Here is a 57,671-nt window from a genome sequence, read left to right as displayed (position 1 = left end):
TGTGGGCCTTTCAGTGCCGACCACTGGGTGTCGTGGAGGGTGTGAAGATTCACTGAATGAATATCGTCGTAATTACGTAACGGTAAGCCACAACGGTGATTGGGATTCGATTGGCATTTCAGATACTTACTTACAGCGAGAAGAGAGCGAGAACAAATCTCGTGAGATGACGATCACCAACACCACGTTCAAATCGAGCTTGGTGACTGGTATTGGAAACCATACGTTGACGACGGGTGTGGACGCTACTCATGCAGAGCTTGAGGATTTCACCTCCAACAAAGCGTCGTCGAAGACTGAAACATCGAATACGCAGTGGGCTGTTTTCATTGAAGATGAATGGAGAATCGCTGATCCGTTTAGCGTTACGCTTGGTGGTCGTCTAGATCATGACGAAAACTATGGCGCGCACTTTAGTCCACGTGTTTACGGTGTATGGCGAGTTGATCCGTCTTGGACGGTGAAAGGCGGTGTGGCAACAGGTTTCCGTTCTCCACAATTACGTGAAATTACTCCTGGCTGGGCGCAAGTCAGTGGTGGCGGTAATATCTACGGTAACCCAGATCTTGACCCTGAAACGTCGCTAAACAAAGAAATCAGCGTCTTGTATCAAGGTGATTCTGGCTTAGATGTCTCTTTGACAGCGTTCCATAACGAATTCAAAGACAAGATCACACGTGTTGTTTGTCCAGACACTATCTGTACTGATGGTCCAAACCAATGGGGCGCAGATCCAACGTACCGTATTAACGTGGATGAAGCCGTCACACAAGGTATTGAAGCGACCTTAGCATCGCCGTTAACGGAAACCATTTACCTTAGCTCGAGCTACACATTTACCGACTCAGAGCAAAAAACAGGTGAATACAAAGGCATGCCGCTGCAGCAGTTACCAAAGCATCTGTTTAATGTGGATGTGACTTGGCAAACGACAACAGATCTAGAGAGCTGGGCGAAAGTCACGTACCGAGGTAAAGAAATGGATCCGGTTACTGGCCCATCAAGAAACAGTATTGTAGAACCAGCTTATACCTTTGTGGACGCCGGTGTGACATACCAGTTAACCGACAATACTCGTATTAAAGGCGCTATCTATAACTTGCTGGACGAGGAAATCAGTTACGAAGAATACGGATATATTGAAGATGGTCGTCGCTACTGGTTAGGTTTAGACGTCGCATTTTAATTATCTATCGTTGTAATAAGGTCGAGCATAGTCTCGACCTTTTTTAATCCTGCTTTACTTTGATTCAACAGGTGCGTTTGTCTGCCTGATCAGGTAGTATCTGTGACACGAAATTTTTGGTAGGGCGAAGGATAAATGCTAAAGGTTGCGATCAATGGATTTGGACGTATAGGTCGTAATGTTCTGCGAGCGGTGTATGAAAGCGGAAAACACCAGCAGATCAAGGTTGTGGCGGTAAACGAACTAGCACAGCCAGAGGCGATGGCACACCTACTGCAATATGACACCAGTCATGGTCGCTTTGGTAAAAAAATTTCCCATGACCAAGAACATTTGCATGTTCATCATGACAGCGGTGAATATGATTCCATTCGCATTCTCCACCTCTCCGAAATCGAATTACTTCCTTGGCGTGATTTAGAAGTTGATATCGTCTTGGATTGCACTGGCGTATTTGGTTCGCAAGCGGATGGGCAAGCGCATATAGAAGCAGGCGCGAAGAAAGTACTGTTTTCGCACCCGGGCGCAAACGACCTAGATAATACGATTATCTATGGCGTGAACCACGAAACTCTGAAAGACGAGCACCGTGTTGTCTCCAATGGTTCTTGCACCACCAACTGTATCGTTCCCATCATTAAAGTATTAGACGAAGCCTTCGGCATAGAGTCTGGCACCATTACCACAATTCATTCGTCCATGAACGATCAACAAGTAATTGATGCGTATCATAACGACTTACGCCGTACCCGCGCTGCAAGCCAATCTATTATTCCGGTGGACACTAAGTTGCATAAGGGGATTGAAAGAATCTTCCCGAAATTTTCCAACAAATTCGAAGCAATTTCTGTTCGTGTTCCAACGGTTAACGTCACTGCAATGGATTTAAGTGTCACAATTAGTACAAATGTGAAAGTTAATGACGTAAATCAAACCATTGTTAACGCATCTCAGTGTACATTACGTAACATTGTTGACTATACTGAATCGCCACTCGTTTCCATCGACTTTAACCACGACCCCCATAGTGCGATTGTGGATGGAAGCCAGACTAGAGTGAGTAACGGGCAACTCGTAAAAATGCTCGTTTGGTGCGACAACGAATGGGGCTTTGCTAACCGGATGCTGGATACTGCCTTAGCAATGCAAGCTTCTTCGCAAGTGGAACAGTAATGACGAAGAAGTGATGGAGAATTTTTATTTCAAGCCTTGAAATAAATCCATAATATCTCCATATCTATAACCAGTTTGAAGAATTAACAGGCTTGGCAGGGTTGCCGAGTTTTCAAAAACTTTAATTATTAAATATTTGAGAGGACACATCATGTCTGTAATCAAGATGACTGACCTGGATCTTGCAGGTAAACGTGTATTTATCCGTGCTGACCTAAACGTGCCAGTAAAAGACGGTAAAGTAACTTCGGATGCACGTATCATCGCATCTCTTCCAACTATTAAGCACTGCCTAGAAGCAGGCGCTAAAGTAATGGTTACGTCTCACCTAGGTCGCCCAACTGAAGGTGAATACGCTGAAGAGTTCTCTCTACAACCAGTTGTTAACTACCTAAACGACGCACTAGATTGCGAAGTGAAGCTAGCAAAAGACTACCTAGATGGCCTAGAGCTAAATGCGGGTGAACTTGTTGTTCTTGAAAACGTTCGCTTCAACAAAGGCGAAAAGAAAAACGACGAAGAGCTATCTAAGAAATATGCAGCACTATGTGACGTATTCGTAATGGACGCATTCGGTACGGCTCACCGTGCTCAAGCATCTACTCACGGCGTTGGCATGCACGCAGACGTAGCATGTGCTGGTCCTCTACTAGCAAACGAACTAGAAGCGCTAGGCAAAGCAATGGACAAGCCAGCTCGTCCAATGGTTGCTATCGTAGGTGGTTCAAAAGTTTCTACTAAGCTAACTGTTCTTGAGTCTCTATCTAAAATCGCTGACCAACTCGTTGTTGGTGGTGGTATTGCTAACACATTCATCGCAGCTGCTGGCCACAACGTTGGTAAGTCTCTATACGAAGCAGACCTAGTTGAAACAGCTAAGAAGCTAATGGACGAGTGTGCAATTCCAGTAGCAACTGACGTTGCATGTGCGAAAGCATTTGACGAGAACGCAGAAGCTGAAATCAAGCACGTTTCTGAAGTACAAGACGACGACATGATCTTCGACCTTGGTCCAGATTCAACTGCTGAACTAGCTGAAATCCTTAAAAACGCTAAGACTATCCTATGGAACGGTCCAGTAGGCGTATTCGAATTCAAGAACTTCGAAGCAGGTACTAAAGGTATCTCTGAAGCTATCGCAGCTTCTGAAGGCTTCTCTGTTGCAGGCGGTGGTGACACGCTAGCGGCTATCGACAAGTTCGGTATCAAAGCGGATGTATCTTACATCTCTACTGGCGGCGGCGCTTTCCTTGAGTTCGTAGAAGGTAAAGTTCTTCCAGCAGTAGAAATGCTAGAAGCACGCGCTAAGTAATTAAAGCAAAGCGGGGGAGTGATTCTCCCGCTTTCTTGTTTGCTGCAACGTGTGAGGAACTCTGCTAGAATAGCCTCAGTTGTGAGCAAACGTTTGCAAGATTTTCAACTTAACAAGTTTTGTTTAAAAACGACAGATAAATAGGATTACATCCATGTCTAAGATCTTCGACTTCGTAAAACCAGGTGTTATCTCTGGCGATGACGTTCAGAAAGTATTTGAAGTTGCAAAAGAAAACAGCTTTGCACTTCCAGCAGTAAACTGTGTGGGTACTGACTCTGTAAACGCAGTACTTGAAGCAGCTGCAAAAGTTAAAGCTCCAGTTATCGTTCAGTTCTCTAACGGTGGCGCTGCTTTCTTTGCTGGTAAAGGTCTAAAACTTGAAGGTCAAGAAGCTCAAATCCTAGGTGCTGTTGCTGGTGCGAAATACGTTCACGCTGTAGCTGAAGCTTACGGTGTTCCAGTAATCCTACACACTGACCACGCAGCTAAGAAACTACTTCCTTGGATCGACGGTCTACTAGACGCTGGTGAAGAGTACTTCGCGCAAACTGGTAAGCCACTATTCTCTTCTCACATGATCGACCTTTCTGAAGAGTCTCTAGAAGAGAACATCGAAATTTCTGCTAAGTACCTAGAGCGCATGGCTAAAATGAACATGACTCTAGAAATCGAACTAGGTTGTACTGGTGGTGAAGAAGACGGCGTTGACAACTCTGATATGGATGCGTCTGAGCTATACACTTCTCCAGAAGACGTTGCATACGCATACGAGAAACTAAGCGCAATCAGCCACCGTTTCACTATCGCAGCATCTTTCGGTAACGTACACGGCGTATACAAGCCAGGTAACGTTGTACTAACTCCAACTATCCTACGTGATTCTCAAGCGCACGTTTCTGAGAAATTCGGTCTTCCAGCGAACTCTCTAAACTTCGTATTCCACGGTGGTTCAGGTTCTTCTCTAGAAGAAATCCGTGAATCTATCGGCTACGGTGTAATCAAAATGAACATCGATACTGATACACAGTGGGCTACTTGGGATGGTATCCGTAAGTTCGAAGCTGAAAATCACGATTACCTACAAGGTCAGATCGGTAACCCAACTGGTGAAGATGCACCAAACAAGAAGTACTACGATCCACGCGTATGGCTACGTGCAGGCCAAGCTTCAATGGTTACTCGTCTAGAGCAAGCATTTGCTGACCTTAACGCAGTTGACGTACTATAATCGTTACTGATTAAGTTACTTAAAAACCCGCTCTTTGAGCGGGTTTTTTTTATATCTATCATTTTCTTCCCCTCTGCTTTCTCCCGATATTTTTATGCGTTAGGTTGTATTTGCTAGTGAGATATCTCACCTTTAACGTTTTTTTTAAAGAAAACATGGGAATATCAGTCTTAAGAGTGGCGAAATCAGAGTGCATTGCGTAACCTGTAACAAGTCAGTGTCAGAAAGCTCTGATAAAGTCTTGTTTTGCATATCTTTGCGAAACTCTGACTTTGAAAAAAGTCAGAGTTGGGATATTGTGCCAAAAATCTGACACTGTTCAGTGGAGCAATAGGGATGTTGTTTTAGAAAAGAGCCTTTAAAAAACAAGGTTCATAAATTAACGGCAATTGGATTTATATCTCTTTATTTTTGAGGATAAGAATTATGGCAGGTGAATCGGTGGGTATCGATACCACTTTAACGGATGGTCTAACTCAGGCTGAAACTTGGCTGACAAACAATTCAGATCTACTGGTTCAGTACGGTGTGAACATTATCTCTGCGGTGCTTATTCTGTTTATCGGTAATCTTATCGTTAAGGCAGTCGCTGGTAGTGTTTCTAAAGTACTAGAAAAGAAAAACATGGATAAGGCCGTCGTTGAATTTATTCACGGTCTTGTTCGTTACTTGCTATTTGTAATCGTGCTAATCGCGGCTCTTGGTCGATTAGGAGTTCAAACCGCTTCTGTTGTTGCTGTGATTGGTGCGGCAGGTCTTGCTGTTGGTCTTGCACTACAAGGTTCACTATCAAACTTTGCAGCAGGCGTACTTATTGTTGCGTTCCGTCCATTCAAATCAGGCGACTACGTAGAAATCGGTGGTGTAGCGGGTAGTGTTGAAGCAATTCAAATCTTCCAAACCGTTCTAAAAACACCAGACAACAAAATGGTTGTTGTGCCTAACTCTTCAGTTATCGGCGGTGCCATTACTAACTACTCTCGCCATGCGACACGACGTGTCGACCTAGTGATTGGTGTTTCATACAAAGCAGACCTTAAACTAACGAAGAAAGTGATTCGTGAGACGCTAGAGAAAGATCCACGTATCTTGAAAGACCCAGATATCACAATTGGTGTACTTACGTTAGCAGACTCTTCAGTTAACTTTGTGGTTCGTCCATGGGTGAAAACTGCAGATTACTGGGGCGTATACTTTGATGCAATGCAAGGTATTAAAGAAGCATTGGATGAAAATGGTATCGAGATTCCATTCCCACAAATGGATGTTCACCTGAACAAAGTCGACGCTTAATCAAAAGCAGTCGATATTCAAAAGCGAGGCCAATAGGCCTCGCTTTTTTATATTTCGTAAAGGGTGTGATGACCAGCAAGTAAGAGGCGTTTTAGATGTTTACCTGCAAATCCAAATGTGAACTCAGGTAAGCCAGGCGTATAGAGCAACTCTTGATGTTGATAGAGATTGGTATCAACAATGATAGTGATGTATTCCGGTAAGCCTATTGGGCAAACCGCGCCGGGTACGCAACCTAACACTTCGACCATTTCATCATCATTACAAATAGAGGGACGTTTACCTGTAATCGCTTTAATCTGCTTGGCATCGAGGCGCGAGTCCTTATCTGTCAGATAAACCGCGTAACCTTGTCCTTTGAGTGTTAAAAAGAGGCTTTTGGTATGCGTACCCGTCCAACCAAGCTCTCTCGCAATGCGTATATCTGTCTCAAAGTCTAAGATGGCTTCGTGCTGCCATTCCCGAAAAGGAATAGAGAGCGCGTTGAATCGCTCTCTATTGTTGTTATAAATATGTTTTAGTGACTCCATGTCTTTGCTGCCTTACTACCTGGTGATTACCAATACTTATCAATAAGCTCACTCGCTAAGATATACGCTATTGTGAACATCATCATTGCGATTGCAATGTCGATGGTTTTTTTCACTTTTGGTTGAGAGAGTGTTGGACCTAGTTTGGCTGCTCCTATCGATAAAGTGTAGAACCAAACAAAGGAAGCCATAATCGTACCTAGTGCAAAAGCAATGCGATCATGGCCTTCAAATTGTCCACCGATCGAACCTAGAATAACGACTGTATCTAAATATAAGTGCGGATTAAGCACAGTGACAGCTAACGCACCTAGAATAACCGTTCGACGACCTCGAGCTACGATCTCCCCTTTTGATTCCGATTCACTCTCTGGCTTAAAAGCACTTTTTAGCGAGAGCAGTCCATAGAAGCTCAAGAAAGCAATACCACCAAGTGTCACCGACGTCAGTAAGATTTCATTTTGAGACAGAATTGCACCACCACCAAAGATACCTAGAGAGATGAAAATCATATCTAGCACGCTACAAATAGTGGCGGTTGTTAGGTGGTGGTTACGCTTTATGCCTTGATTCAAAACATACGCATTTTGCGCCCCGATCGGAATGATCATTGATGCTCCTAAACCAAAACCTTGCAATAGAACCCACAAGCTCACACTTCACCTCACTTCAAAATAACAAATACATTTACAGAAAGGGGAAAGATAAAGTGTTTATCTAAATAAGTGTAATTAATGATTTTAATCTTACATTAGATAGACTAATTTAACGGGAGGCGTTTGATCAAGAGTGAGAGGAAAGGTATGCGAGGGTTAGATTACAAATGGATTGAGGCATTAGACGCTATAGTTTATCAGGGTAGCTTTGAGCGTGCTGCTGAGCATTTATTTGTTTCTCAATCCGCCATTTCTCAACGTATCAAGCAGTTAGAGAAGTTTCTCGCGCAGCCTGTTTTAATTCGAAGCCAGCCACCTAAGCCAACGCCAATTGGTAAAAAATTGTTGGGTCTTTATCGGCGAGTACGCTTGCTAGAGCATGAAATTCTCCCCGAACTAAAGAATGATACCAGTACGCGACCTGTGCAACTCTCTTTAGCGACTAATGCAGATAGCCTTGCAACATGGCTACTGCCAGCGCTGCAAAATGTTATGAAGCAGCGTCAAGTTGAACTAAAACTGACTATCTATGGTGAATACCGCTCTATTGAAAAACTCAAAAGTGGCGAAGTGACAGGAGCGATCAGCTTGGAGTCCCAGCCAATCCCCGGATGCAGAGCAGACTATTTAGGTCGCATCGATTATGTTTGTGTCGCGAGCCCAGAGTTCTATCAGCGTTATTTTTCTAAAGGCGTAAATAATCAGACATTGGCAAAAGCACCGGCCGTTTCATATGACCAATATGATGATCTACATAAAACATTTCTTACCGAGCATTTTAACGTCAATCCTGACAGCGTTATTCATCACAACATCAGTAGTTCTGAAGCGTTTCTAAAAGTGGCGTTAGCTGGTGTTGCTTATTGCTTGATCCCCCGCTTGCAAATTACCGACGAATTAGACAGAGGTGTGTTGGTTGATGTGACTCCAGGTTTTTTAATGTCCCATCGGATTTATTGGCACCACTGGCAGTTAGAAACTGGGGTATTACAAGAAATCTCACACGCAATAGTGGGGTATGCGCAGCAGCATCTACCTCAATAAGTTTGTCAGAGCTGCATATCGTTAACTTAGTGTGTTTTGTTTAAAAATTACGCCAATGTTACATAGTCAAAGTTGTGTTAGAAGTCACTATGGGTGCTTGGATAATCGGCGGAAGTTTCTATTATGAAACCACACGCTTTCTCAGCCATGATAGTGATGTTGGAATCTGAGATTAAGTACTTAATTTTGTATGGATGGATTTATTGAATGAAATTGTATTCATTTTTGCTGGCTTCAGCACTCAGCCTTACCAGTGCTTCAGTTTTGGCGAATACGCCAGAGTTTGCTCATGTTACGACAACGGGGTATGGCGAAGTGACGGCCACACCTGATATGGCTACGTTTTCTGTAAAAGTAGTCGATACGACAATGACGGCCGAACAAGCGAAATTGTCCGTGGATAAAACCGTTGAAGAGTTTCTAAAAAGCTTATCGGATGCCGGCTTGTCAAAAGACAATATTACTAGCTCGAATTTATACCTTGCTCCTCAGTACCATTACCCTAAATCAGGAAAAGCAGAACTTGTTGGGTATCGAGCATCTCGCAGTATTGATGTCACGGTGACGGATCTGAAAAACCTTAACCAATACCTAGATATGGCGTTAGAAGCGGGAATTAATCAGGTTGATAATATTCAACTTAAGGTAAGCAACCAAGCCGAGTATCAGCAAAAGGCACGAATGGCTGCGATTAAGGACGCAAGAGAAAAAGCAGGGTCATTAGCGACGGGTTTTGAGAAAAAGTTGGGCGATGTATGGCAGATCAATTACAGACAGATGCACGTTCAGCCTGTGTTAATGCGTTCAATGGCGATGGATAGTAAAGAAGGAGCGAATAGCTACCAAGATTCAACCATGATCATTCGCGATCAAGTCGATGTCATTTATAAGCTAAAGTAAGGCTTAGCAAACAGTAAAAAGCAAAAGGCAGGGAGTTACAACCCCTGCCTTTGTCGTTTCTGTTTCACTGTTTAGTGAAGGATACGAGCACGGATTGTGCCTTCAATGTTTTTGAGCTTTGTTAGAGCTTCTTCTGCTCGTTCAGTTTCAACGTCGATCACTACGTAGCCTATTTCAGCGGCTGTTTGTAGGTACTGCGCGGCAATGTTAATGCCTTCTTCAGCAAAGATGGTGTTGATCTGAGTTAGAATACCAGGACGGTTCTTGTGGATATGAAGCAGACGAGAGCACTCACCACTGTGTTCTGGTAATGACACTTCAGGGAAGTTTACGCTTGAAAGTGTCGATCCGTTATCAGAGTACTTAGCCAGTTTACCCGCCACTTCTAAGCCGATATTTTCTTGTGCTTCTTGTGTTGAACCACCAACGTGTGGAGTGAGGATGACGTTATCGAATTTTTGTAAAGGAGACTCGAACGGGTCAGCATTCGTTTTTGGTTCAGTTGGGAATACATCAATTGCAGCGCCAGCAAGGTGACCAGCTTCTAAGCTATGGCAAAGTGCAGGAATATCCACAACGGTGCCACGTGCCGCGTTGATAAAGATGGAACCTGGTTTCATTCGAGCAAATTCAGCTTCACCCATCATGTTTTTCGTTTCCGGTGTTTCGGGAACGTGCAAAGAAATTACATCACATTTGTTCAATAGTTCACTCATGGTATGTACTTGCGTCGCATTACCAAGGGACAGTTTGTTCTCAATATCGTAGTAGTAAACGCGCATACCTAAGTTTTCGGCAATAATACCAAGCTGCGTACCAATGTGACCGTATCCGATAATGCCAAGGCACTTACCACGAGCTTCGTAAGAGTTGTCTGCACTTTTCTTCCAAATACCGCGATGTGCAAGTGCATTCTTTTCAGGAATACCACGCACTAGTAAAAGGATTTGCCCAAGTACAAGCTCTGCCACGCTTCGAGTGTTAGAGAATGGTGCATTAAAGACAGGAATACCGCGTTTTGCTGCTGCGTCTAGGTTTACTTGGTTAGTACCAATACAAAAACAGCCAATTGCAACCAGCTTGTTCGCCGCATTGATTACCTCTTCGGATAGGTTCGTACGGGAGCGGATACCAATGAAGTGTACGTCTTTTACCGCTTCAATTAGTTCTTCTTCCGGAAGGGAACCTTTATGGTATTCAATGTTGGTATAACCAGCTGCTTGAAGAACTTCAACTGAAGAAGGGTGGAGTCCCTCTAACAAGAGGATCTTAATCTTTTCTTTTTCCAGTGAAACTTTGGCCATTTTTTCTCGTCCTTAAAATGGAAAGGTGGGCTAATGTGGCGCACATTGGACAAAACTATTAAAAAGGGGATAATTAACAGTTTTGTAGGAAGACAAACGTTTCCCTGTGCGTCTTCTGTTCAATAAAGTAACAAAAAAAAATTGCTTTGGGTAAGAAAATTACGGAATAAGAGATAATTTTCTTATAGAAAGGAATAAAAAACGGTGCCTTGCAGCACCGTATGTAATGAAATAACAGAAAAGTGAACCAGATAGGTTCATTTTGGGCTGTTATTTATTCTTCAATTTTTGCACCTTCTGGTGTGCCAGTGATCACTACGTCTGCACCACGATGAGCGAAAAGACCCACAGTCACCACACCAGCGATGCCGTTTATTTTGTCTTCCATTTCTTTCGGGTTGGTAATTTGCATATTGTGCACATCCAGAATCACGTTGCCGTTGTCAGTCACAACGCCTTCACGGTAAGCTGGATCACCACCTAGTTTTACCAATTCACGAGCCACGTAAGAGCGTGCCATTGGGATTACTTCAATAGGCAATGGGAACTGGCCAAGTACGTCAACTGCTTTAGTGCCGTCAACGATACATACGAACTTATCAGAGATTGCTGCGACAATTTTCTCACGAGTCAGAGCCGCGCCGCCGCCTTTGATCATTTCACGTGCTGGGTTGATCTCATCAGCGCCATCAACATACACATCCAGCTTCATTACATCGTTACACTCGTATACTTCAATACCAAGCTCTTTAAGGCGCTCAGTTGAAGCGACAGAGCTAGACACTGCACCTTTAATATCATCTTTGATAGTGCCTAGTGCATCGATGAAGTGATTCACGGTAGAGCCAGTACCAACACCGACAATGCTGCCTTTCTCAACATATTTTAGTGCTGCCCAACCAGCCGCTTTTTTCATTTCATCTTGAGTCATGCCAATCTCCTGAATAGATGTTCGTTAACGTTTGCGGGCGTGATTATAGCGGCTTACTTGTCACTTTCCCATTGCCATATTTGGCTTGGGGTCACGATCTTAGGTAATGGAATGTCCCAGCTTTCAATTGGTAAGCGTTCTACATGTTGGCAGTCATGAGCGATACCAACAGGTTTAGCTCCCTCTCCAGTTATAAACCAACGTGACAGAGTACGATCGTAGTACCCCCCGCCCATGCCTAAGCGGTGTCCGATGCTGTCGAACCCAACTAAAGGTGTGCAGATTAAATCAAGCTGGCGAACGGGTTTGAGGTGTCTGATATCGAGCTTGGGCTCTAAGATGCCGTACTTGTTGTAGACGAGCTGTTCATCACTTATATACTGAAGAAACAGTAACTGACCTTTAGAAAAGGGATGGATGACGGGCAGATAAACCGATTTTCCCTGTTGCCATAACCATTCAATGAGCGGTTTAGTATCAAGCTCACCGTCTGCAGAAAGGTAGATGGCAATATGTTGCGCCTGCTCGATTTCAGGAAGTTGGGAAAATTGAGTAATAAGGTCGATTCCCGCTTGGTATTGTGTATCACTGCACAGAGCGTTGCGCTTTTCACGAATCAGTTTGCGGAAGTCTTGTCGAGAGAGGTCTGACATAGAGAGAATACCCCAGGGTGCCGTTGAGGATTGTGGCCCTTGAACCAGCTGGTTCAAGGCGGATCAGCAATGACAACCGTAGGCTTCTCGGTGCATGCCGAGCTTGCTCAATAGTTACCAAATACTAACCCTTAGGTATTGCTTATCGGCTCAGGGACTTAAATCCTGCTGACGCACACCCCAGGGTAAATTTTGTATTTACTGCTGTCCTTGCGTAACTTTGCTTAGTGCGTTCTCTAAAGACGCGGTGAGCTTTTCCATTCGCTCAGTAATTTCTTGCTGTTGACCATTGGATTCGTATGACTTGGTGTGCAACTCATAGCAAATATTCAATGCAGCAAAGGTCAGCAGTTGGATTTCATTGGTTACCTTAGTACGTTCGCTCATTTCTTTCAATCGGCGATCAAGATCTTTTGCCGCTGCAACAAGAGACTCTTCTTGTCCTGTCGGACAATTCACACGTGTAAGTTTGCCTAATATTTCAACGTCGATCGCTTGATTGCTCATGATGAATAAACTCTATATTCGCGCTATCTAAGGTGTTGCTTCATACAACTACCGAGGAGCAAACTATAGGAAAACCGCTATTAAGATTCAAGCATTTCCCATCACAGAAAGAGAAATGATGACGAGATCACACAGGAATTGGGCAAATTGAACAAATGCTGTCCAAAATTGAATTTGATAGCCGTTTCAGACCACTAACCTTGATGGTAGGATATACCAATACATTATTACGCAAGAATGAGCCAAGTTATGAGTGAAATCACCCTTCCTGAATACCAATCTATTGCTGCTGAACTGCAATCGGCAAGCCTGGCTGTGACACCGGCGGAGTTACATGGCTTATTTGTTGGCATGTTAAGTGGTGGATTGGCGATCAATGATCAAACTTGGCAGCCGATTCTTTTTGACTACACCAATGATGGGATGGGGTGGCCCTCGACAGCACTCACTTTTGCTCAGAGCATATTCAACGTTACTGTTAATGAGCTTACTGGCACATCAATGGAGCTGTCTTTACTATTGCCAGATGAGCCGGGCGAAGAAGGCTTATTCGCATTAGCCGACAGTGTGTCCGACTTTGTAAACCACTTTATTTCTGGGCTAGGTCTAGCAGGCGTTGCGCTTAACAAAGCATCTGATGACGCTAAAGAAGCACTGGCTGATCTAGAAGAGATTGCCAAATTAGGCATTGATGAAGATGACGATCTTGGTGAACAAGCGCAATTGCTAGAGCAAGTGATTGAGCACATCAAAGCTTGCGTACTAACGATTCATGCTGAATTTGGTGTTCGTCCTGAAAGCAGCGACAAAAAACCTACTATTCACTAATCGTAGACCGTCCAGAGGTTAGTATGAAGCAATATGATGTAGTCATTGCTGGTGGTGCCATGGCTGGTGCAACGTTAGCATTGGCGATTGACCATTTGTCTCAGGGAAAGCTCCGCATTGCCGTCGTTGAGCCTTTTAAAGCACAATCAGATATGCACCCTGGTTTTGACTCTCGCTCAATCGCATTGTCTTACGGTACTGTCAATCTGTTGCGTCAACTACAGCTCTGGACGTCAGTAGAACCGTTTGTCACACCCATTGAACATATCCACGTTTCTGACCGTTCTCATGCTGGGATGACGGAGATTACCAAGCAAGAGGTTGGGGTTGAAGCTCTAGGGTATGTTGTAGAATTAGCCGATGTTGGGCGTGTATATCAAGAATTATTAGACAGTAGCGAGTCAATTACGCTGTTTTGTCCTGACTCCGTTACCGATATCGAGCGCGAGCAAAACTGTACCCATGTGACGTTGAAAAGTGGTGAGCAACTTGAAGCAAAACTGCTGGTGGCTGCAGATGGTGCTGTTTCGACCTGTTGTCAGAAAATTGGTCTAGAACTTTCTGAGCAAGATTTTGAACAAGTGGCTGTCATTGCCAATATTGTGACTCAAGAACCTCATCAAGGTAGAGCCTTTGAACGTTTTACTGAGAATGGCCCAGTTGCTTTATTGCCAATGAGTGACAATCGAATGTCCTTAGTTTGGTGTTTGCACCCTGAAGAAGCCCAAGCCGTTCTTGAGTTATCTGATCAAGCATTTCTCCAGCGTTTACAGAACGATTTTGGTTGGCGTTTAGGCGCGATGAAAAAAGTGGGGCGCCGTGCAAGTTACCCATTGCTTCTTCGCCATCGAAAGCAAAATATTTCACATCGCTTTGCGATTGTTGGAAATGCGGCGCAAACGCTGCACCCGATAGCTGGACAAGGCTTTAATCTCGGTATTCGCGATGTAGTCTCACTAGCAGAAGAAATTGTGCAGCAAAGTGAGGATGTGGGTCTTTATCAAGGCCTGATGCGCTTTAGTCAACGTAGAGAAGCAGATCGAAGCGAAACTATTTGGCTAACCAGTGCCTTAGTGCATGTTTTTTCAAATGATTTACCCGCGATGCGAATTGGCCGAAATACTGCCTTAGCAGCGATGGATAACCTTTCTATTTTTAAGCAGCCGCTACTACGCCATACACTTGGCTTGGTAAAACGATGAACGGCCGCACTGAATTAGGTAATAAAAAGCAATGATGCAAAGTGTAGATATCGCCATCATCGGCGGAGGGATGGTTGGGTTGGCACTTGCTGCCGCGTTCAAAGACAGTGATCTGCGTGTCGCCGTTATTGAAGGTAAAGTGCCAGATGATTCGTTGAAAGAATTACCCGATGTTCGTGTGTCTGCGCTGAGCCGCTCTAGTGAGACGATTTTGCGTAAACTTGGTGCTTGGCAGGGCATAGAACAGCGCCGAGCTTCACCTTACCATGGCATGGAAGTATGGGAACAAGATAGCTTTGCCAGCATTGAATTTAATGCACAAAGTATGGCACAACCTGATTTAGGGCATATTGTTGAGAATCGTGTGATTCAACTTGCACTGCTTGAACAAGTCCAAAAGCTCGATAACGTCACGATGTTTATGCCTGCACGTTGCGCGACTCTCGCGGTCGGTGAGCAAGAAAGCTGGCTGACGCTCGATAATGGCCAAGCCATGACCGCTAAATTAGTGGTCGGAGCCGATGGGGCGAATTCGTGGCTTCGCCATCAAATGGATATTCCATTAACGCATTGGGACTATGGTCATCATGCTTTGGTCGCGAATGTCAAAACTGTTATGCCACACAACAGCATTGCGCGCCAGATATTTACTCCTCACGGACCGTTGGCATTTTTGCCAATGTCGCAACCAGATATGTGCTCTATCGTTTGGTCCACGGAGCCAAATCGAGCAGAGCAGTTAGTGGCAATGAGTGAACATGATTTCAATAAAGCGTTGACGAGTGAGTTTGATGCTCGACTTGGTCTATGTGAAGTAGTGGGAGAGCGTGCTGCGTTTCCTTTGAAAATGCGCTATGCGCGAGATTTTGTTGTCGAGCGAGTCGCGCTGGTTGGTGATGCGGCCCATACCATTCACCCATTAGCGGGGCAGGGTGTGAATTTAGGTTTATTAGATGCGGCCAGTCTTGCTCAAGAAGTATTAGCACTTTGGAAGCAGGGTCAAGATATCGGCAGTAAACGCAACCTAAGAAGCTACGAGCGTTGGCGAAAAGCGGAAGCGGCAAAGATGATCGCTACTATGCAAGGGTTTCGAGATTTGTTCTCTGGCGAGAACCCTGCTAAGAAGCTTGTTCGTGGCATTGGCTTGAGTTTAGCGGGGCAACTGCCGGGAGCGAAAGATGAGATCATGAAGCGCGCGCTTGGTTTAAAGGGACACTTGCCGGATCTGGCGCGTCAGTAAGTGCAAAGCGAACTTCAAATACACAAAAGGCTGGTTAATCCAGCCTTTGTTTTATCAACATTTTGCTAAGCATATGCGCATCGGAGTTTCATTATTTCTTGATTGATCTCTTTGACCGCTCGGAAATGGCGTTGCTCTGCTTTCTCCGGCAGTATTAACTTACCGTTATCAAACTCGAATCTACCGACCCCGTAAATATAAATTCTTCCTTTAAAAAGACGACTTATATGTTTAGCAATCATACTTGGTGTATAGCGCTTAAACAGTCTCATATTTACTTTCCTTTTATCTAACCTAGCCTAGGTATTCTACGTTCTGGACGCGAAAATTATTGTGACAGCAATAGTATTAAATACAGATGTAGGGTGTTGCGTCAGAGAATTGTGTTGTCTTAGACAATTTGACAGTGTCATCTCTTAAATAGCGTGAGGATTACCCCAAAAATAACCTCTCTAAAGGAACCCTTACGCCAATACACTCCTTTTTACGTGACGCATTAAGCAATAGTTTTGTTACAGAATTAAGAATAGAACGAAAACGGTTGTTTGCTAGTTGTTTCTATTAAGGTCGTGCTTGGCGTAACACACTTTACGTTCTAACGATTAGAGGAAATGAAAGAGAAAAAGTTCCACGTAAAAAAAAGCCCGCTTCAGCGGGCGAATAGTCACAGATGCATTACACAAAAGTGGATAACTAACTGCATGAATGCTGTCACTCAGCTAGCTGACTCACTTTATATTGGTTAAGTGCTTGTTTGAAACTTAACCAACAAATTCAGCATATACGAGTTTTATCTTTGTGACTATTTATGTTTTATATGTGATTAAAAATTCTCATGTCTATTTTTGTAGATATGAGCGAGATCACACAGTGATAGAAACACTACGTGTCATTACATTGTTTTTAGACGATTAACGACAGATCTCAGCTACGGTCGGCTGGCACAATTGGATAAGATCTTGAATAGAAAGCGCCAGCCCAGCCATTCGATCGCCACTGCTGATCGTGACTTCCTGTTCTTCTAGTAAGCTAGGGTCGAACACGATTGGCATATGACGTTTGAGTAGCAGAGGAGTGACAGTACCAATTTTGTAACCAGTGATGGACTCAACATCGGCTTGATCAACACAAGTCATCCGGCGACATTTCAGTAACGAGCGCACTTTTTTGGGATCAACGCTACGATCACCTGGCGCACAGGCGAGTGCATATTGATTACCCATGTCTCGTAGCAAGATTGCTTTCACCATTTGAGAGGGGCGAATGCCGCGTTGGTGCGCGGCATCCTCAATGGTGGTTGCTGGTCTTTGATGCGGTAACAGACGAAACGGAATGTGTTGGTCTGTGAGAAATTGCATCAAAGGAGTATTGATTGTATTACTCATCATCAAGACTGTAAGGCAGTGATTCGATTGTCCATTCACATTCTGGTTGCGCAACCAAACGAAGACGAGTGTCCTCATCGAGATTATTAGGCAGTACGATCAGGCCAATCGCGTGATTGTCACTGAACTGGTAGTGATTTAATAAAGCACCTACTGAACGCCAGTTTTCACCTACGCTGCGTTCGAGCTCAATTGGTTCGTCACTGAATGGAGCAGAAGTTGCACCTTTTACGATATACATCGCACGTTTATTGGTACCGCGATACTTCGCTCGTGCTACCGTTTCTTGTCCCGTGTAGCAGCCCTTTGTGAAGCTAATGCCTCCTAAAGCTTGCACGTTGAGTGCTTGTGGAATGTGAGCATTCTGTGCGGATGCAGAGACAAATGGTAAACCTGCCTCAATATCGAAACGATTCCAAAGCTCATTTGTCGTAAAGACAGCGTCGGTAGTTTCAACGATTTGCTGTGCTTCTGGCGTACTTAATATCAGTAACCAGCGATCTTGTGCAACTTGCACTGCTGTGCCACCGTCAACTGGGCGAACGCTGCCAGTTGTCTTGCTCATTGTTGAAATGAATTCGTCGGCTTTGACGCCAGCAACACCTAAGATAACGTCATCAGAAGCTTCAATCGTTACTTTAGAGAAAATGGCGTATTTCTTTATTTCATTAAGTTCTACGTCAATCGCCGATTTTGGTTGGATCATGCCGTAGCCATCATGATGATGGAAAAGGCGGAACACGCTCCACACTTTGCCTTTTGCATCACAATGTGCGCCCAGTGTTGATTGGTCTTGTTCTAAAGAAACAACATCGCAGGTAACCTGACCTTGTAAGTATGATTTTTTATCATCACCGATCATGGTGATCATGCCGAAGTTATCCAGCAGTGAGATAGATAACTCTGGAAGCGCGTCTTGAGTTGAGAGAGGTAATGCTGAAAAACGAGTTTGCCATTCCATAATTACAATGCCTTTTGAAGATATTTTTCCGCTATGTTATACCCAAATAACCTTGAGATACTAGGGGAGCGATTTACGAATCAACATTTGTCTGCTTTCACTATCGTATTGTGACCCGCACACTAGTGACGTAGCACATCCCTTGTTACACTCCGCACTAACAACAAGACATCTATGAAGGAATAGTGAATGTACACTCCGGAAGAAAAAGCGCGTATTAAATGGGCTTGTCGTCGAGGCATGCTTGAGCTTGACGTAGTAATTATGCCGTTTTTTGAAGAGTGCTTTGATACTCTGAGTGAACAAGAGCAGCGTGACTTTGTTTCTTTACTTGAATGCGATGATCCTGATCTGTTTACTTGGGTAATGGGGCATGGCCGTAGCGAAAATTTAGGTCATGCAGCAATGGTTGATAAAATTGTCGCCCATAACCTCAGCAAAGTTCGTTAATTTTACTGCTTCTCCCTCTCTGACTGCCCGAGTCTTCAATGTTGTACTTTTCTTATTGATGACTTGGGCTGTTATCTTCTCTAGTGTTCCGCTCGTATTATCGACTTATTTGTTATTACTGATTGTTAAGGCTCTCTCAAGCCAAGGCCTTGTTCAACCTACAAGTCATGGGCATTGGTATGTGCACTGCGATGGCTCGGTTAGGTTTGATGCCCTTGAGTGTGGCGAATGCTCGGAAGATATTGAGTCCGAAAAGGGTCATTTACAGCGAGTCGATACATCGGCATCACCATTCAAGATAACATTCCAATTGCAATCTGGCCGTAGTGTTACGATTTGGCGTGATAGCTGTGACGATGAGCAGTATCGTCAACTATCTTTGGTATTACGCCAATGGGAAATGAAACAGGGAGCTAATGCTCCCTGCTGATGTAATAGTTTACTTGGTAAAGTTAAAGCTGTTTAGCTGGAACCAAAATCGTTGGGCCGCTGTTTTCCAGTTGGTTCGGATAGTCAAGCGTGTAGTGCAAACCTCGACTCTCTTTACGCTGCATCGCACAACGAACCATCAACTCTGCGACTTGTAAAAGGTTACGCAGTTCTAATAAGTTGTTCGACACACGGAAATTGCTGTAGTACTCGTGTGTTTCTTGTTGCAACAGTTGGATACGGCGTAAGGCGCGCTCTAAACGCTTGTCAGTTCGTACAATGCCCATGTAGTCCCACATAAACAGACGAAGCTCGTGCCAGTTGTGCTGAATGATCACTTCTTCATCACTATTGGTTACTTTGCTTTCATCCCAACATGGCACCTGTGAGGGTAGCTCAACGTTAGTGTGATGTTTTAGAATATCTTTTGCCGCAGACCAAGCATAAACCACACATTCGAGAAGTGAGTTTGATGCCATGCGGTTAGCACCATGCAGCCCGGTGTAGCTAACTTCACCAATCGCATACAAATTTTTCAGATCGGTGCAGCCATTTCTATCCACCATGACACCGCCACAAGTGTAGTGTGCAGCAGGTACGATTGGGATTGGCTCTTTAGTCATGTCGATGCCCAAATCCATCAAACGTGAATAAATGGTTGGGAAGTGTTTCGTAATAAAGTCAGCAGGCTTATGACTGATGTCGAGATACATACAGTCGGCGCCTAAACGCTTCATTTCGAAGTCGATAGCACGAGCCACCACGTCACGCGGAGCAAGCTCTTTACGTTCATCGAAATCTGGCATAAAGCGAGAGCCATCTGGACGACGCAGGTAAGCACCTTCGCCACGCAACGCTTCAGTCAGCAAGAAGTTACGTGCTTCTGGGTGATATAAACACGTCGGATGGAACTGGTTAAATTCCATATTCGCCACACGACACCCTGCACGCCAAGCAATCGCAATACCATCACCAGACGACACATCTGGGTTAGAGGTGTATTGATAAACCTTTGAAGCACCACCTGTAGCGAGAACCACAAATTTGGCTCGCACGGTTTCGACATGCTCTTCGTTGCGGTTCCAAATATAAGCACCGATAACTTTGTTTTTATCACCGCCAATTTTGTCTTCGGTGATTAAGTCCAGAGCATTGTGACGTTCGAGAACATGAATGTTTGGATGGTTATGAGCGTTATCTTGCAGGGAGGTTTGCATCGCCATACCTGTCGCATCTGCCGCGTGAAGAATACGACGACGGCTATGACCACCTTCACGAGTTAAGTGGTAGCGAGGTTCATCGTCAGAGTCATCTTCTTCACGATCAAATGGGACACCACCGTCAATCAACCACTGTACGCACTCTTTTGAATGCTCAGCAATGAACCTTACGGTCTCCTCATCGCAAATACCATCCCCGGCGATTTGCGTGTCTTCAACGTGTGAATCAATGGTGTCTGACTCATCAAATACGGCAGCGATACCGCCTTGAGCATAGTATGTCGCCCCTTCGCTGCGTGGTCCTTTACTCAGCACCATCACCTTACAGTGGTTAGCAACGCGCAAAGCCAACGACAAACCTGCCGCGCCACTCCCTACCACTAATACATCACACTCATGTTCACGATTTGTGTTCATATAACTTTTATAATCCCAAGCTAAGGTAACAAAGTTACCTTGTGTATTATTTGCACACCATGTGCATTCCATTATCGCGACATCTGTCGCTAAGGGCTAAGTTGGGAGACCTATCGACGTCCGTGTTACGGCGGTGACTGAGCCACTCTTCTTTTTCATGCAGAGCATGAGCATGCTTCCTAAGTTATAATTTGTAACGCGGTGTTCAGATAGCCATTAGCCATGCAAATGAAAAGTAATAGTTTGTCAATGCCATTGCTTTTCCATGCTCGACCCAGCACAATCTGGGACAGAGATCATTCATTATACCCATTTCCCTCCAAGATGCTCGCTTGTCAAACTTAGACTAAAGTCAGGCAGCGGTGGTCATTTGGGTACAGACATCACACTGTGAAAAAACAATGACAAAAAACTTGAGAAACCATGGAACTTTCTCATTCACGTTAGGGTCACAATAGTGCTCAAGTAAGCAGTGGTGTCAATACTACGTTTTGCATAATTAGTACCCATATCTGAGAAGAGTAGGGGCATAACAAATAGGAGTATCCGCTCGAATGAACGAGCAGCTGACCGATCAAGTATTGATTGAGCGAGTTCAGAATGGCGATAAGCAAGCATTCAACCTGTTGGTAACAAAGTACCAGAATAAGGTATGTAATCTTATTTCCAGATACGTTAGTAATCCTGGCGATGTACCAGATGTAGCACAAGAAGCGTTTATTAAAGCTTACCGAGCTATCCCTAGCTTTCGTGGGGAAAGTGCGTTTTATACGTGGCTGTATCGCATTGCAGTGAATACTGCGAAAAATCACATTGTTGCTCAAGGGCGTAGACCTCCAGCGACAGATGTCGATGCTGAAGATGCTGAATTTTACGAAACAGGTAGTGCACTTAAAGAAATATCGAACCCTGAGAACTTAACGTTGTCCAAAGAATTGCAACGGGTGGTGTTCAGTGCAATCGAAGCTTTACCTGAAGATTTAAAAACCGCAATGACATTACGAGAGCTCGATGGCTTGAGTTATGAAGAAATTGCAGAAGTGATGGATTGCCCGGTAGGAACGGTACGATCGCGTATCTTCCGTGCTCGTGAGGCGGTGGAAAAGAAAATCAGACCTCTTTTGCAACGCTAGTACAAGTAATAACTATGGTGAAAATAATGGCTGACAAAGAAAAACTTTCAGCTCTCATGGATGGAGAATTGGTCGATAAGGCTTTAATTCAAGAGTTAGAGCAAGACCAAGAGAGCCGTGATGCTTGGCAGAACTATCACCTGATTGGTGATGTGATGCGAGGCGAAGCGCCAGCAAAACCTGAGTGGAATATTGCTGAAAGCGTGGCGTTAGCGTTAGAAGATGAACCTGCACACCGTGCGTTTGATTCGCACAGTGCAAATGTTATCTCAATTGCGGATACGCCAAAAGAGTCGCAACCAGAACCGCAAAAAGCAAAACGTCAGTTGCCAGGTTGGTTGACGCAGTTTGGTCAAGTTGCTGTTGCTGCATGTGTATCGCTTGTTGTTATTTTAGGTGTACAGCAGTACGGTGGTAGCGATTCAATGTCGCCGCAAACAGATCAATTACCTGTATTGCAGACGGTTCCGTTTGCTGGCAGCGCAGAACCAGTGAGTTTGACTCGTGAGTCTGTAGAACGTTCTGTAGGCGAGGCAAATATGCAAGAGCAGCGCAAGCGTGTTCATGCTATGCTGCGAGACTACGAATTGCAGTTACGAATTAACAGTGATGCATCTCAACAAGATGCAAATCTGAATCCGGATATTGAATGAAAAAATTTCTGATCAGCGCTTGCGCTCTGTTCAGTATGATGTCTTCTCAAGCCTTTGCTGGTGACAAGCCAGCGGAGGCTTTATTGCATCAAATGAGCGAGGCGAGTAAGAATTTAAGTTACGAACTCTCTTATATCCTTATCAAAAAGAACAGCATTGAGCCGTTGCTGTATCGTCATGCCACGCATGGTGACGATCAATATGCTCATCTTGTCTACTTAAGTGGCCCTGTGCGTGAAGTGATTCGTCGCGGAACTGAAGTAAGTTATATCGAAACGGGTTTAGAACCGTTCACCATCGAGTCAGGTAAAATGGTCGCTCCGACTATGCCTATGCTCAACACCAATATCGATGAGCTAAACTTGTATTACGACTATGTAAAAGTGGGTAGAGCTCGTGAAGCTGGTGTGGCAACACAAGTGCTGCGTATTGTTCCTAAAGACGGTCTGCGCTATTCATACGTACTATGGATCGATGAAAAGAGTAAATTGCCGTTGCGTGCCGACCTTGTGGACCGCGATGGTGAAATGCTTGAACAATATCGCACTATTTCTTACACGGTAAACCCAAAAATCGCAGAGTTAATGAGTGGCCTGCAAGATGTTCAATTACCTGCTGTTCTCACCATGCCAAAAGGCGATATTGGGACCAGTAATTGGCAGGTTGGTTGGATCCCTGAGGGTTTCGAGCCGAACGAGCTCAACCGCTATCGTATGGCCGTTACTAACCAAATGGTGGAGAGCCAGCTGTATTCTGATGGTCTGTTTAGCTTCTCTGTTTACGTAGCAAACAAGGATGAGCATTCGTTAAAAGGGCAGTTGGTTCGCCAAGGCAGAAGAACGCTACACAGTTTTGTGAGCGGTCAACATGAAATCTCTGTTGTAGGAGACATTCCACCGACCACAGCACAGCGTATCGCCCAATCAGTCACATTTAATGTAACAAAGAGTAAATAACAATGATGACCGCGTTGGCTACCGTGACAGACGTGCATCGTCGCGGCAAGCAATACGAAATTGATTTAAGTTGCGAACAGCAGACCAGTTGCAGTAGTTGCTCTTCACAGAAAAGCTGTGGAACGGGCGTTGTTACTAAAGCCATTGGTAACAAGAGTTTATCTTGGCACCTGCGCACGGATAAATCGGTGAAAATAGGTCAAGTCGTCGAGATTGGTTTTCCTGAGTCGAGCCTAATAAAATCAGCAATGGCGGTTTATTTACTGCCATTGTTTGGTTTGATTATCGGTGCGATGTTTGGTCACTTCCTATTAGCGCCGCTGACAGCCGGCGGGGAAGGCATCATCATATTGGCATCGGTATTGTTTGCCGCTGGTGGAATGTGGATCGCAAAACGTGTTTCTCGTCCGTTAGAAGATGAATCCAAGCGCCAAGTTACCCTCGTTCGGGTACTTGGAGAGCCAATCCAGTAAGTGCTGTCCCCCTCCACTAAAGGTTATTTGGGTATGTACTTTAAATTACGTGCGCCCGTTAACGAAATTCGGTAGAATCTGCCAACTTGATTGAAATGCCGTCAGTAGATGGCGTTTCTTACTGTCCCTATTTGTAAAGAGTTAGTCACCCTAAATCTATGAAGCACATTCGTAACTTTTCGATTATCGCCCACATCGACCATGGTAAGTCGACCCTATCAGACCGTCTAATCCAAGTTTGTGGCGGGTTAACCGATCGTGAAATGGCCGCACAGGTTCTGGATTCTATGGATCTTGAACGTGAGCGTGGCATCACCATCAAATCTCAGAGTGTGACGCTAAACTACACCGCTAAAGACGGTGAGACGTATCAGCTGAACTTCATCGATACTCCGGGGCACGTTGACTTTGCATATGAAGTATCACGTTCTCTAGCGGCTTGTGAAGGTGCGCTATTGGTTGTGGATGCGGGTCAAGGTGTTGAAGCTCAAACACTAGCTAACTGTTACACCGCGATCGAAATGGATCTAGAGGTTGTGCCAATCTTGAACAAGATTGACCTACCAGCAGCCGATCCTGAGCGTGTAGCGGAAGAAATTGAAGAAATCGTTGGTATCGATGCAATGGAAGCAACCCGCTGTTCTGCGAAGACAGGCATTGGTGTTGATGACGTTCTAGAGAACATTGTGTCAGCGATTCCAGCACCGGAAGGTGATCCAGATGCGCCACTACAAGCGCTGATCATTGACTCATGGTTTGATAACTACCTTGGCGTTGTTTCTCTAGTGCGTATTAAAAACGGCGAACTGAAGAAGAACGATAAGATCAAAGTGATGAGTACGGGCCAAGTTTGGGGTGTAGACCGCCTTGGTATCTTTACGCCAAAACAAGTAGATACCGATACCCTTCGTACTGGTGAAGTAGGTTGGGTTGTTTGTGGCATCAAAGACATTCTTGGTGCCCCTGTTGGTGATACGCTGACTCTAGCGAAGAATGGTTGTGATAAACCGCTACCAGGCTTTAAGAAAGTTAAACCTCAGGTTTACGCAGGTCTGTTCCCTGTATCTTCCGACGATTACGAAAACTTCCGTGACGCACTAGGCAAACTAAGCCTTAACGACGCATCGCTATTCTACGAGCCAGAAAACTCTGCGGCACTTGGCTTTGGTTTCCGTTGTGGTTTCCTTGGCATGTTGCACATGGAAATCATCCAAGAGCGTCTAGAGCGTGAATACGACTTGGATCTTATTACCACAGCACCAACGGTAGTTTACGAAGTTGAGAAGACGGATGGCGATCTGCTGTATGTTGATAGCCCAGCAAAACTACCAGCGATCAATGATATTGAAGAAATTCGTGAACCGATTGCGCGTTGTAACATCCTTGTGCCTTCAGAGTACCTAGGTAACGTAATCACACTGTGTGTTGAAAAGCGAGGCAGTCAAGTTGATATGGTTTACCACGGTAACCAAGTCGCTGTGACTTACGATATTCCAATGGCTGAAGTGGTACTGGATTTCTTCGATCGTCTGAAATCAACATCACGCGGTTACGCATCTTTGGATTACAACTTCCAGCGTTTTGAAGCTTCGAACATGGTACGTGTAGACGTTCTTCTTAACGGTGACACTGTTGATGCATTGGCGATGATCACACACAAAGATCAGTCTCAGACTCGCGGTCGTCAGTTGGTAGAGAAGATGAAAGAATTCATCCCTCGCCAAATGTTTGATATCGCAATCCAAGCGGCAATTGGTAACCACATTATCGCTCGTTCAACGGTAAAACAGTTGCGTAAGAACGTTATTGCGAAATGTTACGGCGGTGACGTAAGTCGTAAGAAGAAACTTCTGAAGAAACAGAAAGAAGGTAAGAAACGCATGAAGCAGATCGGTAACGTTGAGCTGCCTCAAGAAGCGTTCCTAGCCATCCTTCACGTAGGTAAAGACTAAAGTTGAACTTTGTCTCACACTTGTCGGTCTTAAGACGTTAGATATTAAAATAAGTGAAAGGGTTTCGGCTCTTTCACTTTCGTATTTTTAGATAAGGGAATTTAATGGCGAATACATTCTCACTGATGTTGGTTATTGCGACTTTGGTAACTGGCGTGGTTTGGCTATTGGAAAAGCTGGTTTTCGCGAAAAAGCGTCAGGAAAAACTGGCTGAGATTCAAGCTCAGACGTCTAATGGTTTGGATGCAGTGACCTTGCAAAAAGTAGAGCGTCAGCCTTGGTGGGTTGAAAATAGCGTCTCTATTTTTCCTGTGATCGCGTTCGTTTTAGTATTACGTTCTTTTATCTACGAACCATTTCAAATCCCATCAGGCTCAATGATGCCTACCTTGCTGGTTGGCGATTTCATTTTAGTTGAGAAGTACGCGTACGGTCTAAAAGACCCAGTATGGCGTACTCAGCTAGTGGAAACTGGTAAGCCTGAGCGTGGTGATATCGTGGTCTTCAAATACCCACCACAACCAAGTGTGGACTACATTAAGCGTGTAGTTGGTTTACCTGGTGATATCGTGCGTTATTCAAGTGATAAGCAGCTTTGCGTGCAAAGCCAAGGCGAATCGGCATGTAAGCCAGTTAAACTGAGCAATGTTGAAGAAAGTCAGTTTAGCTCGAACGGTATTCCAATGATCCAACTGGATGAAAAATTGGGTAACGTTGAGCACAATATTTTGGTTAACCCTCTTGTGCGTAACCGCGTGGAGCAATATTTCCCACGCAGCGGAACGACAGAGTGGGTTGTACCCAAAGGTCAGTATTTTGTGATGGGTGATAACCGTGACAACAGTGCTGACAGCCGTTACTGGGGCTTTGTTCCAGAAGCAAACTTAGTCGGTAAAGCTGTCGCGATCTGGATCAGCTTCGAGTTTGATCGTGGCGCAGATAGTGTTCTACCTTCATGGATTCCAACTGGTGTGCGTTTTAACCGCATCGGTGGCATTCACTAACCATTCAAATATCGAGAGAGTATGAATTCTCCAATTGATAAACTAGAGAGAAAGCTCGGCTACCAGTTTCAAGATGCCGGGCTTATCAATTTGGCGCTGACGCACCGCAGCGCCAACAGTAAGCACAATGAACGTCTTGAGTTTCTGGGCGATTCAATTTTAAGTTTTGTCATCGCTGATGATCTGTACCATCGTTTCCCAAAAGTGAACGAAGGTGACATGAGCCGCATGCGTGCTACTTTGGTTCGCGGACATACATTGGCGGAACTGGGTCGTGAATTCGATCTAGGAGATTATTTAAAATTAGGTCCAGGTGAATTGAAGAGTGGCGGTTTTCGCCGAGACTCTATTTTAGCCGATGCGGTTGAAGCCATTATTGGCGCAATTTACCTAGACAGTGATCTTGAAGTTGTGCGAGGCATTGTACTGAGTTGGTATCAGTCACGCCTTGAAGCCATCAAACCAGGCGTTTCACAGAAAGATCCGAAAACTCGCCTACAAGAGTTCCTACAAGGCAGAAGAAAACCGCTGCCTGTCTACACAGTGACTAATATTAAAGGTGAAGCGCACAACCAAGAGTTCACGGTTGAGTGCGAAGTAGCAGGTGTGGATAAGCCTGTAATCGGTAAAGGCACCAGCCGCCGCAAGGCAGAACAAGCGGCTGCTGAAACAGCACTTGAGCAATTGACAAATGGCTGATAACGAATTCGATATCGATGCGTTTTTCGCATCACAAGGTGAGCCAAGCTCGCCAGAAAACCAACACTGTGGCTTTATTGCTATTGTTGGTCGTCCAAACGTAGGTAAGTCGACACTTTTGAACAAGATTTTGGGTCAGAAGATTTCGATCACCTCTCGTAAGCCGCAAACGACACGCCACCGTATTATGGGTGTGGATACGGACGGCGATTACCAAGCGATTTACGTCGACACGCCTGGACTTCACATTGAAGAAAAGCGTGCGATCAACCGTTTGATGAACCGTGCAGCTAACTCGTCATTGAGTGATGTAAACCTTGTGTTCTTCTTAGTCGATGGTACGCATTGGACTAAAGACGATGAGATGGTGCTGACCAAACTTCAAAAATCGAACTTCCCAGTTGTGCTTTGTGTAAACAAGGTCGACAACGTACAAGATCGTAACGACGTGATGCTACACATGGCGGAGATGTCGAAGAAGATGGACTTCGTGGATGTTGTGCCAATCTCTGCCAAGCAAGGTAAGAACATTGACGTACTGCGTAAGCACGTGCGTAATCACTTACCTAAAGCAACGCATCACTTCCCAGAAGAATACGTGACTGACCGTTCTCAGCGTTTTATGGCGTCTGAGATTGTGCGTGAAAAGCTGATGCGCTTTACTGGTGAAGAGCTGCCATACTCAGTAACGGTTGAAATTGAACGTTTTGATTACAACCCCGAAACCGACGGTTTCCACATCAATGCCTTGATTCTTGTTGAGCGTAATGGTCAGAAGAAAATGGTGATTGGCAAAGGCGGCGAGAAGATTAAAACCATTGGTCGCGAAGCGCGTTTGGATATGGAAGAATTGTTCGGTCGTAAAGTTTACCTAGAAACCTGGGTAAAAGTGAAATCTGGCTGGGCAGACGACGAACGAGCGTTGCGTTCGTTGGGTTATATAGACGATTTATAATCTTGGCTGCGAAGGTGCTTCGCTCCAACATCGATGAAAAATCAGTATCGATTAAAATAAGGAGCCGCTCGGCTCCTTATTTTTTATTTCACACTTTTTAGGCACAATGACTTAGATGAGTAATCTGTCTTCCGAAGGTTTACAGCGCTGTTTTGTATTGCACCGACGCCCTTACAGTGAATCGAGCTTAATCCTTGATGTATTTAGTGAGGAATATGGCCGAATGACTTTAATGGCCAAAGGCGCGCGCAGTAAGCGTTCGAACTTAAAAGGCGCATTGCAACCTTTTACCCCGCTATTACTTAAATGGTCGGGGAAAGGCTCGATGAAAACTTTGCGTCAAGCCGAGCCGATAAGTCTAGGTTTGCCGTTAACGGGCATTAATCTCTACTCAGCCATGTACGTCAATGAACTGATTGGCCGTATTTTGATGGCTGAAGTGCCGATGCCAGCACTATTTCATGATTATTTGCATGCGTTAACCGAGTTGGCGCACAACGAGAACCCTGAGCCTGCACTGCGTCGTTTTGAGTTAGCCTTGCTGTCTGCGATGGGGTATGGCGTGGATTTTTTGCATTGTGCAGGTACCGGCGAGCCCGTCGATCCAGAAATGACCTATCGTTACCGGGAACAGAAAGGGTTTATTGCTTCGGTTAGGCGCGATAACCTCACGTTTTTAGGGAATGAACTGATTGCTATCAGTGAGCGGCGGTTCGTCACTAAAGAGCAGCTAAAAGCGGCAAAACGCTTTACACGTATAGCCTTAAAGCCGTATCTTGGCGGCAAACCTTTAAAAAGTCGTGAATTTTTCATTCAGACCCCCAGAGCACGGAGTAACGGAAAATGAGCTCAATTTATTTAGGCGTCAATATCGACCATATTGCCACTCTACGTAATGCACGTGGTACAAAATACCCAGATCCTGTTCACGCTGCTGAAATTGCTGAGCGTGCAGGCGCGGACGGTATCACTATCCACTTACGTGAAGACCGTCGCCATATTTTGGATCGTGATGTACGTATTCTGCGTGAAACCATTCAAACGCGTATGAATCTAGAGATGGCAGTGACGGACGAAATGGTTGAGATTGCGCTGCAAACTAAACCAGAGTTTGTGTGTTTAGTGCCTGAAAAGCGTGAAGAACTGACGACGGAAGGTGGCTTAGATGTAGTAGGGCAGCTTGAAAAAATTAAAGCTGCGACGAAAAAGCTGACAGATGCAGGCATCAAAGTTTCGCTCTTTATTGATGCTGACCGTCAACAGATTGAAGCTGCGAAAAAGTGTGGCGCTCCGTTTATTGAGCTACATACTGGCCATTATGCAGATGCGACGACAGAAGACGAGCAACAAGCTGAACTGAAGAAGATTGCCGCTGGTGCTAGTTATGCACATGATCTAGGTATTATTGTTAATGCCGGGCATGGCCTGACTTATCACAATGTCGCACCAATTGCTGCATTACCAGAAATTTACGAACTCAACATTGGTCACTCAATCATTGGTCGCGCGGTATTTGATGGTTTAAATAAAGCGGTTGCTGACATGAAAGCATTGATGATTGAGGCTCGCCAGTCATAGGGCTATCTAGATGGCGATTATAGGGTTAGGGACCGACATTGCAGAAATTGAGCGTATTGAAAAAGCGTTAGCTCGTAGTGGTGAACCTTTTGCTCAGCGGATTCTTTCAGAAGAAGAAATGGCCAAATTCTCACAGCTTAAGCTGCAAGGTCGTTATCTTGCTAAGCGCTTTGCTGTTAAAGAAGCTGCCTCAAAAGCATTGGGGACAGGGATCGCAAAAGGGGTCACGTTTCACGACTTTTCCATCTCGAACGATGAGCTTGGAAAACCAGTACTCGCATTGACGGGCACAGCCAAGCAAATAGCGGATGCGATGGGTGTTAACCACATTCACCTGTCCATTTCCGATGAGCGTCATTACGCTGTGGCGACGGTCATTTTTGAATCCTAGCTTGTAAGTCTTAAACAAAATACTAAAAAGCCAGAGCATTTGCTCTGGCTTTTGTTTCTCTTCAATAGATCACTGTTCAAGGTATAACTTTGCGGTTGTTGTTACTTTAATCATTTCATCTTGCAGCTCGAACATTTCAGGCTCAACCTCCTCAAGACTGATCCCTGAGCGCAGTGCTTGCTCAAGCGTCGCACAGAGTGACTTCAGTCTTGGAACGCCACAATATGAACTACTGCCGTGCAGCTTATGGATGACATGAATTAGGTCATCACGAGAGATATCTTCTTGCTCCAGAGCTTGGTCAACGACTGCTTCTACTTCAGGGATGAACTCAATCAACATGCGTAGCATGTCTTTAGCGAGATCCTCTTTATTCGCGCTCTGTTTCAAGGCTGCTTGCCAATCAATAATCACATCCTGCTGAGGCGAAGAAACGGATTGTGGTGCGCTTCCTTCAGGTTCATCAACGTATGAAGGGGCGACTTTGCCAATGCTCTCTGTACAAGCATTTGGGTTCCAGTGAACCAAAACCTGTTGTAGCACATGCTCTTCAATAGGTTTGGTCAAGTAGTCATCCATTCCTGCCGAGAGCAAGCGGTCTCGTTCCCCTGCCATGGCATGCGCCGTTACCGCAATCACTGGCGTGTCTTTATTTAGCTCCAACTCTTTAATGTGCTTACAAGCGGTCACACCATCCATTTGTGGCATTTGAATATCCATGAAGATTAAATCGTACTTTTTCTCTGTCGCCAGGTTCACCGCTTGCTGGCCATTGCTACAGGCGGTGACGGTTTCTACTCGTTCGCGGAGTAGTGCAGAGATCAGCTTCAAGTTTGCAGGGTTGTCATCCACTGCTAGTACAGTGAGAGGTAAACGGTCCCCTTCGCTTGGCGTAATTGGAGCGCTTAATACCGGTGGCGATTCTACATGTTCGCTAATCAGGCTTTGTAGCAACTTACGGCGAGACAATGGTTTCGTCAGGCACTGGACGTGATGCTCTGTCATTATTTGGTCCGCAAGCGCCAATTCGGTACTCGGTGTCCCTAGGAGAACACTCGGAGCCATGCGTTTCGCTTGTTCTATCCAAGGTGTAATAACTTCCGCATCGTGAGTCTGGTTGGCCGCTAAATTCAACAGTACATAATCATATTGTTCTTCGTTGTTTGGTAGCGAAGAGCGGTAGGTTACTAAAATACCCTCCTGACTTAGAATCTGTTGGGTTACGGATGCGGCTTGCATGTTTGGTTCAATCAGCAGTAACTGCTTCCCAGTCAGAAGTTCCACTTCAATCAGTTCGCTCATTGGCATCTCGGTTGAGTGCAAGCGCACCGTAAACCAGAAGGTTGAACCTTGGTGTAGACGGCTGGTTAAACTGATTTCGCCGCCCATCTGGCTCACCAGTTTCTGAGTGATAACCAGACCAAGACCAGTACCGCCGTAACGACGTGAAATACTTGCATCTGCTTGGCTAAAGGCTTGGAACAACTGCGCTTGCTGACGCTCAGAGATACCAATACCGGTATCACGCACCATGAATTGCAGTTCGACGGAGTCTCCTGATTGAGAGCGCATTTCTACGCTAACATCAATGTTGCCTCGCTCGGTAAACTTGATTGAGTTACCGACTAAGTTCGTCAAAATTTGCTGAATACGTAGTGGATCCCCAACTAAACCCGGTGGAATTTTAGGGTCCACTTTTAGGGTGATTTCTAACCCTTTCTCATGTGCACTTGTGGCTTGTAGGTTAATTACCTCTTCTAAACTTTCTCGGAAATCAAAAGGAATGTTTTCCAGCGCCAGCTTACCCGCTTCAAGTTTCGAGAAGTCGAGAATGTCATTGATGATATTCAGCAGGTTGTTCGCCGATTTCTCAATCGTCTGTAGGTAATCCGTTTGGCTGTTAGAAAGCTGCGTTTTAAGCATTTGACGAGTAAAGCCAATCACCCCATTGAGCGGAGTACGCAGCTCGTGCGACATGTTTGCCAAGAACTCTGACTTAACCCTGGCCGCTTCTTGCGCGCGTTTCTTCGCGATATCCAACTCAACGTTCTGAATTTCTAGCTGCTCAAGCGTTTCACGTAAGTCGGACGTGGCTTGGTCTATACTGTGCTGCATCTCCACGTGATATTCTGATAACGATACCGCCATGGCGTTGATGCCATTTTTTAGCTGGTCTAACTCCCCGTGCATTTTGCCTTCGATACGCACATCCAGATGACCGCGGCGAATGCGGTCAACGACATTCTTCATGTGGGTGATAGGTTGGGTCACATCGTGCATTAGACGTGAAGCAAACACACTTGCTAAGCCAAGACCGAGAACCAGAACTAAAAACGCAGAGAAGACTTCTTGATACTGTTGCAGCCTCAAGGAGGAGAGATCTAACTCGACGGCGATGTAACCAATCGCTTTTGTGCCTTGGCTTTCGTTCGACAACTCCGCTAAGTAGTGACCTTCTGACAAAATGGGGACACGCAATATCAGTGAGTTTTCGTAGATTTCCGAATTACCCAGTTGCGGGATCGGTTTATCTTTGGGAAACATCAAGGCTTCAAAATTAGGATGAAAGTTAGAGGTTACAAAGAGCTCATGATGTTCATCAAATACCGCGATACTACGAACCAGTTTGGAGTTTTTACGGTGCGCGTAGCTTATCAAGCGACGTACCGCCTCTCGGCTTTCTGATAGTAGATGAGTTTCACTGGCAATCGCCAGCGGCTCAATAATGCTGTTACCAGTGGTGATAACTTGTTTCTCAAGGTCTTGGTAGCGGTTAAATGAGAAAAAGCCGCTCAGTAATAAACCAATAATGAGAGTGGGAGCGAGAGTTAGTGTAATTACACGTGCTCGTAAGCCATATCTGGTCATGTTATCTAATTACATCGGAGTCTGGATATGGGAAAATAACGCATTATTTCTCAAGCGCACGATAAAGCCTTGAGCAAAGAAGTGACGTCACCGAATAAACGGTAAGCATAATCAAGTCACTCGAATCACACAACGGCTGCAATCAAGAATAGTGAAGCCGAAGAGCAATTACACATAAATCAGGCATAGAGCATGGCACGCATCTTTCAACCGAAAAAGAAAACCCAACTCAATACTCGGCACCAAGCAGTGCAAGTAGAGCGTTTAGATCACCACGGCGCAGGCATTGCTTACCTCAAAAAGAAGCCATTGTTTATTGATGGAGCACTGCCAGGTGAGGAGGTGGTCACTCAATTGGTGGAAGAAAAGAGCAAATACGCTCGCGGTAAGTTGATTAAAATCCTTAAGCCGAGTGAAGCTCGTGTGGAGCCATTTTGCCCACATTATAATGAGTGCGGTGGCTGTGATTTGCAGCATCTAGATTATGACCAACAATTGACGTACAAACAGCAAACGTTGCGTCAGCTAATGCGAAAATTTTCAGGCAGTGACATTGAACTAGATGCCCCGTTATTGGGATATTCGCAGGCCTACCGTCGCCGTGCGAGAGTGAGCTTGTTTGTTGATAAAAGAACACGTCAGCTACATTTTGGTTTCCGTAAAAAGCAGAGTAAGCAAATTGCGCAAGTGACCGATTGCCCAGTGCTGGCACCGGAACTGAATGTTTTGCTGCCAGAGATTTACTCAGCCCTAAAAGCGTTCAAAAAGCCGGAACAATTGGGTCATGTAGAGCTGGTACTTGGTGATAATGGTCCGTGTATTACGCTGCGCCACTTGAGCGCTCTGACAACGAGTGAAACTCAATCTCTAACGGAGTTGGCAAAACGTCATGGCGCATCGTTGTACTTAATGCCATCGACAGAACAATTAGACCTTATCGAAGGCGATATGCCTTTTTATCAAGAAGTTGGAGTGAAAATCCCTTTTGCACCAAATAACTTTATTCAAGTAAACCAAGGTGTAAACCAACAAATGGTCAAACAAGCGGTTGAGTGGTTAGACCCACAAAAGAGTGACCGAGTGTTAGATTTGTTCTGTGGTTTAGGCAACTTTAGTTTACCAGTTGCGAAATTAGCTAAGTACGTGGTTGGAGTAGAGGGTGTTGCAGAGATGGTAGAAAAAGCCACAAACAATGCATCTTTGAACCAAATCAATAACGCGCAATTTTATCACGCTAACCTTGAGCAAGATTTTGAAGGCCAAGCCTGGGCCGCAGAGCGGTTTGATAAAGTATTATTAGACCCGGCACGCGCGGGAGCGAGTGGGATCATCGATCAAGTTTCTGAGCTTGGCGCACAGCGTGTAGTTTATGTTTCTTGTAATCCTGCTACCCTTGCTAGGGATAGTCAAAGCTTGATAGAGCAAGGCTATAAATTAACGAAATTAGGTATGCTGGATATGTTCCCTCATACCAGTCATCTAGAATCGATGGCATTGTTTGAAAAGTCCTAACTTTAGGACTTTGACCCCTTATTTGTGGTGGGTGGTCATAAAGCCAGCGTGTACGCGCGGTAAAAAGAACTAACCTGGACGGTGTTAGTCAAACCACACGAATATAATAATTAGGATGATGAGATGGTTGCGGTAAGAAGCGCGCATTTAAACCAAGATGAACAGTTTGAACTCGAAAACTGGGTGGCTAGCCTAGGACAAGAGAAAAACACAGCCTCACGCTTAATCGAAGTATATCGAGATTGCCAGACGGTATTGGCTGATAACGAGCAAGCGGAGCTGTTGTTGTGGCGTGGACGAGAAATGATCGAAATTTTGATCACCTTGTCTATGGATCAAGCCACTTTAGTGGCTGCTCAACTGTTTCCTTTGGTTTCAAGTGGTGCTTTTAACAGAGAAATTCTGGAAGAGAAATACAGCAAAGAAATCATAAAATTAATCGACGGCGTTGAAGAAATGGCTGCTATTGGCCAACTCAACGTCAACATGGAAGGCAGTGCAGCGTCATCTCAGGTAGATAACGTACGCCGCATGCTGCTTGCCATGGTGGATGACTTCCGCTGCGTGGTTATCAAGCTTGCGGAGCGAATTTGTAACCTTATTGAAGTTAAAAAAGCGCCTGATGAAGTTCGACGTGCGGCGGCAAAAGAGTGTGCCAACATCTATGCGCCGCTAGCAAACCGATTAGGCATCGGTCAGCTGAAATGGGAAATTGAAGATTACGCTTTCCGCTACCAACAGCCGGAAACTTACAAACAAATTGCCAAGCAGCTTTCTGAGCGACGCATCGTTCGTGAACAGTACATCAAAGACTTTGTTGAAGACCTCACGCACGAAATGGAAGTGTCGGGCATCAATGCCGAAGTGAGTGGTCGACCTAAGCACATCTACAGCATTTGGCGAAAAATGCAGAAGAAGAGTTTGGCCTTTGATGAGCTGTTTGATGTTCGAGCAGTACGTATCATCGCAGACAAACTGCAAGACTGTTACGCGGCTTTGGGTGTAGTTCACACCAAATACAAGCACCTACCGAGCGAGTTTGATGACTACGTTGCTAACCCTAAACCAAACGGTTATCAATCGATCCACACCGTAATTCTAGGGCCAGAAGGCAAAACCATCGAGATCCAGATTCGTACCAAGCAAATGCATGAAGAGTCGGAGCTGGGTGTTGCCGCGCACTGGAAATATAAAGAAGGGGCAAGCAGCCGAAGCGGTTATGATGAGAAGATCACGTGGCTGCGTAAGCTACTGGATTGGCAAGAAGAAATGTCTGACTCTGGCGAAATGCTCGATGAGCTGCGTAGCCAAGTCTTTGATGACCGTGTTTATGCCTTTACACCACGTGGTGATGTTGTCGATTTGCCAATGGGGGCAACGCCGCTAGATTTTGCCTATCACATTCACTCCGAAGTGGGACACCGTTGTATCGGTGCCAAAGTCGGAGGTCGTATTGTGCCGTTCACGCATAAATTACATATGGGTGACCAAGTCGAGATTATCACTCAGAAAGAACCTAACCCATCACGTGACTGGTTAAACCCATCATTAGGCTTCGTTCATTCTGGTCGTGCGCGTGCCAAAATTAACGCCTGGTTCCGAAAACAAAGCCGTGAGAAGAACCTCGAAGCAGGTCGTGAAATCCTTGAGCATGAGTTAGCCAAAATTGGCGCAACGTTAAAAGATGCAGAGCATTACGCCCTCAAGCGGTTTAACGTCAAAACACCAGATGAATTGTATGTTGGGGTAGGTAGCGGTGATTTGCGCATCAATCAAATCATTAACCATATCAACGCGTTAGTTAACAAGCCAACGGCAGAGGAAGAAGACCAGCAAGCACTGGAAAAACTGCAAGAAGCTGAGCATAAATCACCCGCGCAAAGCCGACCGAAAAAAGACGCAGTTGTAGTAGAAGGCGTCGATAACCTAATGACACATCTAGCACGTTGCTGTCAGCCAATTCCAGGTGACGATATTTCTGGTTACATAACGCAAGGTCGTGGGATTTCAGTACACCGTAGTGACTGTGAACAGCTAGAAGAACTGCGCCATCATGCGCCAGAGCGCATCATCGATACGGTCTGGGGCAGCGGCTTTGTGGGGTCATACATCCTCACCGTGCGTGTTGAAGCGATGGAGCGAGGTGGTCTACTCAAAGACATTACGACACTGTTCGCCAACGAAAAGATCAAAGTGACCAGTATGAAGAACCGGGTCGACTACAGACGTCAACTTGCCATCATGGACTTTGACCTAGAAGTCACCAATATTGAGGTGCTTTCGCGGGTTTCGAAGCGTGTGGAACAGATCAAGGATGTCATGACGGTGAAACGCCTCGGCTAAAATTCTCGTTATACTTGAAGCTGATAGCGTTGTTGCCTGCGCTCACTCCGGAGTGCCGGCCCAGGCTCATCACATGGTGAACCATGCTCAGGAGTCGCGAAAATTTGTTGCCTTGTCAAAGTAACAATTACTTAGTGAAAGCTGCTGAGAAAATACAATGTGGAAGGTGAGTGGTTTTGGCTGCTCACCTTTTTCTTTAATAGAAAGGTTTAAAGGAACAAAAAATGAGTCATCCAATTGAACAGTTAGAACAAATCATGGCGAAGTTGCGTGACCCAGAAAACGGTTGCCCTTGGGACTTAAAACAAACCTTTGACACCATCGTTCCGCATACTATAGAAGAAACCTACGAAGTGGTGGACGCGATTCAAAATCGAGATTGGCCCAATCTAAAAGAAGAGCTAGGGGATTTGTTGTTTCAGGTGATTTTTTACAGTCAGCTAGCGAAAGAGCAAGAGCTGTTCGACTTTTCGGATGTCGTCGAAACCGTGAACGAAAAACTGACTCGTCGCCACCCGCATGTTTTTTCAGATGTTGAGTTTGAATCTGACGAGGAAATTAACGCGAACTGGGAAGCGGAAAAAGCAAAAGAAAAAGCCCTAGTAGGCAAAGCGGAAGAAAGTATCCTAGACTCAATACCAAACTCTTTGCCGGCACTTTCTCGTGCTACAAAAATTCAGAAAAAATGTGCAAAATTTGGGTTTGATTGGGATTCACTTGGCCCGGTTGTCGATAAAGTACGAGAAGAAATTGACGAAGTCATGGAAGAGGCACTGCAAGTTCAGCCCGATGAAGAGAAAGTTGAGTTGGAGCTCGGTGATTTGCTATTTGCGACTGTCAATTTGGCTCGCCACCTTGATAAAAACCCAGAAGTCGCACTAGGAAAAGCAAACGTAAAGTTTGCGCGACGTTTTAAACAAGTTGAAGGCAAGGTCCAGCAGTCAGGCAAAGTACTTACAGATTGTTCTTTATCAGAACTTGACCATTTTTGGGATGAAGTAAAACAAGAAGAATCGAGGCAGAGGTAAACTGGCAGAATACATAATATAAGGTCAGCTTGTTTGGTTGCACGAAAACGGACTTTGGTTTGTCTTTGCTCACTTTGATTTGAAGCAAAAAATAAAAAATTACGGTGTGATAGATTTCACGTTGTGGCGGTAAGGAGCTTCTGGTATATTTATCTCCCGTCCAGAAGCACTCCATTTCCCTCATTCAACCAATTTCAGGTTAAACATGACGACAAATTACATTTTTGTTACTGGCGGGGTTGTATCCTCTCTAGGTAAAGGTATTGCAGCAGCATCTCTTGCGGCTATTCTAGAAGCTCGTGGTCTTAAAGTGACTATGATGAAGCTTGACCCTTACATCAACGTTGACCCGGGCACAATGAGCCCTACTCAGCACGGTGAAGTGTTCGTTACAGAAGATGGCGCAGAGACTGACCTTGACCTTGGTCACTACGAGCGTTTCATCCGTACCAAGATGACCAAGCGTAACAACTTCACTGCAGGTCGTGTTTATGCCGACGTACTTCGTAAAGAACGTCGTGGTGACTACCTAGGCGCAACTATTCAAGTTATCCCTCATATCACTAACGCAATCAAAGATCGCGTTATTGCAGGTTCTGAAGGCCATGATGTGGCTATCGTTGAAGTTGGCGGTACTGTTGGTGATATCGAATCACTACCATTTATGGAAGCGATTCGTCAGCTAGCTGTTGAGCTAGGCCGTGAGCGCGCAATGTTCATGCACCTAACACTTGTTCCTTACCTAGCGGCAGCGGGCGAAGTGAAAACTAAGCCGACGCAACACTCTGTAAAAGAACTTCTATCTATCGGTATTCAGCCAGACATCCTAGTTTGCCGTAGCGATCGCGTTATTCCTGCGAATGAGCGTAAAAAAATCGCACTGTTCTGTAATGTTCCAGAAAAAGCAGTAATTTCAATGAAGGATGTAGACTCTATCTACAAGATCCCTCAGTTGATTAAATCTCAAGGGCTAGATGACCTTGTGTGTGCTCGCTTTGGTATTACTGCTCCTGAAGCAGACCTTTCTGAATGGGAACAGGTTATCTACGAAGAAGCAAATCCTACTGGTGAAGTAACCATCGGTATGGTTGGTAAATACATTGAATTACCAGATGCATACAAATCTGTGAACGAAGCGCTTAAACACGCTGGCTTGAAAAACCGCCTAAGCGTCACAATTAAGTATGTAGACTCACAAGATATCGAAACAAAAGGCGTTGAACTTCTAGAAGGTTTGGACGCAATCCTAGTACCAGGTGGCTTCGGCGATCGTGGTATTGAAGGCAAGATCCGTGCGGCTCAATATGCACGTGAAAATAACGTGCCTTACCTAGGTATTTGTTTGGGTATGCAAGTTGCACTAATCGAATACGCGCGTAACGTTGCGGGTATGGAAGGTGCACATTCAACAGAATTTAACAAAGAGACTAAGTACCCTGTGGTAGGTTTGATCACAGAGTGGGTAGACGAATCAGGTAGCGTAGAAGAGCGTACTGAAAAGTCTGACCTAGGCGGTACGATGCGTCTTGGTTCACAGCTGTGTCACCTAGAGAAAGGGACTAAAGCTCGTGAACTGTACGGTAGCGCGACGATCCATGAACGTCACCGTCACCGTTACGAAGTGAATAACGTGCTTCGTCCGCAAATCGAAAAAGCAGGCCTAAAAGTATCAGGTCTATCTGCGGACAAGAAGTTAGTGGAAATGATTGAGAACCCAGCTCACCCATGGTTTGTAGCGGCTCAGTTCCACCCAGAATTCACCTCGACTCCTCGCGATGGACATCCATTGTTTGCAGGTTTTGTTAAGGCTGCGGGCCAAAACGCACGCGGCGAATTCGAGAAGTAAAAGGATACGGGCGGCGGCGAAGGTTGTGCTGCTGCCCTTTAAGATTGACATTTATATTTGAAACGAGAGGAAACATTAATGTCTAAGATCGTTAAAGTTCTAGGTCGTGAAATCATCGACTCACGTGGTAACCCAACTGTAGAAGCTGAAGTACACCTAGAAGGCGGTTTCGTAGGTATGGCGGCAGCTCCATCTGGCGCATCTACTGGTTCTCGCGAAGCTCTTGAGCTACGTGACGGTGACAAAGCACGTTTCCTAGGTAAAGGTGTTCTTAAAGCAGTTGAAGCTGTAAACGGCCCAATCGCTGAAGCTCTAGTTGGCAAAGACGCTAAAGACCAAGCTGCAATCGACGCAGTAATGATCGAACTAGACGGCACTGAAAACAAATCTAAATTCGGTGCTAACGCTATCCTAGCTGTTTCTCTAGCAAACGCTAAAGCTGCTGCTGCTGCGAAAGGCATGCCTCTATACGAGCACATCGCTGAGCTAAACGGCACTGCAGGTCAGTTCTCTATGCCTCTACCAATGATGAACATCATCAACGGTGGTGAGCACGCAGACAACAACGTTGACATCCAAGAGTTCATGATCCAACCAGTTGGCGCTAAGACTCTTAAAGAAGGTCTACGTATCGGTGCAGAAGTATTCCACAACCTAGCTAAAGTTCTTAAGTCTAAAGGCTACAGCACTGCAGTTGGTGATGAAGGTGGTTTCGCTCCTAACCTTAAATCTAACGCTGAAGCTCTAGAAGTTATCGCAGAAGCTGTTGCAGCTGCTGGTTACGAACTAGGTAAAGACGTTACTCTAGCTATGGACTGTGCTGCATCTGAGTTCTTCGACAAAGAAGCTGGCATCTACAACATGAAAGGCGAAGGTAAAACTTTCACTTCTGAAGAGTTCAACCACTACCTAGCTGAGCTAGCTAACCAATTCCCAATCGTTTCTATCGAAGACGGTCTAGACGAGTCTGACTGGGATGGCTTCAAGCACCAAACAGAACTACTAGGTGACAAGCTTCAACTAGTAGGTGACGATCTATTCGTTACTAACACTAAGATCCTTGCTGAAGGTATCGAGAAAGGCGTAGCTAACTCTATCCTTATCAAGTTCAACCAAATCGGTTCTCTAACTGAGACTCTAGCTGCAATCAAGATGGCTAAAGACGCAGGTTACACAGCAGTAATCTCTCACCGTTCTGGCGAAACTGAAGATGCAACTATCGCTGACCTAGCGGTAGGTACAGCTGCAGGTCAAATCAAAACTGGTTCTATGAGCCGTTCTGACCGTGTTGCTAAGTACAACCAGCTAATCCGTATCGAGGAAGCTCTAGGTGAGCGCGCTCCTTTCAACGGTCTTAAAGAAGTTAAAGGTCAAGCTTAATTCTTAATTGAATTAACCGCTTAACTTAAAGCTTTTAAAACACCCTGCTTTGGCGGGGTGTTTTTTTATATAACGGAAGCGCTAAGTCCATGTTTCAAGTAAGCGATCTTAAAGAAGTTAAAGGTCAAGCTTAATTCTTAACTGAATTAACGGCTTAACTTAAAACTTTTAAAAACACCCAGCTTTGGCGGGGTGTTTTTGTATCTGACATATGAGAACAGGCTTTGCTTTTTGATGTCTTTCGCTTACGTTCATTTGTGATTCCATAGAACGAGGAGAGAGTAGAGAAGTCTCTTTGTTTCATTTTGCTGCTTATTTCTTGTAAGGAGCGTGTGAGTCTCCCTTTCTCCCCTAGAGGCAACCTCGCATTTATGCTATATATGTCACCTTATCTAATTCCTTCCGGTACAGAATGTTAGCAGCGATATGCGAATCTTTGTTATAGCCCTTACGCTACTGTTTGGCTTGCTTCAATACACTCTATGGTTTGGTAAAAACGGAGTGTCTGACTACTACACTGTAAAAGATGAAATTGAAGTTCAGCAACAAGTGAACAGCAAGCTACAAGCTCGCAACAATGAAATGTTCGCTGAGATTGATGACTTAAGGCAAGGTCTTGATGCGATTGAAGAACGTGCGCGTCATGAGCTCGGTTTAGTTAAAGATGGCGAGACTTTTTACCGCATTATAGGTGAGGAAAACCATTAAAATGTTGGATATGAACTCATCGCATATCGCAATTGTGCCTGCTGCGGGTGTGGGTAGCAGAATGAAGGCAGATCGCCCTAAGCAATATTTATTGATCGAAGGTAAAGCGGTACTGGAACATACCGTAGAGAAACTGCTTTCCCACCCAAATATTTCTAAGGTTGTCGTTGCCATTACTGACGGCGACCCATATTACCCAGAATTGTCCATTGCTAAGCACCCAGATGTGATTCGTGTAGCTGGTGGTAAAGAAAGAGCAGACTCTGTGTTATCAGGGCTAAACTATGTCAATGAGCATCTGGAAAGCGAGTGGGTGTTAGTCCACGATGCTGCAAGGCCATGTGTATTAACATCCGACATTGACCGTTTGATTGATGTTTGCTGCGCTCACTCAACGGGTGGCATTCTCGCATCTCCTGTGAGAGATACAATGAAGCGAGCAAACGCAGTACAAGATATCGATCATACGGTAGATAGAGAAGCATTGTGGCATGCACTGACTCCACAAATGTTTAAAACTCAGCAGCTTACTCAAGCACTGGCTGACGCATTAGAACAGGGTGTAACCATTACCGATGAAGCCTCGGCTTTGGAGTGGTTAGGCGAGAAGCCAGCCTTAGTTCAAGGGAATGCGAACAATATAAAAATCACTCAGCCAGAAGACCTTGCGTTAGCCGAGTTTTATCTAAGCCGTGAGCGCGGCGAATAAAGAAAGGATAGAAAATGATTCGAATTGGTCATGGTTTCGATGTACATAAATTCGGTGGTGAAGGCCCGGTCATTATTGGTGGTGTAGCAATCCCTTATGAGCAAGGTTTGATTGCACACTCAGATGGCGATGTAGCGTTGCATGCGTTAACGGATGCTCTGCTGGGCGCGATTGCTGCCGGCGATATTGGTCGTCATTTCCCAGATACGGATGATAAATGGAAAGGCGCAAACAGTCGTGAATTACTGAAAGACGTTTACCGTCGAGTCAAAGAGCAAGGTTACCGTCTCGGCAATGCTGATGTAACCATCATGGCACAAGCGCCTAAAATGGCACCACACATTGACGCAATGTGTGCGGCGATAGCCGAAGACCTAGAAACCGACATTAGTAACATTAACGTAAAAGCGACGACGACAGAACGTCTCGGTTTTACTGGACGCAAAGAAGGCATTGCAACGGAAGCCGTTGTACTTCTGTTTAAGCAATAACTAGCAATTTGCTCCTCTAAGCTGTGATATCAGCGGAAACACATCATGTCAGACATTTTATCTTCATTGGCTTACCTAACGGGTAAGCCAGTTGCATCGGCAAAAATCAAAGCGCAGCCAGAGCAATTTCAGGTTCGCGAAGATTTAGGTTTTGCCTTTACGGGCGAAGGCGAGCACCTAATGGTTCGTATCCGTAAAACGGGTGAGAACACCAGCTTCGTTGCTAACGAGTTAGCAAAAGCCTGTGGTGTTAAGTCGAAAGACGTTAGCTGGGCGGGTCTTAAAGACCGTCATGCGGTGACGGAACAGTGGTTAAGTGTCCATTTACCAAAAGGTGAAACGCCAGATTTTTCAGCGTTTTTGGCTCAATACCCAAGTATCGAAATCCTTGCAACAGATCGTCACAATAAAAAACTGCGTCCTGGTGACCTAGTAGGGAACGAGTTCGTGGTTACTTTGTCTGAAGTGACAGATATAGCGGATGTAGAACAACGTCTTGAAAAAGTGAAACAAGTTGGTGTGCCAAATTACTTTGGTAGTCAGCGTTTTGGTAACGATGGCAACAACCTTGAAGAAGCACGTCGATGGGGACGCGAAAACGTTCGTACCCGCAATCAAAACAAGCGAAGCATGTATTTATCAGCGGCTCGTTCGTGGATTTTCAACCGCATCGTTTCAGCTCGTCTAGAGAATGGTGTGTTTGATAAGTTCATTGATGGTGACATTGCACAGACGAATTCTGGCACTCAGTTGATTGATGCAAACAACATCGCTGCTCTGCAAGCGCAATTTGCGCAAGGTGAAGCGGCAATTACCGCTGCGCTTGCTGGCGATAATGCACTGCCTACTCAAGCCGAGGCTCTGGCATTAGAGCAACCGTTTTTAGACGAAGAGCCTGACCTCATGGCGCTGATTCGTGGTAATCGCATGCGCCACGACCGTCGCGATATTGCGCTAAAGCCAAAAGATTTAGCTTGGACGGTTGAAGGTAACAACATTACGCTGACTTTCTCACTGGATGCGGGATCTTTTGCGACCTCTATTGTTCGTGAGTTAGTTAATGAGGTTGAAGTAGAAAGAGAATACTAATGGAACAGGATTCACGAAACCCGAAGCCCTTAAGAGTCTTAATCAGCAATGATGATGGTGTTCATGCTCAAGGGATTCATGCCCTCGCTGATGAGTTGAGAGATATCGCTGAAGTGACCATTGTCGCACCTGATCGAAATCGTTCAGGTGCTTCGAATTCACTCACATTAGAACAACCATTACGCGTGACTGAAATTGCCCCAAATATCTACTCAGTGCAAGGCACGCCCACGGATTGTGTGCATTTCGCGCTGAATGAGCTAATGAAAGATGATTTGCCTGATCTTGTTCTGTCAGGAATCAACCATGGCGCTAATTTGGGTGATGATGTTCTTTATTCTGGAACAGTAGCAGCAGCCATGGAAGGTCATTTCCTTGGCGTTCAGTCGGTGGCTTTTTCTCTAGTGGGTAAGCGACATTTCGAATCCGCCGCTAAAATTGCACGTCAAATTGTACAACAGCATTTAGCGTCGCCGATTCCAACGAATCGTCTACTGAACGTAAACGTGCCTGACTTACCATCAGAGAATTTAGGTGAAATTGAAGTTACGCGTTTAGGTGCACGTCATCACGCAGAGAATATGATCAAGCAGAAAGATCCGAGAGGTCATGACATTTATTGGTTAGGGCCACCAGGAAAGGAGCAAGATGCAGGAGAGGGCACGGACTTTTATGCAATTGAGCATGGCCGAATTTCAATGACGCCTCTGCAAGTTGATCTCACCGCTCACGAGTCGCTGCGTGCTATGGACAGTTGGTTAAAGGAAGAGAAGTAATGAGTAACCCACATGCTGACAGGTTGATAGCGTTTCTTATCTCCAGTGGCATCAAAGACCAAAGAGTTCTGGATGCTATCCAACGCTTGCCACGAGAAAGCTTTGTTTCTCAAGCGATGATGCACCAAGCCTATGATAACAATGCGTTACCAATTGGTCAGGGACAAACTATTTCTCAGCCTTATATCGTTGCGCGTATGACCGAGTTGCTTGAGCTAGAGCCGGCGAGTCGTGTTCTGGAAATCGGAACGGGATCGGGTTATCAAACCGCGGTACTGGCGCAAATTGTTGATCATGTATACTCCGTTGAGCGAATTAAATCGTTGCAATGGGAAGCAAAGCGTCGCCTGAAGCAATTGGATATTTACAATGTTTCAACTAAGCATGCTGATGGGTGGCAGGGCTGGGAAGCGAGAGGTCCTTTCGATGCTATCATTGTTACCGCTGCCGCTGAAGTGATTCCCCAAGCTCTTCTCTCACAATTAAGAGATGGCGGCAAAATGGTCATTCCTGTTGGAGATACGGAACAACAGTTATTAAAAATAGAGCGTAAGGGAGACGAATATCTCTCTACCGTTGTAGAAATGGTTCGGTTCGTACCTCTGGTTGCGGGTGATTTAGCTTAAGGGTTAGGGATAGGTGAATAAGTTACTACGTCATATTGGTATTAGCTTTGTGTTTGCTGCAGGACTAGTTGGTTGTGCAGCGCATTCCCCTGCACCTGTCTCTAGCCTAAAAAAAGACTATTCAAGCCTTGAAAGAGGGAGTTACAGAGGGAGTTATTATGAGGTAAAAAAAGGCGATACACTTTACTTCATAGCTTATGTCACAGATAAAGATGTAAATGATCTTGTTCGTTACAATGAGTTAACTCAGCCTTACACTATCTACCCAGGACAGAGGCTAAAACTTTGGGCTCCGAAATATGTCGCCCCTAAATATGGTCAAAAAGTTGAACCCGTTGTGGCTCCTGTTGTTACGACACCCCCAGCTCCAGTGACGAAAACATCAACAGCCTCTAAACCTAAACCTTCGAGTAAAAACTCTAGTCAAAAACCTACAGAGACTAAGCCTAAAGTCGTACAAAAACAGCCTCCAAAGAAGGTTGAACAATCGAAAACAAAGGAGTATGTTGGTTCAAAAGATAACCAAAAAGTGAAGCAAAAAGCGCCAACTACCACAGCAAAGAGTGATAAAGTCTCAAAGTGGTTGTGGCCAACAAAAGGGAGAGTAATCAAGAACTTTTCGGCGGGAGAACAGGGAAATAAAGGTATCGACATCGCAGGACAGCGTGGTCAACCTATCGTTTCAACCGCAGCCGGCACAGTCGTTTATTCAGGCAATGCGCTACGAGGTTATGGCAACTTAATTATAGTAAAGCATAACGACAATTATTTAAGCGCATACGCACATAATGACAAACTGCTGGTCACAGAAGGACAAAGCGTAAAAAGCGGACAAAAAATCGCCACCATGGGTAGTTCAGGTGCAAAGTCGGTCAAACTACACTTTGAAATTCGCTATCAAGGTAAATCAGTGAATCCAAAACGCTATTTGCCTTAAAACTTTGAAAAACAACTTGCGACATCATTTAGCGACATATTGAGTTGTCATGTCTTGCTAACTCGCCAGGGGGAGGCGTTATGAGTATCAGCAACACAGTAACCAAAGTTGAAGAGTTTGCATTTGACAATGCGTCAGTGAAGACCATTGATAACGAACTCGAAAGATCATCATCCACAGAAAGCAAAGCGACTGCGCGTGAAGAATTTGACGCGAGCAGTAAAAGCTTAGATGCAACTCAGTTGTATTTGGGCGAAATTGGCTTCTCACCTTTACTTACTGCCGAAGAAGAAGTGCTTTACGCAAGACGCGCCCTACGTGGCGACGAAGCGGCACGCAAACGTATGATCGAAAGTAACCTACGTTTGGTTGTTAAGATTTCTCGTCGATACAGTAACCGTGGTCTAGCACTACTCGATCTGATTGAAGAAGGTAACCTCGGCTTGATCCGAGCGGTCGAAAAATTCGACCCAGAACGTGGTTTCCGTTTCTCTACTTACGCAACATGGTGGATCCGACAAACGATAGAGCGAGCGTTGATGAACCAAACTCGCACGATCCGTCTACCTATCCACGTAGTGAAAGAGCTGAACATTTATCTGCGTACTGCGCGTGAACTTTCTCAAAAGCTCGATCACGAACCGACCGCAGAAGAAATTGCTGCTCAATTAGATATTCCAGTCGAAGACGTAAGCAAAATGTTACGCCTTAATGAGCGTATTAGCTCTGTCGACACGCCAATCGGTGGTGACGGTGAGAAAGCGCTGCTGGATATTATTCCTGATGCAAACAACTCTGATCCAGAAGTTTCGACTCAAGATGACGACATCAAATCATCGTTGATTCATTGGTTAGAAGAGTTGAATCCGAAACAGAAAGAAGTGCTTGCACGTCGCTTCGGCCTACTAGGCTACGAGCCTTCGACGCTGGAAGAAGTTGGTCGAGAGATTGGTCTGACACGTGAGCGAGTACGTCAAATACAAGTGGAAGGTTTACGTCGTCTTCGTGAAGTCCTAATCAAACAAGGTTTGAATATGGAAAACTTGTTTAACGTAGAAGACGATTAAGTAATCCGTATTTCACTAGATACGCAAAAGGCTATGGTTCCCCATAGCCTTTTTTCTTTTTTGCTCGTTGGTGTGAGTCTGTTTACAGCATCTTCTTCAAGCGATACAGCTCTTCAAGAGCTTGGCGTGGCGTTAAGTCGTCAGGGTCAATACCTGACAGGGCTTGTTCGACCTCGCTAGGCTCTGGAATCAGGCTCAACTGGTTAGCCACATCTACTGCACTTGGACGTGGTGTGTCACTGTTTTGCCCCAGTTGCTCTAGCTGAGATAGCTTGTTACGCGCATTTTTGATGACCGTTTTTGGTACGCCAGCTAAGCCCGCAACAGCCAAGCCGTAAGACTTACTTGCCGCACCTTCTTGAACTGCGTGCATAAAGGCAATGCTGTCTCCATGTTCTACGGCATCCAAGTGAACGTTCGCTAAGTTTGGCAGTTGGTTCGGTAACTCTGTTAATTCGAAGTAGTGAGTTGCAAATAGGGTCATCGCACCAATTTGTGTTGCGAGCCATTCCGCACTTGCCCAAGCTAAAGACAGACCGTCGTAAGTACTAGTACCGCGCCCGATTTCATCCATTAGCACCAAACTGTTCTTAGTTGCGTTGTGAAGAATATTGGCTGTTTCGGTCATTTCTACCATGAAGGTCGAGCGGCCAGATGCAAGATCATCTGACGCACCAATACGAGTAAATATACGATCTAAAGAACCAATCTGTGCGGATTCTGCCGGTACATAAGAGCCGATATGTGCCATCAATGCAATCAGCGCAGTTTGACGCATGTAGGTTGATTTACCACCCATGTTTGGACCGGTGATGATCAACATCTTACGGGCTGGGTTAAGCTCAATTGGGTTCGCGATGAACGGCTCTGTTGTTACTTGTTCTACGACTGGATGACGACCAGCTTGAATGTGAATTCCTGCGTCTTTCACAAGCGTTGGGCGGCAGTAATCTAACGAATCTGCACGCTCTGCTAGGTTTTGTAATACATCCAGTTGAGACAGGGCAGAAGCTAGGTTTTGCAGCTTCTCAAGGTTTGGCATCAATAGATCAAACAGTTCTTCCCACAACTGTTTCTCAAGTGCTAACGCTTTAGATTTCGAGTTAAGTACTTTGTCTTCGTGTTCCTTAAGCTCTGGGATGATGTAGCGTTCAGCGTTTTTGAGTGTTTGGCGACGTACATAATGCGGTGGAACCAAATGGCTCTGGCCACGGCTCACTTGGATAAAGAAGCCATGAACGTTGTTATAGCCTACTTTAAGCGTATCGATACCGTGTCGTTCACGCTCATCTCGCTCAAGCTGCTCAAGATATTCTGTTGCACCGTCTGCCAATTTTCGCCATTCATCGAGCTCCGCATTGTAGCCTTCAGCGATGACGCCACCATCACGAATAACAACCGGCGGATTTTCTTTAATCGCGCGCTCTAACAGGTCACATACTTCGTCAATCGGAGCTGCATACTTCGCCAATTTCGTTAGGTACGGATGGGTCAAAGAAGCGGTGACAGATTCTAGCTCTGGTAGCTGTTGCATGGCATTGCGAAGTCTAGCCATATCGCGAGGGCGAGCAGAGCGTAATGCAAGGCGCGCTAAGATACGTTCAATATCACCAATTTGCTTTAACGTTGGTTGAAGATCGGCAAACAGAGCTTGTTCTTTAATCTCACCAATCGCATCAAGACGATTGTTTAACGTTTCAATGCAACGCATAGGCTGATGCAACCAACGCTTCAGCATTCGGCTGCCCATCGGAGTAGCACAATGGTCGAGTACTACAGCGAGCGTGTTCTCGGTTCCGCCTGCTAGATTTTGAGTAATTTCCAGATTACGTCGGGTAGCAGCATCAAGGATGACGGATTGATCCTGATGATCAAACGTTAAAGAGCGAATATGAGGTAAAGCCGTACGTTGAGTATCTTTTACGTACTGGATCAAACAACCAGCAGCACACAGCCCTAAGGACGCATGTTCTACACCAAAACCAACCAGATCTTTTGTGCCAAATTGTTGATTGAGTTGTTGCTTAGCCGTATCAAGCTCAAACTCCCAGACTGGGCGACGACGGTTACCATTGCGGCCCGCCATTAAATGTACAGGTTCAAAATCTTCTGGGAACAGTAGCTCACGTGGTGCAGTACGTTGAAGCTCGGCTGTCATCGCTTCTTCAGTCTCTGGTTCTGTCAGTTGGAAGCGACCAGAGGTGACATCCAGCGTCGCATAACCGAACTTACCGTTGTGATGGTAAATTGCTGCGATTAAGTTATCGACACGCTCAGAAAGCAGCGCTTCATCCGTCACAGTACCTGGTGTCACGATACGCACAACTTTACGTTCTACCGGTCCCTTGCTGGTGGCCGGATCGCCAATCTGTTCACAGATCGCCACAGACTCACCAAGCTGAACAAGTTTTGCCAGGTAGCCCTCTACGGCGTGAAATGGCACACCCGCCATTGGGATAGGTTCACCTGCAGACGCACCACGTTTGGTCAATGAAATATCAAGAAGCTGAGAAGCTCGCTTGGCATCATCGTAAAAGAGTTCGTAGAAATCGCCCATGCGGTAGAACAGCAAAATCTCTGGGTTCTCAGCTTTTAGCTTGAGGTATTGCTGCATCATCGGAGTGTGTTTTTGTTCAGCTTTCACAGGTAAGTTCTTTTGTTTATTTCCGTAGCGGCTTAGGATACGTGAATCCCTATCAAGTAAAAAGAGACAAAGGGCATTTTGGCTATGGAAAAAACAACAAAATTGAGTGCCGATTTAGGCGCATTATTGGCTAAACACGGGCATGTTTTAACAACCGCAGAATCATGCACAGGTGGTGGTGTTGCAACCGCCATTACTGACATTGCTGGTAGTTCAGCTTGGCTTGACCGTGCGTTCGTCACCTACAGTAATGAAGCGAAAATGGAGATGCTTGGTGTGCAAGCTTCAACGTTAGAAGCGCATGGTGCAGTGAGTGAGCCAGTTGTGATTGAAATGGTGCAGGGTGCAATTAAAAACTCCAATGCCACCATCGGTGTGTCCATCAGTGGTATTGCAGGGCCGGGTGGTGGCAGTGAAGAGAAACCAGTCGGCATGGTCTGCTTTGCTTTTGCTGATAACCAAAGTTGGCAGCAAGTCGAAACCATGCATTTCTCTGGTGACCGTGCAGAAGTTCGCAAAAAAGCGGTCGAGCACGCGCTGACTCAATTGTATCAACATCTGCTCTAGAATTTCTTAACTTGTTTTAGCCCAGCATTGATAAGGGCTAGAGCAAATCATGACTTTAGGTCAGCCAAATTTTTTTCATACAGGTATGGACACTGTATGAATCAACAGTATAATAACTTTCATTGCTGAGCAGTTCTTCTGCTTAAGAAAAATGAATTACTATTCGTCGCCCAAAGAAGATGAATAAATCGGAGAAAGTAATGGACGAGAACAAACAGAAAGCGCTCGCCGCTGCGCTAGGTCAAATTGAAAAGCAATTCGGTAAAGGCTCTATCATGCGCCTTGGTGATAACCGCGCAATGGACGTAGAAACCATCTCAACGGGTTCTCTTTCTCTTGATATCGCTTTGGGTGCTGGTGGTCTACCAATGGGTCGTATCGTAGAAATCTACGGCCCAGAATCTTCAGGTAAAACAACATTAACGCTTGAGCTTATTGCTGCTGCGCAACGTGAAGGCAAAACGTGTGCGTTTATCGATGCAGAGCATGCTCTAGATCCTGTATACGCGAAGAAACTTGGCGTTGATATCGATGCATTGCTAGTTTCTCAGCCAGACACAGGTGAGCAAGCTCTAGAGATCTGTGACGCACTTGCACGTTCTGGTGCTATCGATGTTATGGTTGTCGACTCTGTTGCAGCACTAACACCGAAAGCAGAAATCGAAGGCGAAATGGGCGATAGCCACATGGGTCTGCAAGCACGTATGCTTTCTCAAGCAATGCGTAAGCTAACGGGTAACCTAAAGCAGTCTAACTGTATGTGTATCTTCATCAACCAAATCCGTATGAAGATTGGTGTGATGTTTGGTAACCCAGAAACAACAACAGGTGGTAACGCACTTAAGTTCTACGCTTCTGTTCGTCTAGATATCCGTCGTACTGGCGCAATCAAAGAAGGTGACGAAGTCGTAGGTAACGAAACGCGCATCAAAGTTGTTAAGAATAAGATTGCAGCACCATTTAAAGAAGCAAACACACAAATCATGTACGGCCAAGGCTTTAACCGCGAAGGTGAACTTGTCGATCTAGGTGTGAAGCACAAGTTAGTTGAAAAAGCCGGTGCTTGGTATAGCTACAATGGCGATAAGATTGGTCAAGGTAAAGCGAATGCATGTAACTACCTGCGTGAGCACCCTGAAGTGGCTAAAACTATCGATACAAAACTGCGTGAAATGTTGCTAGCGCCAGCACTTGCGGAAGCGCCTGAAGCTGGTGAAGCGCCAGAGCAAGCTGAAGAGTTTTAATCTCTCATAGATTAATAAATGACAAAGCCCTGCAATGCGGGGCTTTGTTGTATCTATTGAAATCAAAAATCGAATTATCACAAAGGCCATTGAGAGCCTGTACAGCAAAAATACTTTTAGGATCATCATGTACCAAAAACGCCAGGCGCCAACATTATCGAGCAAAGAGGCTGCTATACAATTGCTTAGCCGTCGCGATCATGGTCAGTATGAGCTTTACCAAAAATTATCGATGAAGGGCTATGAAGAATCAGACATCGACATCGCAATTAATTTTTGCCTAGACCATAACTATTTAGATGATTTACGTTACGCGAAGAGTCAAATTAGACAGCATGTATACAAAGGACATGGAGAGCGTCGAATTCGTCAAGAGTTAAACCAGAAGCGTGTTGCGGAATCGGTGATTGAGCAAGCTATGGCTGAAGAGCCGCAAGATTGGTTTGAACTGGCTAAACAGGCGGCAGAAAAGAAATTCAAAGGTATTAAAGCCAAAGACCAAAAAGAGTACGCAAAACAAGTTCGTTTTCTGCAGTATCGCGGCTACAGTTTTGACCAAATCAGCTACGCGCTGAGCTTTGAGGATGAAGATTAACGGTCAGTCGTCCGCACTGATTTTTGTTTTGCTTCAAATTTTTTCTCCTACTCCCTCTTTTCCTCAAGAAAACTAGTCTCAGCTGTTTGCATGATCTACAATACGGCAAAATTCTAACTCGACTATTTTCAGGAAGAGCTGCATGTACATGAGCACTGATGAGGTTCGTAACGCGTTCCTCAAGTTCTTTGAGAGCAAAGGACACCAAATCGTAGAAAGTTCATCGTTAGTTCCACATAACGACCCAACCCTGCTGTTCACAAACGCAGGTATGAACCAATTTAAAGATTGTTTCTTAGGCTTAGAAAAACGAGCCTACACTCGAGCGACTACGGCTCAGCGTTGCGTACGTGCTGGTGGTAAACATAACGACCTAGAAAATGTTGGCTTTACTGCTCGTCACCACACATTCTTTGAAATGTTAGGCAACTTCAGCTTTGGCGATTACTTCAAAGAAGATGCGATCTCCTTTGCTTGGGAATTCTTAACTGAAGTTCTTAAACTGCCAGCGGATCGTTTATTGGTAACTGTTTACGAAACCGATGACGAAGCGTTTGACATCTGGAACAAGAAAGTTGGCGTGCCCGCTGATCGTATTGTTCGCATTGGTGACAAAGAAGGCGGCAAGCCGTACGAGTCTGATAACTTCTGGCAAATGGGCGACACTGGCCCTTGTGGTCCATGTACTGAAATCTTCTACGATCACGGTGAGCATATCTGGGGTGGCCGTCCTGGCACGCCTGAAGAAGATGGTGACCGTTTCATCGAGATCTGGAACAACGTATTCATGCAGTTCAACCGTCACGCAGACGGCACTATGGAACCGCTACCAAAACCATCGGTAGATACTGGTATGGGTATCGAGCGTATCTCTGCAATCATGCAGGGCGTTCACTCAAACTACGAAATTGATGTATTCCAAGCTCTTATCAAAGCAGCAGCAGAAGTGATCGGTTACGAAGACCTATCAAACCAATCACTACGCGTTATCGCTGACCACATCCGTTCATGTTCATTCCTGATCGTGGATGGCGTTATGCCTTCAAACGAAGGTCGTGGTTACGTATTACGCCGTATCATCCGTCGCGCAGTTCGTCACGGTAACAAGCTGGGCGCACAAGGTGCATTCTTCCACAAGTTGGTTGGCGTACTGGCAGACATCATGGGTACGGCTGGTGAAGAGCTGAAGCGTCAACAAGCTGTGGTTGAAAAAGTACTGCGTATCGAAGAAGAAAACTTTGGTCGTACACTTGAGCGCGGTATGGCGATTCTAAACGAAGCATTAGATAACCTAGACGGTAAAGTACTGGACGGCGAAACCGTATTTAAACTTTACGACACTTACGGCTTCCCAGCTGACTTAACTAACGACGTTGCACGTGAGCGTGAGTTCGCAATCGACGAAGAAGGTTTTGAGAAAGCGATGGAAGAGCAGCGTCAACGTGCGCGTGAAGCGGGTAATTTTGGTACTGACTACAACGCAGCAATCAAAGTTGATACGCAAACAGAATTCTGTGGTTACACAGGTACTAAAGGCTCTAGTTCTGTAGCAGCGATGTTCGTTGAAGGCAACGAAGTAGATTCTCTATCTGCGGGCGACAAAGCAATCATCGTACTTGGTGAAACACCATTCTACGCAGAGTCAGGCGGTCAGTGTGGTGACGCTGGTGAAATCCGTACTGAGTCTGGTGTATTCCGCGTTGAGGACACTCAAAAACTAGGTAACGCAATCGCGCACCACGGTGTAATGGCAGAAGGCGTTCTAGCGAAAGGTGATGAAGTAGCAACTATCGTTGACGCAGAGCGCCGCGCAGCTATCTCTCTAAACCACTCAGCAACGCACTTGCTACACGCAGCACTACGCCAAGTTTTAGGTGAGCACGTAACGCAGAAAGGCTCATTGGTGAAGGCAGACAACCTACGTTTCGACTTCTCACACCTAGAAGCCGTAACTGCAGCAGAACTGAAAGAAGTTGAGCGTCTAGTTAACGCGCAAATTCGTCGCAACCACACGATTGAAACCAACGTGATGGACATTGAGTCTGCTAAGAAGAAAGGCGCAATGGCACTGTTTGGTGAGAAGTACGATGACGAAGTACGCGTACTGTCTATGGGTGACTTCTCGACAGAGCTTTGCGGTGGTATTCACGCATCAAGCACAGGTGATATTGGCCTATTCAAAATTACTTCAGAAAGCGGCATTGCTGCAGGTATTCGACGTATTGAGGCGGTAACAGGCGAGGCTGCATTAGACGCGATTGAAGCTCAAAACGCGAAGTACGAAGAGAAACTGGCAGAATCTGCACAGAAAGCAAAAGCGCTAGAGAAAGAAGTGCAGAAGCTAAAAGATAAGATGGCGGCAGCAGAAAGCGCTAACATCATGGGCAAAGCGGTTGAAGTCAATGGTACAAAAGTTCTAGTCGCAGCTCTTGAAGGCGCTGACAGCAAGAACCTACGTACTATGGTTGATGACATTAAGAACCAAATGGGGTCTGGTGTCGTACTGCTTGCTAACGTAACAGGTGACAAGGTTGGCCTGATTGCTGGTGTGACTAAAGATCTAACTGGTAAAGTAAAAGCTGGTGATCTAGTTAAGATGATTGCTGAGCAAGTCGGTGGTAAGGGCGGTGGTCGTCCTGACATGGCTCAAGCTGGTGGTACTGATGTAGCCGCACTACCAGAGGCAATTAAAACAGTTCAGCCTTGGTTAGAAGAGCGCTTATAAGCTTTTAACTACTAAAATTACGCTCAATCAAGTTTCTTTGATTGAGCGTAATTTTTTTTAGCAGCCAAGTGGTTTAATTGACCAAAAGTTAACCGAGTCATTTAGGCTATTTGGTTTTTGTTGTAACTACTGCTTATATAATTTTTCTAAAAGGAAATACTGACGATGTAAGCAGTTCTAAAGAGACTTCGGTCTTGGGAAGGTGAAGACTGGTGAAAAAGCCCCTTATCGTGCAAAAGTTTGGCGGAACCTCAGTGGGTTCAATTGAAAGAATCCACCAAGTTGCTGAACACATCATTAAGGCGAAAAATGATGGCAATCAAGTTGTTGTTGTCGTGTCTGCAATGTCAGGCGAAACAAACAGACTGATGGACCTCGCTAAACAGATAGATAGCGTGCCTACAGCTCGAGAACTTGATGTTTTGCTCTCTGCTGGTGAGCAAGTGTCAATGGCACTGTTAGCAATGACACTCAATAAATTGGGTCATGCTGCACGCTCGCTTACCGGAGCACAGGCGAATATTGTGACGGATAATCAACACAATGACGCAACGATTAAACACATTGATACTAAGACAATTCTGGGATTGCTTGAGCAAGACCAAATCGTGATTGTTGCAGGCTTTCAAGGTGTGAATGAGAACGGGGATATCACCACATTAGGTCGAGGTGGCTCAGATACGAGCGCAGTGGCACTGGCAGGCGCATTGCGCGCTGATGAGTGTCAAATCTTTACCGACGTTGATGGTATTTATACTTGTGACCCACGTGTAGTGAAAAACGCGCGAAAATTGGCGGTTATCGATTTTCCTTCCATGGAAGCGATGGCAAGCCGAGGCGCGAAAGTATTACATTTACCTTCAGTGCAATTTGCATGGAAGAATAATGTGCCACTGCGCGTGCTTTCGACATTTGATGTTAATGAAGGCAGTCTGGTAAAGGGGGAGTTAGGCAATCAAGCCGTCTCTGGTATAGCCATTCAACGTGACCTTGCCATAATCGAAGTCGATAAAGAACATTTATCTAGTGCTACAAAACAATGTCAGATGTTGGGTATCGACATTTGGAATGTGATCGAGGAAACAGAACGGGCAGGTATCATGATAAAACAAGATGCATGTGCCAAGTTCGATCTGGTGTTCAGCGACAAAATCCGTAATAGTGAAGTGGTAAGCCTGTTGACCGCAGTGGGGCTTGAGGCCAATGGAATGGTAGAGCACGCATGCGATTTGTTGGCAAAGCGAGATATTGAGATCAATTTCAGCGCAACGAATGCACTCACTATGATGCTAGTTTTAGCACCCGAATGTGTGGATACAGCAGCAAACATTCTGCATGATGCTTACATTACGTCTAGTGAAGCATTAAACATTCAACAAAAACATGCCTTTTTAGGCTGATTTTCGCTAACAAGGTAGTTTACGAAAATATAACTTTTGTTGGATAATAGCTTTGTAGCAAGAAAATTTAGAGATTACTCAAGGAGCAAAGAATGCTAATTTTGACTCGCCGCGTAGGCGAAACACTGATGATTGGTGATGAAGTGACTGTAACTGTACTAGGTGTTAAAGGTAACCAAGTGCGTATCGGCGTTAACGCTCCGAAAGAGGTTTCAGTTCACCGTGAAGAAATCTACATGCGCATTCAAGCTGAAAAAGGCAATGGCAACGTTGCTTCAGGTAACTACTAAGTCGCTCCTGTTTACAGAGCTTAGTTTGAATGAAAAAGGCTAACCGAAGGGTTGGCCTTTTTAGTTTTTACTGTGCCGTCCTAAATAAGGTTGACACTTTCCACCCCAAAATTGGAGAGTGTTATGAAATCAACAACTAAAAGAACTCAGCGCGATTACTCCCTCGCTTTTAAACTCACT

Annotated in this window: 54 protein-coding genes and 1 other RNA gene (1 of these 55 running past the window's edge); 42 read left to right on the top strand and 13 right to left on the bottom strand. The window is 45.2% G+C overall.

Going from position 1 to position 57,671, the window contains the following annotated elements; all coding sequences use genetic code 11:
* From R7E47_RS20865 to mscS, 5 genes are all read left to right on the top strand, one after another.
* Nucleotides 1–1,186 carry the 3' portion of a ligand-gated channel protein gene (locus tag R7E47_RS20865; RefSeq protein WP_005380999.1) on the top strand. The gene continues 773 nt to the left of window position 1, outside the view, so the window shows 1,186 of its 1,959 coding nt (coding positions 774–1,959); the start codon falls outside the window, past its left edge; it ends in the stop codon at nt 1,184–1,186.
* Between the two features lie 135 nt (nt 1,187–1,321).
* Nucleotides 1,322–2,359 (top strand): erythrose-4-phosphate dehydrogenase, encoded by a 1,038-nt coding sequence (gene epd, locus R7E47_RS20860; RefSeq protein WP_005384545.1) that lies wholly within the window; start codon nt 1,322–1,324, stop codon nt 2,357–2,359.
* A 151-nt stretch (nt 2,360–2,510) separates the two neighbouring features.
* The gene (locus tag R7E47_RS20855; RefSeq protein ID WP_005384547.1) at nt 2,511–3,671 is read left to right on the top strand and encodes a phosphoglycerate kinase; all 1,161 of its coding nucleotides are present in this window, start codon (nt 2,511–2,513) and stop codon (nt 3,669–3,671) included.
* Nucleotides 3,672–3,825: 154 nt separating this feature from the next.
* Entirely contained in the window at nt 3,826–4,902 is a 1,077-nt protein-coding gene (fbaA, locus tag R7E47_RS20850) for a class II fructose-bisphosphate aldolase (protein WP_005380996.1), read from the top strand.
* Between the two features lie 426 nt (nt 4,903–5,328).
* The gene (gene mscS / locus R7E47_RS20845; protein WP_005384548.1) at nt 5,329–6,195 is read left to right on the top strand and encodes a small-conductance mechanosensitive channel MscS; all 867 of its coding nucleotides are present in this window, start codon (nt 5,329–5,331) and stop codon (nt 6,193–6,195) included.
* 47 nt (nt 6,196–6,242) lie between these two features.
* On the opposite strand, the gene R7E47_RS20840 is transcribed toward mscS, so the two are convergent.
* Both R7E47_RS20840 and R7E47_RS20835 read right to left on the bottom strand, forming a co-directional pair.
* Nucleotides 6,243–6,725: a YbaK/EbsC family protein gene (locus R7E47_RS20840; protein WP_042521288.1), complete on the bottom strand. Its 483-nt coding sequence runs from the start codon at nt 6,723–6,725 to the stop codon at nt 6,243–6,245.
* Between the two features lie 26 nt (nt 6,726–6,751).
* Nucleotides 6,752–7,381, bottom strand: coding sequence for a LysE/ArgO family amino acid transporter (locus R7E47_RS20835; protein ID WP_031780897.1), 630 nt, complete (start codon nt 7,379–7,381; stop codon nt 6,752–6,754).
* A 147-nt stretch (nt 7,382–7,528) separates the two neighbouring features.
* On the opposite strand from R7E47_RS20835, the gene R7E47_RS20830 reads away from it, so the two are divergent.
* A complete protein-coding gene (locus tag R7E47_RS20830) occupies nt 7,529–8,425 on the top strand; it encodes a LysR family transcriptional regulator ArgP (protein WP_005380990.1) in 897 nt (298 codons plus the stop codon).
* A 207-nt stretch (nt 8,426–8,632) separates the two neighbouring features.
* Nucleotides 8,633–9,325 (top strand): oxidative stress defense protein, encoded by a 693-nt coding sequence (locus R7E47_RS20825; protein WP_005384550.1) that lies wholly within the window; start codon nt 8,633–8,635, stop codon nt 9,323–9,325.
* Between the two features lie 71 nt (nt 9,326–9,396).
* Here the strand turns inward: R7E47_RS20825 and serA are convergent, their stop codons facing one another.
* The 5 genes from serA to R7E47_RS20800 all read right to left on the bottom strand — a co-directional run bounded on the left by serA (nt 9,397) and on the right by R7E47_RS20800 (nt 12,720).
* Nucleotides 9,397–10,629: a phosphoglycerate dehydrogenase gene (gene serA, locus R7E47_RS20820; protein WP_017821632.1), complete on the bottom strand. Its 1,233-nt coding sequence runs from the start codon at nt 10,627–10,629 to the stop codon at nt 9,397–9,399.
* Nucleotides 10,630–10,903: 274 nt separating this feature from the next.
* Nucleotides 10,904–11,560 carry a ribose-5-phosphate isomerase RpiA gene (gene rpiA / locus R7E47_RS20815; RefSeq protein ID WP_132936934.1) on the bottom strand — a complete coding sequence of 219 codons (657 nt, stop codon included), beginning with the start codon at nt 11,558–11,560 and terminating at the stop codon, nt 10,904–10,906.
* Nucleotides 11,561–11,613: 53 nt separating this feature from the next.
* Nucleotides 11,614–12,213 carry a 5-formyltetrahydrofolate cyclo-ligase gene (locus tag R7E47_RS20810; RefSeq protein WP_025768838.1) on the bottom strand — a complete coding sequence of 200 codons (600 nt, stop codon included), beginning with the start codon at nt 12,211–12,213 and terminating at the stop codon, nt 11,614–11,616.
* Nucleotides 12,214–12,218: 5 nt separating this feature from the next.
* Nucleotides 12,219–12,403: non-coding RNA, 6S RNA (gene ssrS, locus R7E47_RS20805), on the bottom strand.
* An 8-nt stretch (nt 12,404–12,411) separates the two neighbouring features.
* Complete coding sequence (locus R7E47_RS20800) at nt 12,412–12,720, bottom strand: cell division protein ZapA (protein WP_005384553.1); 309 nt, start codon at nt 12,718–12,720, stop codon at nt 12,412–12,414.
* Nucleotides 12,721–12,969: 249 nt separating this feature from the next.
* Between R7E47_RS20800 and R7E47_RS20795 the strand changes: the two genes are divergently transcribed.
* The 3 genes from R7E47_RS20795 to R7E47_RS20785 are packed head-to-tail and all read left to right on the top strand — an operon-like array spanning nt 12,970 to nt 15,990.
* Nucleotides 12,970–13,548, top strand: a complete 579-nt coding sequence (locus R7E47_RS20795) for a YecA family protein (RefSeq protein WP_005380976.1) — start codon at nt 12,970–12,972, stop codon at nt 13,546–13,548.
* A 23-nt stretch (nt 13,549–13,571) separates the two neighbouring features.
* On the top strand, nt 13,572–14,750 hold the full coding sequence (gene ubiH / locus R7E47_RS20790; RefSeq protein WP_005380974.1) for a 2-octaprenyl-6-methoxyphenyl hydroxylase: 1,179 nt from the start codon (nt 13,572–13,574) through the stop codon (nt 14,748–14,750).
* A gap of 31 nt (nt 14,751–14,781) precedes the next feature.
* Nucleotides 14,782–15,990 (top strand): FAD-dependent 2-octaprenylphenol hydroxylase, encoded by a 1,209-nt coding sequence (locus R7E47_RS20785; protein ID WP_054701892.1) that lies wholly within the window; start codon nt 14,782–14,784, stop codon nt 15,988–15,990.
* A gap of 65 nt (nt 15,991–16,055) precedes the next feature.
* Here R7E47_RS20785 and R7E47_RS20780 read toward each other — a convergent pair whose 3' ends face one another.
* The 3 genes from R7E47_RS20780 to ygfZ all read right to left on the bottom strand — a co-directional run bounded on the left by R7E47_RS20780 (nt 16,056) and on the right by ygfZ (nt 18,336).
* Nucleotides 16,056–16,262, bottom strand: coding sequence for a DUF1107 domain-containing protein (locus tag R7E47_RS20780; protein WP_005380970.1), 207 nt, complete (start codon nt 16,260–16,262; stop codon nt 16,056–16,058).
* Nucleotides 16,263–16,901: 639 nt separating this feature from the next.
* Entirely contained in the window at nt 16,902–17,375 is a 474-nt protein-coding gene (locus tag R7E47_RS20775; RefSeq protein WP_005384562.1) for an aminoacyl-tRNA deacylase, read from the bottom strand.
* Complete coding sequence (gene ygfZ / locus R7E47_RS20770) at nt 17,368–18,336, bottom strand: tRNA-modifying protein YgfZ (RefSeq protein ID WP_149191722.1); 969 nt, start codon at nt 18,334–18,336, stop codon at nt 17,368–17,370. Before ygfZ ends, R7E47_RS20775 begins: the two co-directional genes overlap by 8 nt.
* Before the next feature lie 189 nt (nt 18,337–18,525).
* Between ygfZ and R7E47_RS20765 the strand changes: the two genes are divergently transcribed.
* Nucleotides 18,526–18,786, top strand: a complete 261-nt coding sequence (locus tag R7E47_RS20765) for a succinate dehydrogenase assembly factor 2 (protein ID WP_005380951.1) — start codon at nt 18,526–18,528, stop codon at nt 18,784–18,786.
* Complete coding sequence (locus tag R7E47_RS20760) at nt 18,755–19,216, top strand: protein YgfX (protein ID WP_318085042.1); 462 nt, start codon at nt 18,755–18,757, stop codon at nt 19,214–19,216. Before R7E47_RS20765 ends, R7E47_RS20760 begins: the two co-directional genes overlap by 32 nt.
* A 22-nt stretch (nt 19,217–19,238) precedes the next feature.
* Here R7E47_RS20760 and nadB read toward each other — a convergent pair whose 3' ends face one another.
* Nucleotides 19,239–20,852 carry an L-aspartate oxidase gene (gene nadB / locus R7E47_RS20755; RefSeq protein ID WP_005380947.1) on the bottom strand — a complete coding sequence of 538 codons (1,614 nt, stop codon included), beginning with the start codon at nt 20,850–20,852 and terminating at the stop codon, nt 19,239–19,241.
* Between the two features lie 554 nt (nt 20,853–21,406).
* Here nadB and rpoE point away from each other — a divergent pair.
* From rpoE to acpS, 11 genes are all read left to right on the top strand, one after another.
* Nucleotides 21,407–21,985 (top strand): RNA polymerase sigma factor RpoE, encoded by a 579-nt coding sequence (gene rpoE / locus R7E47_RS20750; RefSeq protein WP_005380946.1) that lies wholly within the window; start codon nt 21,407–21,409, stop codon nt 21,983–21,985.
* 26 nt (nt 21,986–22,011) lie between these two features.
* Complete coding sequence (locus tag R7E47_RS20745) at nt 22,012–22,638, top strand: sigma-E factor negative regulatory protein (protein ID WP_005380944.1); 627 nt, start codon at nt 22,012–22,014, stop codon at nt 22,636–22,638.
* The gene (gene rseB / locus R7E47_RS20740; RefSeq protein WP_005380941.1) at nt 22,635–23,594 is read left to right on the top strand and encodes a sigma-E factor regulatory protein RseB; all 960 of its coding nucleotides are present in this window, start codon (nt 22,635–22,637) and stop codon (nt 23,592–23,594) included. The genes R7E47_RS20745 and rseB overlap by 4 nt, the downstream gene beginning before the upstream one ends.
* Nucleotides 23,595–23,596: 2 nt before the next feature.
* Complete coding sequence (locus tag R7E47_RS20735; RefSeq protein WP_005384575.1) at nt 23,597–24,067, top strand: SoxR reducing system RseC family protein; 471 nt, start codon at nt 23,597–23,599, stop codon at nt 24,065–24,067.
* 158 nt (nt 24,068–24,225) lie between these two features.
* Entirely contained in the window at nt 24,226–26,019 is a 1,794-nt protein-coding gene (gene lepA / locus R7E47_RS20730) for a translation elongation factor 4 (protein WP_005380934.1), read from the top strand.
* A 104-nt stretch (nt 26,020–26,123) separates the two neighbouring features.
* Nucleotides 26,124–27,023 carry a signal peptidase I gene (gene lepB, locus R7E47_RS20725; protein ID WP_104979692.1) on the top strand — a complete coding sequence of 300 codons (900 nt, stop codon included), beginning with the start codon at nt 26,124–26,126 and terminating at the stop codon, nt 27,021–27,023.
* A 21-nt stretch (nt 27,024–27,044) separates the two neighbouring features.
* Nucleotides 27,045–27,722, top strand: coding sequence for a ribonuclease III (gene rnc, locus R7E47_RS20720; RefSeq protein ID WP_005380932.1), 678 nt, complete (start codon nt 27,045–27,047; stop codon nt 27,720–27,722).
* Nucleotides 27,715–28,677 carry a GTPase Era gene (era, locus tag R7E47_RS20715; RefSeq protein ID WP_005380931.1) on the top strand — a complete coding sequence of 321 codons (963 nt, stop codon included), beginning with the start codon at nt 27,715–27,717 and terminating at the stop codon, nt 28,675–28,677. Before rnc ends, era begins: the two co-directional genes overlap by 8 nt.
* A gap of 115 nt (nt 28,678–28,792) precedes the next feature.
* Nucleotides 28,793–29,524: a DNA repair protein RecO gene (recO, locus tag R7E47_RS20710; protein ID WP_005384578.1), complete on the top strand. Its 732-nt coding sequence runs from the start codon at nt 28,793–28,795 to the stop codon at nt 29,522–29,524.
* Complete coding sequence (gene pdxJ, locus R7E47_RS20705; RefSeq protein ID WP_005384579.1) at nt 29,521–30,255, top strand: pyridoxine 5'-phosphate synthase; 735 nt, start codon at nt 29,521–29,523, stop codon at nt 30,253–30,255. Before recO ends, pdxJ begins: the two co-directional genes overlap by 4 nt.
* Before the next feature lie 10 nt (nt 30,256–30,265).
* Nucleotides 30,266–30,646, top strand: a complete 381-nt coding sequence (gene acpS, locus R7E47_RS20700; protein WP_005380927.1) for a holo-ACP synthase — start codon at nt 30,266–30,268, stop codon at nt 30,644–30,646.
* A gap of 69 nt (nt 30,647–30,715) precedes the next feature.
* Here the strand turns inward: acpS and barA are convergent, their stop codons facing one another.
* Nucleotides 30,716–33,514: a two-component sensor histidine kinase BarA gene (gene barA / locus R7E47_RS20695; protein WP_033907441.1), complete on the bottom strand. Its 2,799-nt coding sequence runs from the start codon at nt 33,512–33,514 to the stop codon at nt 30,716–30,718.
* Nucleotides 33,515–33,706: 192 nt separating this feature from the next.
* Between barA and rlmD the strand changes: the two genes are divergently transcribed.
* The 13 genes from rlmD (at nt 33,707) to rpoS (ending at nt 48,026) form a co-directional block, all read left to right on the top strand.
* Nucleotides 33,707–35,026, top strand: coding sequence for a 23S rRNA (uracil(1939)-C(5))-methyltransferase RlmD (gene rlmD / locus R7E47_RS20690; protein ID WP_064354305.1), 1,320 nt, complete (start codon nt 33,707–33,709; stop codon nt 35,024–35,026).
* A 123-nt stretch (nt 35,027–35,149) separates the two neighbouring features.
* Nucleotides 35,150–37,369: a GTP diphosphokinase gene (gene relA, locus R7E47_RS20685; RefSeq protein ID WP_005380915.1), complete on the top strand. Its 2,220-nt coding sequence runs from the start codon at nt 35,150–35,152 to the stop codon at nt 37,367–37,369.
* A gap of 224 nt (nt 37,370–37,593) precedes the next feature.
* The gene (gene mazG / locus R7E47_RS20680; protein WP_005383780.1) at nt 37,594–38,397 is read left to right on the top strand and encodes a nucleoside triphosphate pyrophosphohydrolase; all 804 of its coding nucleotides are present in this window, start codon (nt 37,594–37,596) and stop codon (nt 38,395–38,397) included.
* A gap of 205 nt (nt 38,398–38,602) precedes the next feature.
* Nucleotides 38,603–40,243: a CTP synthase gene (locus tag R7E47_RS20675; RefSeq protein WP_021034029.1), complete on the top strand. Its 1,641-nt coding sequence runs from the start codon at nt 38,603–38,605 to the stop codon at nt 40,241–40,243.
* A 78-nt stretch (nt 40,244–40,321) separates the two neighbouring features.
* Nucleotides 40,322–41,623 (top strand): phosphopyruvate hydratase, encoded by a 1,302-nt coding sequence (gene eno, locus R7E47_RS20670; protein WP_005383785.1) that lies wholly within the window; start codon nt 40,322–40,324, stop codon nt 41,621–41,623.
* A gap of 426 nt (nt 41,624–42,049) precedes the next feature.
* Nucleotides 42,050–42,331 (top strand): cell division protein FtsB, encoded by a 282-nt coding sequence (ftsB, locus tag R7E47_RS20665; RefSeq protein WP_005380907.1) that lies wholly within the window; start codon nt 42,050–42,052, stop codon nt 42,329–42,331.
* A 1-nt stretch (nt 42,332) separates the two neighbouring features.
* Nucleotides 42,333–43,040, top strand: a complete 708-nt coding sequence (gene ispD / locus R7E47_RS20660; protein ID WP_017821625.1) for a 2-C-methyl-D-erythritol 4-phosphate cytidylyltransferase — start codon at nt 42,333–42,335, stop codon at nt 43,038–43,040.
* 14 nt (nt 43,041–43,054) lie between these two features.
* On the top strand, nt 43,055–43,531 hold the full coding sequence (ispF, locus tag R7E47_RS20655) for a 2-C-methyl-D-erythritol 2,4-cyclodiphosphate synthase (protein ID WP_005380896.1): 477 nt from the start codon (nt 43,055–43,057) through the stop codon (nt 43,529–43,531).
* A gap of 45 nt (nt 43,532–43,576) precedes the next feature.
* Complete coding sequence (gene truD, locus R7E47_RS20650) at nt 43,577–44,620, top strand: tRNA pseudouridine(13) synthase TruD (protein WP_262645187.1); 1,044 nt, start codon at nt 43,577–43,579, stop codon at nt 44,618–44,620.
* Entirely contained in the window at nt 44,620–45,396 is a 777-nt protein-coding gene (gene surE / locus R7E47_RS20645; protein WP_262645186.1) for a 5'/3'-nucleotidase SurE, read from the top strand. Before truD ends, surE begins: the two co-directional genes overlap by 1 nt.
* Entirely contained in the window at nt 45,396–46,022 is a 627-nt protein-coding gene (locus R7E47_RS20640; protein ID WP_005380892.1) for a protein-L-isoaspartate(D-aspartate) O-methyltransferase, read from the top strand. Before surE ends, R7E47_RS20640 begins: the two co-directional genes overlap by 1 nt.
* A gap of 13 nt (nt 46,023–46,035) precedes the next feature.
* Nucleotides 46,036–46,959: a peptidoglycan DD-metalloendopeptidase family protein gene (locus R7E47_RS20635; RefSeq protein WP_017633546.1), complete on the top strand. Its 924-nt coding sequence runs from the start codon at nt 46,036–46,038 to the stop codon at nt 46,957–46,959.
* An 80-nt stretch (nt 46,960–47,039) separates the two neighbouring features.
* Complete coding sequence (gene rpoS / locus R7E47_RS20630) at nt 47,040–48,026, top strand: RNA polymerase sigma factor RpoS (RefSeq protein WP_005380887.1); 987 nt, start codon at nt 47,040–47,042, stop codon at nt 48,024–48,026.
* Between the two features lie 82 nt (nt 48,027–48,108).
* On the opposite strand, the gene mutS is transcribed toward rpoS, so the two are convergent.
* Entirely contained in the window at nt 48,109–50,670 is a 2,562-nt protein-coding gene (gene mutS / locus R7E47_RS20625) for a DNA mismatch repair protein MutS (RefSeq protein ID WP_318085041.1), read from the bottom strand.
* Nucleotides 50,671–50,754: 84 nt separating this feature from the next.
* Between mutS and pncC the strand changes: the two genes are divergently transcribed.
* The 6 genes from pncC to csrA all read left to right on the top strand — a co-directional run bounded on the left by pncC (nt 50,755) and on the right by csrA (nt 57,491).
* Nucleotides 50,755–51,237 (top strand): nicotinamide-nucleotide amidase, encoded by a 483-nt coding sequence (gene pncC, locus R7E47_RS20620; RefSeq protein ID WP_005383794.1) that lies wholly within the window; start codon nt 50,755–50,757, stop codon nt 51,235–51,237.
* Nucleotides 51,238–51,437: 200 nt separating this feature from the next.
* Entirely contained in the window at nt 51,438–52,481 is a 1,044-nt protein-coding gene (gene recA, locus R7E47_RS20615) for a recombinase RecA (RefSeq protein ID WP_005380874.1), read from the top strand.
* A gap of 127 nt (nt 52,482–52,608) precedes the next feature.
* The gene (gene recX / locus R7E47_RS20610; RefSeq protein ID WP_017633543.1) at nt 52,609–53,076 is read left to right on the top strand and encodes a recombination regulator RecX; all 468 of its coding nucleotides are present in this window, start codon (nt 52,609–52,611) and stop codon (nt 53,074–53,076) included.
* A 142-nt stretch (nt 53,077–53,218) separates the two neighbouring features.
* Complete coding sequence (gene alaS / locus R7E47_RS20605) at nt 53,219–55,801, top strand: alanine--tRNA ligase (RefSeq protein ID WP_005380872.1); 2,583 nt, start codon at nt 53,219–53,221, stop codon at nt 55,799–55,801.
* Between the two features lie 212 nt (nt 55,802–56,013).
* Nucleotides 56,014–57,201 carry an aspartate kinase gene (locus tag R7E47_RS20600; protein ID WP_005383803.1) on the top strand — a complete coding sequence of 396 codons (1,188 nt, stop codon included), beginning with the start codon at nt 56,014–56,016 and terminating at the stop codon, nt 57,199–57,201.
* A gap of 92 nt (nt 57,202–57,293) precedes the next feature.
* Entirely contained in the window at nt 57,294–57,491 is a 198-nt protein-coding gene (gene csrA, locus R7E47_RS20595; RefSeq protein WP_004415691.1) for a carbon storage regulator CsrA, read from the top strand.
* Nucleotides 57,492–57,671: the final 180 nt, after the last annotated feature.

The sequence above is a fragment of the Vibrio sp. Vb1026 genome (genome assembly GCF_033338745.1).
Taxonomy (GTDB): Bacteria; Pseudomonadota; Gammaproteobacteria; order Enterobacterales; family Vibrionaceae; genus Vibrio; species Vibrio alginolyticus.
Note: the sequence above shows the minus strand (reverse complement) of the source record. Positions and strands in the feature narration are given on the sequence as shown.

What these genes read in the sequence shown, in the direction of transcription:
- epd (WP_005384545.1), top strand. Translation starts at nt 1,322, where the DNA reads ATGCTAAAGGTTGCGATCAATGGATTTGGACGTATAGGTCGTAATGTT.
- R7E47_RS20855 (WP_005384547.1), top strand. Translation starts at nt 2,511, where the DNA reads ATGTCTGTAATCAAGATGACTGACCTGGATCTTGCAGGTAAACGTGTA.
- fbaA (WP_005380996.1), top strand. Translation starts at nt 3,826, where the DNA reads ATGTCTAAGATCTTCGACTTCGTAAAACCAGGTGTTATCTCTGGCGAT.
- mscS (WP_005384548.1), top strand. Translation starts at nt 5,329, where the DNA reads ATGGCAGGTGAATCGGTGGGTATCGATACCACTTTAACGGATGGTCTA.
- R7E47_RS20840 (WP_042521288.1), bottom strand. Translation starts at nt 6,725, where the DNA reads ATGGAGTCACTAAAACATATTTATAACAACAATAGAGAGCGATTCAAC.
- R7E47_RS20830 (WP_005380990.1), top strand. Translation starts at nt 7,529, where the DNA reads ATGCGAGGGTTAGATTACAAATGGATTGAGGCATTAGACGCTATAGTT.
- R7E47_RS20825 (WP_005384550.1), top strand. Translation starts at nt 8,633, where the DNA reads ATGAAATTGTATTCATTTTTGCTGGCTTCAGCACTCAGCCTTACCAGT.
- serA (WP_017821632.1), bottom strand. Translation starts at nt 10,629, where the DNA reads ATGGCCAAAGTTTCACTGGAAAAAGAAAAGATTAAGATCCTCTTGTTA.
- rpiA (WP_132936934.1), bottom strand. Translation starts at nt 11,560, where the DNA reads ATGACTCAAGATGAAATGAAAAAAGCGGCTGGTTGGGCAGCACTAAAA.
- R7E47_RS20810 (WP_025768838.1), bottom strand. Translation starts at nt 12,213, where the DNA reads ATGTCAGACCTCTCTCGACAAGACTTCCGCAAACTGATTCGTGAAAAG.
- R7E47_RS20800 (WP_005384553.1), bottom strand. Translation starts at nt 12,720, where the DNA reads ATGAGCAATCAAGCGATCGACGTTGAAATATTAGGCAAACTTACACGT.
- R7E47_RS20795 (WP_005380976.1), top strand. Translation starts at nt 12,970, where the DNA reads ATGAGTGAAATCACCCTTCCTGAATACCAATCTATTGCTGCTGAACTG.
- ubiH (WP_005380974.1), top strand. Translation starts at nt 13,572, where the DNA reads ATGAAGCAATATGATGTAGTCATTGCTGGTGGTGCCATGGCTGGTGCA.
- R7E47_RS20785 (WP_054701892.1), top strand. Translation starts at nt 14,782, where the DNA reads ATGATGCAAAGTGTAGATATCGCCATCATCGGCGGAGGGATGGTTGGG.
- R7E47_RS20780 (WP_005380970.1), bottom strand. Translation starts at nt 16,262, where the DNA reads ATGAGACTGTTTAAGCGCTATACACCAAGTATGATTGCTAAACATATA.
- R7E47_RS20775 (WP_005384562.1), bottom strand. Translation starts at nt 17,375, where the DNA reads ATGAGTAATACAATCAATACTCCTTTGATGCAATTTCTCACAGACCAA.
- ygfZ (WP_149191722.1), bottom strand. Translation starts at nt 18,336, where the DNA reads ATGGAATGGCAAACTCGTTTTTCAGCATTACCTCTCTCAACTCAAGAC.
- R7E47_RS20765 (WP_005380951.1), top strand. Translation starts at nt 18,526, where the DNA reads ATGTACACTCCGGAAGAAAAAGCGCGTATTAAATGGGCTTGTCGTCGA.
- nadB (WP_005380947.1), bottom strand. Translation starts at nt 20,852, where the DNA reads ATGAACACAAATCGTGAACATGAGTGTGATGTATTAGTGGTAGGGAGT.
- rpoE (WP_005380946.1), top strand. Translation starts at nt 21,407, where the DNA reads ATGAACGAGCAGCTGACCGATCAAGTATTGATTGAGCGAGTTCAGAAT.
- R7E47_RS20745 (WP_005380944.1), top strand. Translation starts at nt 22,012, where the DNA reads ATGGCTGACAAAGAAAAACTTTCAGCTCTCATGGATGGAGAATTGGTC.
- rseB (WP_005380941.1), top strand. Translation starts at nt 22,635, where the DNA reads ATGAAAAAATTTCTGATCAGCGCTTGCGCTCTGTTCAGTATGATGTCT.
- R7E47_RS20735 (WP_005384575.1), top strand. Translation starts at nt 23,597, where the DNA reads ATGATGACCGCGTTGGCTACCGTGACAGACGTGCATCGTCGCGGCAAG.
- lepA (WP_005380934.1), top strand. Translation starts at nt 24,226, where the DNA reads ATGAAGCACATTCGTAACTTTTCGATTATCGCCCACATCGACCATGGT.
- lepB (WP_104979692.1), top strand. Translation starts at nt 26,124, where the DNA reads ATGGCGAATACATTCTCACTGATGTTGGTTATTGCGACTTTGGTAACT.
- rnc (WP_005380932.1), top strand. Translation starts at nt 27,045, where the DNA reads ATGAATTCTCCAATTGATAAACTAGAGAGAAAGCTCGGCTACCAGTTT.
- era (WP_005380931.1), top strand. Translation starts at nt 27,715, where the DNA reads ATGGCTGATAACGAATTCGATATCGATGCGTTTTTCGCATCACAAGGT.
- recO (WP_005384578.1), top strand. Translation starts at nt 28,793, where the DNA reads ATGAGTAATCTGTCTTCCGAAGGTTTACAGCGCTGTTTTGTATTGCAC.
- pdxJ (WP_005384579.1), top strand. Translation starts at nt 29,521, where the DNA reads ATGAGCTCAATTTATTTAGGCGTCAATATCGACCATATTGCCACTCTA.
- acpS (WP_005380927.1), top strand. Translation starts at nt 30,266, where the DNA reads ATGGCGATTATAGGGTTAGGGACCGACATTGCAGAAATTGAGCGTATT.
- barA (WP_033907441.1), bottom strand. Translation starts at nt 33,514, where the DNA reads ATGACCAGATATGGCTTACGAGCACGTGTAATTACACTAACTCTCGCT.
- rlmD (WP_064354305.1), top strand. Translation starts at nt 33,707, where the DNA reads ATGGCACGCATCTTTCAACCGAAAAAGAAAACCCAACTCAATACTCGG.
- relA (WP_005380915.1), top strand. Translation starts at nt 35,150, where the DNA reads ATGGTTGCGGTAAGAAGCGCGCATTTAAACCAAGATGAACAGTTTGAA.
- mazG (WP_005383780.1), top strand. Translation starts at nt 37,594, where the DNA reads ATGAGTCATCCAATTGAACAGTTAGAACAAATCATGGCGAAGTTGCGT.
- R7E47_RS20675 (WP_021034029.1), top strand. Translation starts at nt 38,603, where the DNA reads ATGACGACAAATTACATTTTTGTTACTGGCGGGGTTGTATCCTCTCTA.
- eno (WP_005383785.1), top strand. Translation starts at nt 40,322, where the DNA reads ATGTCTAAGATCGTTAAAGTTCTAGGTCGTGAAATCATCGACTCACGT.
- ftsB (WP_005380907.1), top strand. Translation starts at nt 42,050, where the DNA reads ATGCGAATCTTTGTTATAGCCCTTACGCTACTGTTTGGCTTGCTTCAA.
- ispD (WP_017821625.1), top strand. Translation starts at nt 42,333, where the DNA reads ATGTTGGATATGAACTCATCGCATATCGCAATTGTGCCTGCTGCGGGT.
- ispF (WP_005380896.1), top strand. Translation starts at nt 43,055, where the DNA reads ATGATTCGAATTGGTCATGGTTTCGATGTACATAAATTCGGTGGTGAA.
- truD (WP_262645187.1), top strand. Translation starts at nt 43,577, where the DNA reads ATGTCAGACATTTTATCTTCATTGGCTTACCTAACGGGTAAGCCAGTT.
- surE (WP_262645186.1), top strand. Translation starts at nt 44,620, where the DNA reads ATGGAACAGGATTCACGAAACCCGAAGCCCTTAAGAGTCTTAATCAGC.
- R7E47_RS20640 (WP_005380892.1), top strand. Translation starts at nt 45,396, where the DNA reads ATGAGTAACCCACATGCTGACAGGTTGATAGCGTTTCTTATCTCCAGT.
- rpoS (WP_005380887.1), top strand. Translation starts at nt 47,040, where the DNA reads ATGAGTATCAGCAACACAGTAACCAAAGTTGAAGAGTTTGCATTTGAC.
- pncC (WP_005383794.1), top strand. Translation starts at nt 50,755, where the DNA reads ATGGAAAAAACAACAAAATTGAGTGCCGATTTAGGCGCATTATTGGCT.
- recA (WP_005380874.1), top strand. Translation starts at nt 51,438, where the DNA reads ATGGACGAGAACAAACAGAAAGCGCTCGCCGCTGCGCTAGGTCAAATT.
- recX (WP_017633543.1), top strand. Translation starts at nt 52,609, where the DNA reads ATGTACCAAAAACGCCAGGCGCCAACATTATCGAGCAAAGAGGCTGCT.
- alaS (WP_005380872.1), top strand. Translation starts at nt 53,219, where the DNA reads ATGTACATGAGCACTGATGAGGTTCGTAACGCGTTCCTCAAGTTCTTT.
- csrA (WP_004415691.1), top strand. Translation starts at nt 57,294, where the DNA reads ATGCTAATTTTGACTCGCCGCGTAGGCGAAACACTGATGATTGGTGAT.